The 57,671-nt window shown below is 39.4% G+C and carries 43 protein-coding genes, 1 tRNA gene, 2 pseudogenes and 1 riboswitch (1 of these 47 running past the window's edge); of the genes and pseudogenes, 12 read left to right on the forward strand and 34 right to left on the reverse strand.

Annotated features, from left to right (window positions below; translation table 11 throughout):
- From ACYP5M_RS23460 to ACYP5M_RS23470, 3 genes are all read right to left on the reverse strand, one after another.
- Positions 1-1,589 (reverse strand): toxin Cry1Ac domain D-VI-related protein (locus tag ACYP5M_RS23460; RefSeq protein WP_459735585.1); only part of this gene is annotated, 1,589 nt, incomplete at its 3' end.
- Positions 1,590-3,092: 1,503 nt separating this feature from the next.
- On the reverse strand, positions 3,093-4,262 hold the full coding sequence (gene yhbH, locus ACYP5M_RS23465; RefSeq protein ID WP_101223356.1) for a sporulation protein YhbH: 1,170 nt from the start codon (positions 4,260-4,262) through the stop codon (positions 3,093-3,095).
- 455 nt (positions 4,263-4,717) lie between these two features.
- On the reverse strand, positions 4,718-4,897 hold the full coding sequence (locus tag ACYP5M_RS23470; protein ID WP_098370934.1) for a hypothetical protein: 180 nt from the start codon (positions 4,895-4,897) through the stop codon (positions 4,718-4,720).
- Between the two features lie 118 nt (positions 4,898-5,015).
- Here ACYP5M_RS23470 and ACYP5M_RS23475 point away from each other — a divergent pair, with 118 nt between their 5' ends.
- Positions 5,016-5,225, forward strand: coding sequence for a metal ABC transporter ATPase (locus ACYP5M_RS23475; protein WP_034315156.1), 210 nt, complete (start codon positions 5,016-5,018; stop codon positions 5,223-5,225).
- A 187-nt stretch (positions 5,226-5,412) separates the two neighbouring features.
- Here ACYP5M_RS23475 and ACYP5M_RS23480 read toward each other — a convergent pair whose 3' ends face one another.
- The 3 genes from ACYP5M_RS23480 to ACYP5M_RS23490 form a co-directional block, all read right to left on the reverse strand.
- Positions 5,413-7,308, reverse strand: coding sequence for a PrkA family serine protein kinase (locus ACYP5M_RS23480; protein ID WP_207437311.1), 1,896 nt, complete (start codon positions 7,306-7,308; stop codon positions 5,413-5,415).
- A 466-nt stretch (positions 7,309-7,774) separates the two neighbouring features.
- Positions 7,775-9,409 carry an APC family permease gene (locus tag ACYP5M_RS23485; protein ID WP_434167829.1) on the reverse strand — a complete coding sequence of 545 codons (1,635 nt, stop codon included), beginning with the start codon at positions 9,407-9,409 and terminating at the stop codon, positions 7,775-7,777.
- Between the two features lie 199 nt (positions 9,410-9,608).
- Positions 9,609-10,598, reverse strand: a complete 990-nt coding sequence (locus ACYP5M_RS23490; protein WP_434169725.1) for a glutaminase — start codon at positions 10,596-10,598, stop codon at positions 9,609-9,611.
- A gap of 426 nt (positions 10,599-11,024) precedes the next feature.
- Between ACYP5M_RS23490 and ACYP5M_RS23495 the strand changes: the two genes are divergently transcribed.
- A complete protein-coding gene (locus ACYP5M_RS23495; protein ID WP_434169726.1) occupies positions 11,025-12,287 on the forward strand; it encodes an ATP-binding protein in 1,263 nt (420 codons plus the stop codon).
- 4 nt (positions 12,288-12,291) lie between these two features.
- A complete protein-coding gene (locus tag ACYP5M_RS23500; RefSeq protein WP_434167830.1) occupies positions 12,292-13,239 on the forward strand; it encodes a response regulator in 948 nt (315 codons plus the stop codon).
- 83 nt (positions 13,240-13,322) lie between these two features.
- Here the strand turns inward: ACYP5M_RS23500 and ACYP5M_RS23505 are convergent, their stop codons facing one another.
- The 8 genes from ACYP5M_RS23505 to queG form a co-directional block, all read right to left on the reverse strand.
- Positions 13,323-14,330: a FecCD family ABC transporter permease gene (locus ACYP5M_RS23505; protein ID WP_459735586.1), complete on the reverse strand. Its 1,008-nt coding sequence runs from the start codon at positions 14,328-14,330 to the stop codon at positions 13,323-13,325.
- A complete protein-coding gene (locus tag ACYP5M_RS23510) occupies positions 14,327-15,337 on the reverse strand; it encodes a FecCD family ABC transporter permease (RefSeq protein WP_459735587.1) in 1,011 nt (336 codons plus the stop codon). Before ACYP5M_RS23510 ends, ACYP5M_RS23505 begins: the two co-directional genes overlap by 4 nt.
- Before the next feature lie 66 nt (positions 15,338-15,403).
- Positions 15,404-16,324 (reverse strand): iron-hydroxamate ABC transporter substrate-binding protein, encoded by a 921-nt coding sequence (locus tag ACYP5M_RS23515; RefSeq protein ID WP_101223363.1) that lies wholly within the window; start codon positions 16,322-16,324, stop codon positions 15,404-15,406.
- Positions 16,275-17,123, reverse strand: coding sequence for an ABC transporter ATP-binding protein (locus ACYP5M_RS23520; RefSeq protein WP_101223364.1), 849 nt, complete (start codon positions 17,121-17,123; stop codon positions 16,275-16,277). The genes ACYP5M_RS23515 and ACYP5M_RS23520 overlap by 50 nt, the downstream gene beginning before the upstream one ends.
- Positions 17,124-17,413: 290 nt before the next feature.
- Positions 17,414-18,163, reverse strand: a complete 750-nt coding sequence (gene nfsA / locus ACYP5M_RS23525; protein WP_101223365.1) for an oxygen-insensitive NADPH nitroreductase — start codon at positions 18,161-18,163, stop codon at positions 17,414-17,416.
- Positions 18,164-18,242: 79 nt separating this feature from the next.
- Positions 18,243-18,731, reverse strand: a complete 489-nt coding sequence (gene trmL / locus ACYP5M_RS23530; protein ID WP_101223366.1) for a tRNA (uridine(34)/cytosine(34)/5-carboxymethylaminomethyluridine(34)-2'-O)-methyltransferase TrmL — start codon at positions 18,729-18,731, stop codon at positions 18,243-18,245.
- A 67-nt stretch (positions 18,732-18,798) separates the two neighbouring features.
- Complete coding sequence (locus ACYP5M_RS23535) at positions 18,799-19,656, reverse strand: amidase domain-containing protein (RefSeq protein WP_101223367.1); 858 nt, start codon at positions 19,654-19,656, stop codon at positions 18,799-18,801.
- A gap of 198 nt (positions 19,657-19,854) precedes the next feature.
- Complete coding sequence (queG, locus tag ACYP5M_RS23540; RefSeq protein ID WP_230178059.1) at positions 19,855-20,994, reverse strand: tRNA epoxyqueuosine(34) reductase QueG; 1,140 nt, start codon at positions 20,992-20,994, stop codon at positions 19,855-19,857.
- 106 nt (positions 20,995-21,100) lie between these two features.
- On the opposite strand from queG, the gene ACYP5M_RS23545 reads away from it, so the two are divergent.
- Positions 21,101-21,769 carry a B3/B4 domain-containing protein gene (locus ACYP5M_RS23545; RefSeq protein ID WP_434167832.1) on the forward strand — a complete coding sequence of 223 codons (669 nt, stop codon included), beginning with the start codon at positions 21,101-21,103 and terminating at the stop codon, positions 21,767-21,769.
- Positions 21,770-22,338: 569 nt separating this feature from the next.
- Here ACYP5M_RS23545 and ACYP5M_RS23550 read toward each other — a convergent pair.
- The 5 genes from ACYP5M_RS23550 to mgtE form a co-directional block, all read right to left on the reverse strand.
- Positions 22,339-22,412, reverse strand: a tRNA-Gly gene (locus ACYP5M_RS23550).
- A gap of 190 nt (positions 22,413-22,602) precedes the next feature.
- Positions 22,603-23,016 carry a YbjN domain-containing protein gene (locus ACYP5M_RS23555; protein ID WP_063235961.1) on the reverse strand — a complete coding sequence of 138 codons (414 nt, stop codon included), beginning with the start codon at positions 23,014-23,016 and terminating at the stop codon, positions 22,603-22,605.
- A 159-nt stretch (positions 23,017-23,175) separates the two neighbouring features.
- On the reverse strand, positions 23,176-25,128 hold the full coding sequence (locus ACYP5M_RS23560; protein ID WP_459735588.1) for an FUSC family protein: 1,953 nt from the start codon (positions 25,126-25,128) through the stop codon (positions 23,176-23,178).
- Positions 25,129-25,368: 240 nt separating this feature from the next.
- A complete protein-coding gene (locus ACYP5M_RS23565) occupies positions 25,369-26,397 on the reverse strand; it encodes an NADP-dependent oxidoreductase (protein WP_434169727.1) in 1,029 nt (342 codons plus the stop codon).
- A gap of 378 nt (positions 26,398-26,775) precedes the next feature.
- Positions 26,776-28,134, reverse strand: coding sequence for a magnesium transporter (gene mgtE / locus ACYP5M_RS23570; RefSeq protein ID WP_434167834.1), 1,359 nt, complete (start codon positions 28,132-28,134; stop codon positions 26,776-26,778).
- 274 nt (positions 28,135-28,408) lie between these two features.
- Positions 28,409-28,574, reverse strand: a riboswitch (M-box (ykoK) riboswitch).
- A gap of 429 nt (positions 28,575-29,003) precedes the next feature.
- Between mgtE and ACYP5M_RS23575 the strand changes: the two genes are divergently transcribed.
- Both ACYP5M_RS23575 and ACYP5M_RS23580 read left to right on the forward strand, forming a co-directional pair.
- Complete coding sequence (locus tag ACYP5M_RS23575; protein WP_434167835.1) at positions 29,004-30,263, forward strand: alpha/beta hydrolase family protein; 1,260 nt, start codon at positions 29,004-29,006, stop codon at positions 30,261-30,263.
- A 1,092-nt stretch (positions 30,264-31,355) separates the two neighbouring features.
- A complete protein-coding gene (locus ACYP5M_RS23580) occupies positions 31,356-31,484 on the forward strand; it encodes a hypothetical protein (protein WP_255256698.1) in 129 nt (42 codons plus the stop codon).
- A gap of 306 nt (positions 31,485-31,790) precedes the next feature.
- Here the strand turns inward: ACYP5M_RS23580 and ACYP5M_RS23585 are convergent, their stop codons facing one another.
- The 4 genes from ACYP5M_RS23585 to ACYP5M_RS23600 all read right to left on the reverse strand — a co-directional run bounded on the left by ACYP5M_RS23585 (position 31,791) and on the right by ACYP5M_RS23600 (position 36,163).
- Complete coding sequence (locus ACYP5M_RS23585) at positions 31,791-33,293, reverse strand: sodium:solute symporter family protein (protein ID WP_434167836.1); 1,503 nt, start codon at positions 33,291-33,293, stop codon at positions 31,791-31,793.
- Positions 33,290-33,490 (reverse strand): DUF3311 domain-containing protein, encoded by a 201-nt coding sequence (locus ACYP5M_RS23590; RefSeq protein WP_053344651.1) that lies wholly within the window; start codon positions 33,488-33,490, stop codon positions 33,290-33,292. The genes ACYP5M_RS23585 and ACYP5M_RS23590 overlap by 4 nt, the downstream gene beginning before the upstream one ends.
- Positions 33,491-33,502: 12 nt before the next feature.
- A complete protein-coding gene (locus ACYP5M_RS23595) occupies positions 33,503-34,690 on the reverse strand; it encodes a M20 family metallopeptidase (protein ID WP_434167837.1) in 1,188 nt (395 codons plus the stop codon).
- A gap of 174 nt (positions 34,691-34,864) precedes the next feature.
- Positions 34,865-36,163, reverse strand: coding sequence for a hypothetical protein (locus tag ACYP5M_RS23600; RefSeq protein WP_452445220.1), 1,299 nt, complete (start codon positions 36,161-36,163; stop codon positions 34,865-34,867).
- Positions 36,164-36,573: 410 nt separating this feature from the next.
- Between ACYP5M_RS23600 and ACYP5M_RS23605 the strand changes: the two are divergent.
- Positions 36,574-37,183, forward strand: a pseudogene (locus ACYP5M_RS23605) (IS110 family transposase); the annotation flags it as partial.
- A 131-nt stretch (positions 37,184-37,314) separates the two neighbouring features.
- On the opposite strand, the gene ACYP5M_RS23610 reads toward ACYP5M_RS23605, so the two are convergent.
- From ACYP5M_RS23610 to ACYP5M_RS23630, 5 genes are all read right to left on the reverse strand, one after another.
- Complete coding sequence (locus ACYP5M_RS23610; protein WP_434167838.1) at positions 37,315-38,934, reverse strand: amidohydrolase; 1,620 nt, start codon at positions 38,932-38,934, stop codon at positions 37,315-37,317.
- Positions 38,935-39,025: 91 nt separating this feature from the next.
- Positions 39,026-39,307 carry a cupin domain-containing protein gene (locus tag ACYP5M_RS23615; RefSeq protein WP_434167839.1) on the reverse strand — a complete coding sequence of 94 codons (282 nt, stop codon included), beginning with the start codon at positions 39,305-39,307 and terminating at the stop codon, positions 39,026-39,028.
- Between the two features lie 45 nt (positions 39,308-39,352).
- A complete protein-coding gene (locus tag ACYP5M_RS23620; protein WP_434167840.1) occupies positions 39,353-40,771 on the reverse strand; it encodes an MATE family efflux transporter in 1,419 nt (472 codons plus the stop codon).
- Positions 40,772-40,816: 45 nt separating this feature from the next.
- Positions 40,817-42,289 (reverse strand): aldehyde dehydrogenase family protein, encoded by a 1,473-nt coding sequence (locus tag ACYP5M_RS23625; RefSeq protein WP_434167841.1) that lies wholly within the window; start codon positions 42,287-42,289, stop codon positions 40,817-40,819.
- Between the two features lie 13 nt (positions 42,290-42,302).
- Positions 42,303-43,589 (reverse strand): NAD(P)/FAD-dependent oxidoreductase, encoded by a 1,287-nt coding sequence (locus ACYP5M_RS23630; RefSeq protein WP_377450452.1) that lies wholly within the window; start codon positions 43,587-43,589, stop codon positions 42,303-42,305.
- 185 nt (positions 43,590-43,774) lie between these two features.
- On the opposite strand from ACYP5M_RS23630, the gene ACYP5M_RS23635 reads away from it, so the two are divergent.
- Positions 43,775-45,007 carry a MerR family transcriptional regulator gene (locus tag ACYP5M_RS23635; protein WP_434167842.1) on the forward strand — a complete coding sequence of 411 codons (1,233 nt, stop codon included), beginning with the start codon at positions 43,775-43,777 and terminating at the stop codon, positions 45,005-45,007.
- Between the two features lie 145 nt (positions 45,008-45,152).
- Positions 45,153-45,752 (forward strand): annotated as a pseudogene (locus ACYP5M_RS23640) (IS6 family transposase).
- A 225-nt stretch (positions 45,753-45,977) separates the two neighbouring features.
- Here the strand turns inward: ACYP5M_RS23640 and ACYP5M_RS23645 are convergent.
- Together ACYP5M_RS23645 and ACYP5M_RS23650 are read right to left on the reverse strand one after the other, a co-directional pair.
- Positions 45,978-47,138 (reverse strand): MFS transporter, encoded by a 1,161-nt coding sequence (locus tag ACYP5M_RS23645; protein ID WP_434167843.1) that lies wholly within the window; start codon positions 47,136-47,138, stop codon positions 45,978-45,980.
- A gap of 358 nt (positions 47,139-47,496) precedes the next feature.
- Complete coding sequence (locus tag ACYP5M_RS23650; protein ID WP_377412996.1) at positions 47,497-48,801, reverse strand: helix-turn-helix domain-containing protein; 1,305 nt, start codon at positions 48,799-48,801, stop codon at positions 47,497-47,499.
- A 481-nt stretch (positions 48,802-49,282) separates the two neighbouring features.
- Here ACYP5M_RS23650 and ACYP5M_RS23655 point away from each other — a divergent pair, with 481 nt between their 5' ends.
- The 3 genes from ACYP5M_RS23655 (at position 49,283) to ACYP5M_RS23665 (ending at position 53,635) form a co-directional block, all read left to right on the forward strand.
- Entirely contained in the window at positions 49,283-50,812 is a 1,530-nt protein-coding gene (locus ACYP5M_RS23655) for an AbgT family transporter (protein ID WP_434169729.1), read from the forward strand.
- Positions 50,813-50,932: 120 nt separating this feature from the next.
- Positions 50,933-52,192 carry an amidohydrolase gene (locus tag ACYP5M_RS23660; RefSeq protein ID WP_434167844.1) on the forward strand — a complete coding sequence of 420 codons (1,260 nt, stop codon included), beginning with the start codon at positions 50,933-50,935 and terminating at the stop codon, positions 52,190-52,192.
- Positions 52,193-52,228: 36 nt separating this feature from the next.
- Positions 52,229-53,635, forward strand: coding sequence for a M20 family metallopeptidase (locus tag ACYP5M_RS23665; RefSeq protein WP_377450457.1), 1,407 nt, complete (start codon positions 52,229-52,231; stop codon positions 53,633-53,635).
- 460 nt (positions 53,636-54,095) lie between these two features.
- Here the strand turns inward: ACYP5M_RS23665 and ACYP5M_RS23670 are convergent, their stop codons facing one another.
- The 4 genes from ACYP5M_RS23670 to ACYP5M_RS23685 all read right to left on the reverse strand — a co-directional run.
- Positions 54,096-54,617, reverse strand: a complete 522-nt coding sequence (locus ACYP5M_RS23670; protein WP_434167845.1) for a P-loop NTPase family protein — start codon at positions 54,615-54,617, stop codon at positions 54,096-54,098.
- A gap of 142 nt (positions 54,618-54,759) precedes the next feature.
- Positions 54,760-55,818 (reverse strand): alkene reductase, encoded by a 1,059-nt coding sequence (locus tag ACYP5M_RS23675; protein WP_101223382.1) that lies wholly within the window; start codon positions 55,816-55,818, stop codon positions 54,760-54,762.
- 207 nt (positions 55,819-56,025) lie between these two features.
- Positions 56,026-57,453 carry an MDR family MFS transporter gene (locus tag ACYP5M_RS23680; RefSeq protein ID WP_101223383.1) on the reverse strand — a complete coding sequence of 476 codons (1,428 nt, stop codon included), beginning with the start codon at positions 57,451-57,453 and terminating at the stop codon, positions 56,026-56,028.
- 61 nt (positions 57,454-57,514) lie between these two features.
- A protein-coding gene (locus tag ACYP5M_RS23685; protein ID WP_137019904.1) for a TetR/AcrR family transcriptional regulator crosses the window boundary here: on the reverse strand, positions 57,515-57,671 show its final stretch. 416 nt of this gene lie beyond the right edge of the window; 157 of the gene's 573 nt are visible here — the last part of the coding sequence; its start codon lies beyond the right edge, outside the window; it ends in the stop codon at positions 57,515-57,517.

The following is a 57,671-nucleotide window of genomic DNA, read 5'->3' on the forward strand; positions in this document are numbered from 1 at the left end:
AGGTCTTTTTCTGCTTGTTCTTTTTTGTTCAATAAATCTTGCGCTTGGTTCAATAAGTCTTGAAGACGGTCTTTTTCTGCACCTTCAGGAAGCTTATTGACCGCTTTTTGGGCTTCGTCAATCGCCCCTTGATCCGTCGTTCCTTCCAATGTATCGAACTTATCGTCCGTGAACAGATCTTCCACTTTATTCTTCGCATCGGTAAGGTCTTTTTCTGCTTGCCCATCTACATCTTTTCCTAATTCAATCTTTTTTGTTTTACTAAATTCAATATTGAAATTCTCTGGATTGCCACCAATTGATTGAGCTACGTTATATTTATATATACCTTGCCAAGTAAGATTGCCACCGGATTTGCCCACATGACTATTTGCAGGATCGCCTGTCGGACTCGTCCAGAGCTTTAACATGCCTGTATCCATACTCATCGTAAGGGAGGTGCTTAAATTATTTAATGCTTGTTTTTTCACTGAGGACAAGACAACATTCTCAGGAGTATTAAAATCAATGGTGGTTGGTTTATTTCCCACTTCCAAAGCATGACCGTCTTCTGTAGTTACATGGAGTTTCGCTTGATTATTGATCTGTGCCGGTCCATAAAGCGAAACCATTGGGTATGAATCCGTACCAGATCTATTCATCTGTACATCTGCACCGGCATCCACGTTAAATGACTTAAACTTCCCAGATCCGGTAACTCCTTTTTTTCCATCAATCTCTAGCTTTGCATTAGCCCCAATAGAAAAATCTGCATCACCGCCTGTTGCATAAAATATTCCATACCCGCTCTTACTTGTAAAAATTTTCACATTCGCATTTGGTGCGATCTTAAATTGAGGTTCTTTTGAAATCGACCAAATAAGAGCATGGCCACTATTATGGCTAATATGAGTTTCACCATCAATTTCCACACTTCCAGTTTCCGCCATCTCGTGCGTTATGGATGAGCCTGATACTGCATTATCCTGAATATAAATGTCGTTTACTCCTTTGAAAACAGCTTTCCCGTTACGGTTCCAGATTAATTGTGGCCCATTGTAGTTTACATTTTCGAATATTTGCTCTACATTTTTTGTTACATCATGTATTGTAATGAGACCGTAATAGTTCTTCCCTTTAATATTTACGTTTTTTACATGGACACTGCTTAAAATATTACCGTTGGCATAAATACCGCCTTTTGATCCTGTTGACCCTGTTTCCGTTATTATATGGTTATTACCTTCGATCACGATTTCCGATTTTGCCGGGTGAATTTTAATCGCTCCGCTGATATCAATGTTTTGTCCAAGATGGATCGCAGTAATTCCGTTATCCGTTTCTAAGGCAGCCTTCAACTCTTGAAAATTATTGACGACTGCTTCATTTACCATCATTTTTGAAGCTGCTTTCCCAGAAGATTGAGTTTCGTTTGTTTGTGTACGAGCTTCTTGATTTTTCACCCCAGACTCTTGTGAATTCGAACTTTCCTCATTCTTTGGTGTGGATAGTTCTTCTGCAAAACCTGCACTTGGCATTAATAGAGAACTTGCTAATAGAAATGATGTTGTCATAACGTTAATAGGTTTTAACATTTTACTTTTCTTCATAAAAGAAACGCTCCTCTAAAAAAAAATTTTACTTACAAGATCAATAATACTTTTTTTCGAGAAGTACCTCGTCCCAATAATGATCCATAAAAAATCATTTTAGGAACCACATTTGGGCATTAAACGTCAATTTTAATGTGATTATTTTCATTTATGGTGATGAGTTCCATCGGGTGAAATGATCCTGCATTTTATAAAAGCAGGTCCTCTCATCAAATCCCCTCGTTTAAATTCCATAAAATTTAATGATTCTTTTAGGGCTACAATCTTTATGGTTACATAACTAAAAAAGTGTGATAAAAGCAACCATTGGTTCCGTCTTATCACATTTACGCATGAAAGGATTTATCATTTACATTCCCTGAAGAGTTACTTCTATTTTTCTTATAACTCATTGTCATAACGTTCCGTCGGATTACATGAACATATATATCCACCCAACGCACTTGGTACACGCCATGGAACTTTTCACCGTAATCTCCTTACATACCACTTTTACTTTTATTCACCCTTTTTTCCATGGGCACTTTTAAGAAAGGATAGTGAAGTTATTAAAATGAGGGTGATTTTCAGCGTATTTATTTCCTGTTTATTTAATAAAAGATACATCAGAAATAAGACTAAAAAGGCTTGAATAAAATAGATCCTGTATTTCAATAGGGTGAACCAAGTTTGTGACACCCATAGTAATAAAAAGTTATATTGCTTCGACATCATCTTTCTCCTTTATCATGATGTTGATATTATCCAGATTTAGATTCTGGCATCATTATATACAAAAAGGCTAGTGTCGGTATTTCATAAAGTAAAATCATTCGTTCAGAAAAGAAATGCAGTCCATTCTTCATTGGATTTCGAAAAAGCAGGTGCAGATTAGGGGGCGGCTGATTTTACTACCGAAGAACTAGCGTTGGATTAAATGGCATAAGGATAAAAAGGAGGAGTGGGCATAGCAAATAAAATCGAATGGCTACTGAGTAAAACAGACCTACTAATATCCAATTCACCTGTACTTTTTATTTCTTAAAGGACCGAAAAAATTACTCATAAAAAACCAGCCTGCCCCCTGGGATCATAGGGAACAGGCTGCCAGAGGGGTTATCAAAGGCACAATGTTTTGGAACCGCTCAGAGTATGGGTCTTCTGCAATGGGGTTTTTGGGAAGGATCCTCACTGCTACTTTATTTTATAATATATTCCAAGTCATAACGTTTCAAAAATGAAATGAGATAAACCATTTTTTATATTGCGCCTTCCCGTTAGAAGTTATCTTAGCAGGTGAAGAAGGGGTGGAACGGAGTGTCATGAACGAAAACCGTAACTTCATATCATGAATTAATGAGCGAATGCTATTCATCTGCCTCATAGGGAGATTTTTTTAGAATCCTTCGATTAGTCACCAACTTGAACTGAATGATTTTAAATCAGATTAATCGATAAATAAAAAAAGATTGTAGAGAGAATGACGCTTCCCTACAATCCAGAACAAGCTAACTTATTTCTTTAAGCATACTTCTTACTTTCCTCGTCTTTAAAAAAGCTCTTCATTGCATGGAAAACGTCAGCCTTTTGTTTAAGGATATAGTACCTGAATTTTTCATTATCGATGTTCTTATAAGCTGTCATCAATGTCGAATGACGATTGTATTGATTGACTTCCCCGTATCCGAACATATTGGAAACCTTCATGAGTTCTTCAACAAGCTTAACGCAGCGGACGTTATCGGATGTTAGGTTATCACCATCGGAAAAGTGAAACGGATAGATATTAAACTTCGCGGGGTCATATTTATGATCAATAAGTTCTAATGCTTTTCGGTATACGGACGAACAAATCGTACCGCCGCTTTCCCCTTTTGAAAAGAAATCCTCTTCCGGAACAACTTTCGCTTCTGTATGATGGGCTATAAACTCGATTTCCACCGTTTCATATTTTGTCCGCAAGAAGCGGTTCATCCAAAAGAAAAAGCTTCGAGCCATATATTTTTCCCATAACCCCATGCTTCCGGAAGTATCCATCATTGCCAGTACAACTGCTTTGGAATCAGGTTTCTGAATCTCATTCCAAGTTTTGAATTTAAAATCTTCCTTATAAATAGGATGAAAACCTGGGTCCCCCCTTAAAGCGTTCCGTTTGAAAGCCGATATCATCGTTTTCTTTTTGTCGATATTTCCCATTAGGCCTGTCTTGCGGATATCGTTGAATTCGATGTGTTCAAGCGTGTGCTCCGCGTGTTCTTTCTTCTGAAGATTAGGGAGTTCCAATTGGCTGAACAGGGCTTCTTCCAATTCCATCATCGACACTTCGGCTTCATAATAATCCTCGCCAGCCTTGTCACCTGCACCCTGGCCCTTACCAGCCCCGGCATCGGACGGTGAGCCATCCCTCGCGACTACATCCCCCACTTTACTGTCTCCATCGCCTTGCCCTACATGTTTGTTTTTATCATAGTTATAACGAATTTTGTATTCATCCAAGGAGCGAATGGGAATCTTGATAACATCCCGGCCATTGGACATCACGATGCTTTCTTCTGAAATTAGATCAGGCAAATTATTCTTGATCGCTTCCTGCACCTTTTCCTGATGACGTTGTTGATCATCATAGCCTTTCCGATGGAGGGACCAATTTTCCTGTGAGATAACATACTGTTGATTACTCTCTTCCGACATTCTCTTCCCCCCTTAAAAATGTTTGCACGCTTTTCATCATTCCTTCATATAATAAATTAGTGTGGGAAAGCCCACATCATTCCGGTTTTCCAATCAAAAATACAGTGCGAAAAAACGGATTAAAAGAAAAGTATTACTCTATCTTATGCAGCGATGCTGGATAATTTACAACAAAATTCAATAATGGACGTTTACCTACGAACTAGACAAGTCCTGACATGGGCATTAGATGCCCTTTAAAGTTTTTTTAAAAATGCCACTGCAAAATAAATATTTCAAGAAAGCGAACAGACCTGATGATCATCAGGTCTGTTCGCTTTAAGCGGGTTTCATTTTTCGGATAATAGGATTATTAAAATGCCAGCGTAATTAATGAAATACAACAAAAAGGGTGCACCAGCAGTTTTTCTGGACACCCTTTTACACAGATAGAATGATTCTGGTTGTGATATTCGTCAATCTTCATCTTCCTCTATTTCATGTTGAACTGTACCTGGGCGTTTATCCCACTCTTTCAATTCTTCATTCGTCCTTTGATTTTCCATCTGCTTTCCAAGTTCTTTCATCTCTTCATAATCCTTAGCCATGGAGCTATTTTCCGGAACATGTTCTTTTTTCAATTCCTCTTTACTCATTTGCCATCACCTCTACTTATTGATACCCAATATTTCCAAATCCAAAACGTAACATATCTAATGGAAATATGGGGTATAGATAAGACATTATAAGCTAATGTAAGGAGGTGCAAGAAGTATGCAAACAACTACCCTTTATGTAAAGGAAGCAACGTCAGAAGGTCCGATTTTAAATCTGGAGTCCATACTTTTGAAAACGGAAGGTGTGGAACGAGCGATCATCGATGTTGATGATGGGGAAATTAAAATCGATCATAGCGAAGAAAAACTATCACCGAATCAACTTATTACACTTATTGAACAGTATGGTTTGAATGTAACTAAATAGAAATTAAAGCACCGGACTCCCTCCATTCAGAAGGGCCCGGTTCTTTAATCTCTTGCCTTATATAATCACCCTTTAACAAAAGATGCATGATTTCAAGGGAATTCAGAAGTCCACCTTTCTTTCATTTACCTTCCGCAAAAGGCAATAAACCCCTGCCCGATTGGGGGCAGGGGCAAAAAAGTATGGATTACCGATTTAACAAGCTTCCCACATAGCGCAGCAAATCATTGGCTGAGGTGGAATTATAACCGTGCTCGTCGATAAGTCTCGTGATGACCTCGTTCACTTTCTTCAGTTGCCTTTCGTCTGGTGTCTTCGTTGAAGTAGTGATCTTTACGACATCCTTCAAATCAGCAAATAGTTTTTTCTGGATTGCTTCCCGTAAACGATCATGGGAATTATAATCGAATCTCTTACCTTTACGCGCATATGCAGAAATGCGAATCAATATTTCTTCGCGGAATGCTTTTTTTGCATTCTCGGAAATTCCTATTTGCTCTTCAATCGAGCGCATCAGTTTTTCATCTGGATTGATTTCTTCCCCAGTCAATGGATCACGCAGCCTTGATTTATTGCAGTATGCTTCGACATTGTCCAGATAATTATCCATGAGGATCTTCGCCGACTCTTCATATGAATAGACAAATGCCTTTTGGACTTCATTTTTTGCAATGGCATCGTATTCTTTACGTGCCAGTGAAATGAAATTCAAATACCTCTCCCGAAGTTCGTTCGTAATGGACGGATGCTGGTCAAGACCTGCTTTTAATGACATAAGTACATCCAACGCATTAATGGACGGGTTTTCCTTACGAATGATCGTAGAGGAAATCCGGTTAATTACGTAACGCGGATCGATTCCGCTCATGCCTTCGTCCTGATATTCTTTTTTCAATTCATTGATGTCTGCGGAATTAAATCCTTCGACATTTTCCCCATCATAAAGCCTCATCTTTTTCACTAAATCGATATCGCCCTTTTTGGGATCCTTCAATCGTGTCATGATGCTGAAGATTGCCGCCACCCTTAATGTATGCGGAGCTATATGAACATCCGAGACATCACTTTCACGGATCATTTTTTCATAAATCTTTTCTTCTTCGGTAACCTTCAGATTATATGGAATCGGCATGACAATGATACGGGAATGCAATGCTTCATTTTTCTTATTGGAAATGAACGCTTTATACTCCGTTTCATTCGTATGGGCCACAATGAGTTCATCGGCACTGATCAATGCAAAACGTCCTGCCTTAAAATTCCCCTCTTGTGTCAATGATAGCAAATGCCATAAGAACTTCTCATCACATTTCAGCATCTCCTGGAACTCCATCATCCCGCGGTTCGCCTTGTTCAGCTCACCATCAAAACGATAGGCCCGCGGATCTGATTCGGATCCGTATTCGGCAATGGTCGAAAAATCGATGCTGCCCGTCAAATCAGCGATATCCTGTGATTTTGGGTCTGAAGGACTGAACGTTCCAATTCCAACACGCTTATCCTCCGAAAGGAAAATACGCTCGACCATCACATCTTCAATCCTGCTTCCATACTCCTGTTCTAACCTCATTACATTCAGCGGCGATAGGTTTCCTTCTATCCTTATTCCATATTCTTCAAAAAAATCATTCCGTAAATATTGAGGAATGAGATGCAGTGGATCTTCATGCATCGGGCATCCTTTTATTGCATAAATGGCACCAGTGTCTTTTAATGAATAATTTTCAAGTCCACGCTTCAGTAAAGAAACGAGTGTGGACTTCCCGCCTGACACAGGACCCATTAGAAGCAATATCCGCTTACGGACATCGAGCCGCTTTGCCGCCGGATGGAAATATTCCTCGATGAGCCTTTCCAGTGAATCTTCAAGGCCAAACAACTGACCGCTGAAAAAATTGTATTTCTTTGTCCCATTTACTTCCTCTATCCCTGCATCTCTGATCATGTTGTATACACGTGAATGAGCAGATTGAGCAACTAAAGGCGTTTCTTTCAATATTTCTAAGTACTCTGCGAAGGTGCCTTCCCACTTCAGCTTCTGTTCATCTTCTCTAAATTTTTCGATTTTCTTTAAAATATCCATTAAGGAACCTCCCCCTGTCACTTTCAGAGAATACTTAAATCTATGCTCCAAGTCTGACAAACATGTCAGACTTTAAAAAGTCGCCGGCCATTGTTTCGAATAGCCCTTGGCTCTCCAGTATCGAAAAAGGCTTAATCATTGAAGAATTGAGGACAATTATGCTGACAAGAAAAATTGTGTGCACTCCTGCTAAAAATTAGGGTATACTAAGCCTATACTTAAGTGGGACAATATGGGTAAAGGGAGGTCACAGCATGGGCACAGTTATTATCGTTGGGGTTGCTATTACATTTTTAGCCGCTATCTTCACTGCCGGGTATAATGATAAACCAGGTGTGAAATAAAAAAATAACAGCCTTTCTTAAATCCAAAAAGGGGACAGCAAATTAAATTTGCCGTCCCCTTTTTTTCACCCTCATCGATATTAATAGTTAGAGCATACCAATCAATGAAGTGGCTACACCATTTATACAGCGTCCTTTTTTTCAGTGTGAGCGGCAATGTTATTCTCCATCGATCTCAAGTCTTCATTTACTTTTTGTCCTTGTTCCAAATATTCTGTTTGGAATCCGCTCTTTATTGCCCAACTATAAAACCCTAGAGATAAACATGTTATGAGGACCATATCCCAACCAAATCGGATTATGTTTAGTCCACCAAACTTTTCACTGCCTAAGTATGAAATGGTCATCATACAGAGTAGGTAAACAACCATCCAAACCCCAGCCAAGAAGTTTTGACGGAATCCCTTCCAATTGATTTTTGCTTGATAATAGAAATAAACGGGGAGACCAATCATAATGATAAATAATACTTGTCCTGTCAGTGGCCACCTTGCCCAATATAAAACCAAAGAAGCAAAAACAAAACCAAGCGGTGCAATGATACTTAATCCTTTTAGACGTAATGGTCTGTATAAATTCTGACCAGTGCGCCTTAATGTCATAACAGTAACTGGACCTGTAATATAAGAAACTAATGTCGCAACCGAAATAACCTCTGCCAATACTCCCCAGCCTCTAAACATAAATAAAAATAAGAAGGATACACCTAGATTAAAAAACATGGCTTGACGAGGGATACCATAAAGTGGATGAAGTTTTCCAAATACGCTTGGCAAATATTTATTCTTTTCCATTCCATAAAGCATTCTTGACGTTGTCGCCGTGTATGTTATTCCCGTCCCGGAAGGAGAAATAAAAGCATCAACGTATAGTAAAATAACTAACCAGTTTATACCTAGGACTATTGCTAAATCAGCAAACGGTGAATTGAAATTCAAATGTTGCCATCCGTTCACAATCATGGACGGATCAACGGCCCCAATAAATGCAATCTGTAATAAAACGTAGATAACCGTTGCAATTAAGATGGAGCCTATTACTGCAAATGGAATCGAACGTCCAGGATTCTTTGCCTCACCTGCCATGTTAATCGGACTTTGAAAACCGTTAAATGCAAAGATGATACCAGAAGTTGCTACAGCAGTAAGCACACTTGCCCAACCATTAGGAGCGATACTTCCTGCAGAGGTAAAATTAGATCCATGAAAACCGGCAAATAAAAGTGAGCCGATCGTCAGTCCAGGTATAATAACCTTAAAGACTGTAATAAATGAATTTGCTTTTGAAAACAAACTAACTGTCCAGTAATTCAATAAAAAATAGACGACCAATAATGCAGAAGCAATTGCCAAGCCTGCCCCAGTTAGACTCCCATTTTCTACTAAACCATGTGTCCACTCCGCCCATTTCCATGGCCATGAGCTCATATATTGAACAGAAGCAATCGCTTCGACTGGAATTACAGAAACAATTGCGATCCAGTTTGCCCAACCTGCAAGAAAACCTATAAACGAGCCATGAGAGTATTGCGTATATTTTACCATCCCCCCAGCTTCAGGAAACATTGCCCCTAATTCACTGTAAGATAGTGCGATAAATAAAATAACAACCATCCCGATAATCCAGGAGATAATGGCAGCCGGTCCTGCGATTTGTGCCGCTTTCCATGCTCCGAATAACCAACCTGAGCCAATAATTGACCCGAGTCCTACCATCGTTAACGAAAACGTACCCATCTTTCGCTGCAAATTATTCATATGTTCATCACCATGCTTTCCAAATTTCATTCTTTATAATGACGTTCTTAACTGATTTATCAATTGTTTCAAGTTCGTCCAATTGATTCTTAAAGTGATTGCTGAATTGCATCACCTCTTGCTAAAGTTTAGTGAATTGTAATGCGAATCTTGGATGTACCCTATATTGCTTTTTAATATGAACAGATTTTCTCTGCTTTTAGAAAATACTAAGATCCCATTCCTGTGCCATTTGTTTCAATAACATACCACCTGTTACGCTATTCCCATATTCATCAATGGCAGGTCCGTATATACCAATGCCACATCCATCTTGAAAGGGAAGCCCGCTTCTGGAACTTGGAGGAACAAGTGCCATGATCCCGCCAGATACTCCACTTTTGGCAGGCACCCCCACAAAAGCCGCAAATTTACCCGAAGCATTGTACATACCACAAGTAAGCATTAATGCTTTGGCCAGCCTAGCCACTTTTTTGGGGAGTACTTGTTCTTTACGGATGGGATGGTATCCATCTTGTGCAAGAATCAGCCCAAGCAGGGCTATGTCTTCTGTGGTTACTACTATGGAACATTGTTTGAGGTAAACCTCTAAAGCTTCCTCTACATCCGATTCTAAATAATTCGTCTCTTTTAAATAGTGAGCCAAGGCTCTATTTCTATGAGAGGTTTGCCACTCAGATTGATACACTGCCTCATTGATGGCCGGGCGCTTTCCTAACAAATTTTCAAATAATGTATAGAGAAATTCTAATTTCTTTCGTGAAGTATCACCTGGAAGAAGCGAAGCTATGGTAATCGCCCCTGCATTTATCATCGGATTGAATGGCTTTCCCGGCTTATGCATTTCTAAACGAATAATTGAATTGAAAGCATCTCCAGTTGGTTCCACATCGACCCTCTCTAACACATAAGAAATGCCACAACCCAAGCACGCGGCTATAAAGCTAAGCACTTTTGAAATACTTTGCAGCGTGAATGGGACTTCCCAATCCCCTGACTTGATCATTGTTCCACCAGGCTCCAGTATGCAAATGCCTAATTGCGATAAGTGTGCATTCCTCAATGCAGGTATATAATTGGCGGTTTGCCCTTCAGTAGCATAGGGTCTGTAATGTGCCACCCATTCATCTAAGTCGGCTTGCTTTTGACTACTAACGTGAATGTCATACTCTTTTGACAATTCTTCAATCACATTTTTCCACCTCTTCAGTTGTTGTATCATTATTCAAAATGAGCGTTTTACCGAATGCCATCATGCTGCAATAGATTAGATGAAAACATAATGAATATTCTAATGATTGTTAAGCGCTTTCAAAAAATTCTATCTACCGTTAATTTTAAATTGGGAACTACATAATCATACGAAAACCTACAAAATCTAAAAAATAAAAATCACTAAAAAAACGGAATCATCTCACATGTTCCGTTACCATTTTTTGTGGATAGAAAAACAGATTGGTTTTGCGATAATTGGTTTTAAGCCGTTCCATTCAGGAACAAAGTAAGCGTTGTATTGAAGCTGATGAAACTGTATACTGATTTTTTAAACAAATTGGGAGGTGACGACTTGAATCTGAGTACGTTAATGAAAAAAGAGGTCAATATCCTTGCTTTGATGTTGTTAACAGTCCCATTAGCAGGCGAATTGAGTTTTTATCCTTTAAATGAAACGTTTCGGGTAAGTTTTGGTCCACCTGTACTTTTCTTCTTTTTACTATTATTACAGAAAACACCTGCCATTCTTTCGGGCTTCCTGACAGGAACAATGGTTGTGGTATTTCGTATTCTTATAGATTTTTTCATTCATGATAGTTTTTCCTGGGCTTCCGCTTTCCAAGTTCATTATCCAAGTTTTTTCTTTTATTTCACCTACTGCTTTCTTTTTTATTTAGTGAAAATCAATCGCTTTCAAAACCGATCTTTGATTATTGGATTTATTGGTCTCATTATCGAAATATTGTCCGACTCAGTAGAATTAATCTTTCAATATATTGTATTGGAAACAACAATTACGCTAGGTTCACTGAACGAGATGATCATGATCGCATTCGCCCACAGTTTTATCGTTTTAAGTTTTTTTAATATGATGAAGCTTTATGAAGCACAATCAAGGGAACGACAAATCAGAAAACAAAATGAACATATGCTGATGCTCATTTCCAACTTATACGAGGAAACGATTCATTTAAAAAAAACATTAAAAAATGCTGAGAATATTACAAAGAAATCGTATGATTTGTATCGAGATTTAAAAGCTCTGGAAAAACGGGAAAAGCAACCTCATGTTCTTACAGAGCCATATAGTCAAAAAGCATTGCGCATCGCGGGTGAAATGCATGAAGTCAAGAAAGATAATCAACGAATTTTTGCCGGTCTTTCCAAATTGATTTCCAATGAGAGTTTTAAGGATTATATGAATGCTGCTGAACTTTTTCATTTAATTATCCGAATTAATGAAAAATATGCCTTATCTCTAGGAAAGGATGTACAATTCGAATACTCATTGGATCAAAAAAATGATTCACATTATCATGTGTATACCGTGTTATCTCTTTTCAATAATTTAGTCGCAAATGCAGTTGAAGCAATTAAAGATAAGGGAATCGTCCGTTTAAGTTTGTGTGAAATCCATGACAATGTGGAATTTAAAGTTGCTGATACTGGACCTGGAATTCCTCAAAAATATCAGACTGTCATATTCAAACCTGGGTTCACTTCAAAATATGATCATTTCGGGACACCTTCAACGGGGATTGGTCTCTCATATGTTAAAGAGGTCGTAAAAGAACTGGGAGGCGATATCCTGTTTGAGAATAGTTTTAACGGCGCTGTTTTTTCAATAAAATTACCCATTCATAAGTTGATCCAGAAAGGATGATTCCATGCGTTTTTTTATAACAGATGATGATTGTGCCATACGTTCGAACTTAAGCCAAATTATAGAGAACGAAGATTTAGGAGAAGTGGTGGAGGAAGCCGAGGATGGGAGTCTATTAGAAGGCCATATTCTGAATTTAAAACAAATTGATATATTATTCATTGATTTATTAATGCCCATCCGGGATGGCATTGAGACGCTTCGTCATATAAAAAGTACATTTAACGGAAAAATAATAATGATTTCGCAGGTTGAATCAAAGGAGCTGATTGGTGAGGCATACTCACTTGGAATAGATTATTATATTACCAAACCAATCAATCGTATTGAGATATTAACAGTTATCCGAAAAGTTATGGAACGGATTCATTTAGAAAGATCGATCACAAATATCCAAGCTTCTTTGAATAGTGTATTGAATTTTGAACAGCCAAAAGTTGATAAATACAATAGTTTTAATGAAAAAAGTATAAGTGAGGTAGGTGAATTCCTACTATCGGAATTAGGGATCGTTGGAGAAAATGGCGCAAAAGATTTAATGGAGATGCTTCAATATTTATTTATGTATGAAAGGACTTTTACTTTTGGAAAGCATTTCCCTACCCTTAAAGATATCTTTGTAGAAATCACCAAAAAAAAGCTCGGTACATCAGCTTTGCAGGCTGATATCAATCGAGAAATAAAAGCTGCCGAACAGCGAATACGCAGAACGATTAACCATTCCTTAAATCATTTTGCCTCGCTCGGTTTAACGGATTTTTCAAATCCGAAGTTTGAAAATTATGCTTCCAAATTTTTTGATTTCACAGTCGTACGCCAAAAAATGAAAGAATTGCAAAATGATTCAACAATAGTTCTTACACCTACCCGGGTAAATACAAAAAAGTTTATTCAAGTATTTTATTTCGAAGCGAAACGATTGAATCCTGATGAAATAATTAGATATAGATAATCAATGATTAAAACAAAAAACTACGGAAGCACTTAATGGAACATAAAATCCCCTGAAGGATTTCAGGGGATTTCAGCAAGTTCTTATTTTTTCAACAATAAGTACATGAAATAAGGAGCACCAATCAATGCAACCATGATACCTGCAGGAATCCCCTCGGGTTCAATTATATTACGGCCTATCGTATCGGCAAGCAGCAATAGCCATCCACCGATTAAAATGGCGACCGGAATGAATAGTTGATTTCGAGGTCCTACCAAGGATTTCGCTATATGCGGGGACATAAGTCCAATGAATGCAATTCCGCCTGTAACAGAAACGGCAGCCGCTGCCAGTGCTACAGCCGTGATTAGCAGTACGATCCGCTCCTTTTCAATCGATACACCGACCCCAACTGCGACCGGTTCACTTAAACCAAGCAGATTCAAACGATTCGCTTTATATAAAGTGAATGGAATGAGGATGATTAACCATGGAATAATCGCCCAAACGAAAGGCCAATCCGTGCCCCATATATTTCCCGCCAACCATTTTGAGATGAAATCGACCTTTTCTCGTTCCGCTGATGAAATGAGGACAATCATCAGGCCTGAAAGCGCCATTGAAAAACCTACCCCGATCAACACTAACCGAACGGGTTCAAGGCCACTCCTTCTCTTGAATGAGAGAATATATATTAAACAGGCCGTCAGTAACGCTCCGATAAAACCGACAAGCGGAACCATATAAACAAAAGAACCAGCATCAAGCGGGAAAAACAGAAAGAAAGCTGCGATGGCAACACCTGCTCCTGAGTTGATCCCGATGATTCCGGGATCGGCTAAATCATTACGTGTGATCCCTTGCAGAATGGCTCCCGACAGTGCAAGGGCCATGCCTGCTAAAAGGGTGATGATGATTCGCGGTAACCTTACGGAAAATAAAATGAATTCCTCTTTAAACGTCCCTTGCCCGAAAAGCGTGGGAATCAGTCGTCCTAAAGAAAGATTGGAATATCCCGAACACGTCCCAATAATGATCGTAACGATGATGAGTGCAGTTAATGCACCTATTATCCATCGCTGTTTTTTGACTAATGATGACTGGATCATGAAAATGCTTTACCCCCTTTACGCACGATTAGGAGGAAGAAAGGTAAACCGATCATCGCAACAACCGCTACCACAGGTGTTTCATATGGAGAATTGATGGTACGGCCGATCGTATCGGCAAGCAGCATGAAAGTGGCTCCCAAAATCGCAGACATAGGAAGGATGAATCGATAATCCGTACCCACGATAGCCCGAACAATATGGGGGACCATTAAGCCGATGAACACCATATTTCCAACAAGTGCAACGGCAGCACCTGCCAGGAGAATGATGACTACGAAAAGAACCGCCTTTATTTGTGTTGTCTTTTGCCCTAAGCCTACCGCCACTTCTTCACTTAAGCTAAGTATGGTGAGCTGCCTGGAAAAGATAAGGGAAATCAGGATGCCTATTAAAATGAACGGGACGATTACCCGAAGCTGCTCCCATGAAGTTCCGATATTCCCGCCAGCTGTCCACATCGATACATCTTTTGATACCTTGAAATAAATGCCTACCCCTTGCGAAACGGCAAATAGGAATGCAGAGACTGCAGCACCAGCCAATACAATCCGCAAAGGTGAAAATCCGCCCTTTTTGATCGCACCAATTCCGAAAACCATGGTTGCCCCGACAGCGGAACCTATAAAACACGCAATCATGATCCCTAAATTATTAGCATTTGGAATAAATGCCAAAGTAATGGCGAGACCTGCATTGGCTCCTGCCGTCAATCCAAGCAACCCCGGATCGGCAAGTGGATTCCTGGTCATTCCCTGCATGATGGCACCAGAAACGGCAAGTGCTGCACCAACAAAGATTGCGCCCACTTCACGAGGGAAACGGATTTCCCGGATGATTGAAAGCTTTTCACCGACAGCATTTGATGTCAGTGCTTGCCAGACATCTTTTACAGTAACATCCGCCGCCCCAAATGCCATTGAAATAATGAACATGCCTATGAATACAGCAATCCCTATGAGCAGTTTATATATAAATGGGATGAAACGTTGATTTTCATTAGTCATCTGTCTCTCTCATCTCTTTTTTATAGAATAAAAGGAGAGGAATTGGAATCCCTCTCCCTCACTGTATTATTTTCCAAGAAAACTTTTGGAAAAGAAGTCTAATTGGTATTCTAATGTTATTGGATCATTGAAGTAGAATTTTTTTGCATCAGCTTCATATAGTTGATTGTTTTTAACGGCAGGTATGTTTTTAAACGTATCTGTTTGTTGGAATGAATTGTCCTGATCTTTGTTATTGCTCAAAATCACATAATCACCGGCATAGTCTTTCAGGACTTCTAATGATAAGGCAAAGTAACCATCTTTCAATGCCACTTCTTTTACCTTTTCAGGCATGCCCAATTTCATTTCTTGATAAAGGATTTCCGTTCCACGGCCCCAATTATCGCCGTATACATAGAACTGTTTGTCAAACTTTTCGAAAACGGAAACGGTAGCATCTTCTCCAATTTTAGCCTTAATTTCATCACCGGTTGTTTTTGCCCGTTTTTTGAAATCATCCACCCAAGCTTGAGCTTCTTTTTCTTTATTCAAAAGTTTACCAATTTCTACATGCTGTGTTAAATAGTCCACTTTTCCGTATGTATACGTTACAGTCGGAGCAATTTCCTTTAATTTATCGACATTTTTAATCGTTGATAAACCAATGATTAAATCCGGATCCAACTCAATGATTTTTTCCAGGTTTTCGTCCGTGACTTCCTCGACATTTTTTAACTCCTTAAAGTTCGGGTTCATTTTAGACCACGAATCGACACCTACAAGGTTAACATCCAAAGCCATTACGTTACCTGCGAAAGAAGATAGTACTAAAACACGCTGAGGATCTGCCGGAACTTCAACAGGACCATTTTCAGATTGATATGTGATGGTACCTGATTTTTCCTTTTTGGAAGCGGAGCTTTTTTCTTTTTCGGTTGACTCGTTACCACAAGCACTAATAATTAACACTAACAGCAGTATAAACGGGATCATTATCTTTTTCATTTGTTGTCAAATCTCCTTTTAATAAATTGTATGTGCTGCACATTGGTTTGTTTGTTCGTTGATCTCGTCCGATTACCGCATCAATATGGAATACTTCCTTAAGCACTTCATGAGTGATGACTTCTTCACAATCTCCTGCTTTGACTATTTCCCCGTCCTTTAAGGCAATGATATAGTCGGCAAAGCGAGCAGCTTGGTTTAAATCATGAAGAACCATGACAATTGTACGTCCCTGTTCTACATTCAGCTTTTGTAATAATTCTAGAACCTCCAGCTGATGCGCCATATCCAAATAGGTGGTCGGCTCGTCAAGGAAGATGATTTCCGTTTCCTGGGCAAGTGCCATCGCAATCCAAACACGCTGGCGCTGACCTCCTGATAGAGCATCCACCGGACGGAACTTGAAGTCTTTCGTACCGGTCACTTCAAGTGCCCAATCAATCACATCATAGTCTTTTTGGGTCAGGCGCCCAAAACCCTTTTGATAGGGAAAGCGCCCATATGATACGAGCTCCCCAACCGTCAAACCGCTTGCACTCTCGGGTGTCTGCGGAAGTATGGCCATTTTTCTTGCAAGGATCTTAGTGCTTTCTTTTGAAATATTCACCCCATCTAAAACAACCGTACCTGATTGATTAGAAATGATTCTGGTGATCGCTTTCAAAAGTGTCGATTTCCCACACCCATTTGAACCGATGATCGTCGTGATTTTTTTATCTGGAATTTCCACACTGAGATCTTTTACAATTAAACGTTCACCATAACCAATATTCAAATCCTCTGTATATAGGCGAACCATTTTTTAACCTCCATTTACTGAAAAATAGGTAAGTAAAAACTCAAATGAAAATGATTATCATTATCCACTACTTAATTACTATAATTCTATCTAAATATATTGTCAATGGTAATTTCATGGGCATATAAGAAGAAATTCTGACAGGATTTTTTGGGCCGGTCCATATTACCGACTGACAAATGAACACAGTAAAGATCCCGGAAATATTTCCGGGATCTTTACTGCTAGGTCCATACTCAGGACTTTGGAAGATGTCCCTTATGGGAAGGGCAATAAGCCATTACCATCAATCAATGTTTCTTAAATCCTTGCTTCTCAACATAATCTTTCATGTACAACCTGCTTTTCTTTCCAAGCATTCCAGCCATTTGCTCGGTCCAGGTGTCTTTTCGTTTACCTTCAGTCCGACGCTCGTAATAACTGGAAATCGTTTCATTATACTCTTCAAGTTGTCCGATGAACTCTTGCTTATCCTCCTGATATCCATTTTCATGATAAATATTGGACAGCGGCAAACGCGGCTTTTTATCCGAACGGTTTTTCGGATATCCGACCACTAGAGCGAATAATGGTATAACGCGATGCGGTATATTCAATATTGCTGAAACTTCTGGGAGATTATTGCGGATCCCGCCTATATAGCAAATGCCAAGATCCATCGATTCTGCTGCCAATGCCGCATTTTGAGCCGCAAGAGCAGCATCGATACAGGCAACCATGAATTTCTCCGTACTTTCAATTGATTCGGACAGGTCAGTGTTTTCCATTTCGGAAACCATATCATGACGATATAAATCGGCGCAAAAGACGAATAGATGTCCATTCTTCTCTACATATGATTGTGGTCCGGCAAGTTCAGCAAGCTTGGCTTTCTTTTCCGGATCGGTTACCCCTATGATTGAATACGCTTGAATATAACTTGAAGTCGATGCCGCTTGGGCACATTCCACAATCGTATTGATTTGCTCCTCAGACAATAACTTGTCCTCAAAAGAACGTATGGAACGGTGATCTAAAATCTTCTCAATAATGTTATTCAATGCTCCCACCCCTAAAGAATATGTAAAGTATCCATCATCGGGGCTGAAATAATCCCCCCGATGACAGTAATGATGAAACTCAACCTTTTGTTTTCAAATCCAATTCACGGTAATTTTGCTGTCTAAGTGCTTCATAAACCAAGATGGCAGCCGTGTTCGACAGATTAAGTGAACGTACTTTATCCGTCATTGGAATCCGCAGGCACCGATCCATATTTTCTTGGATCAGATCTTTCGGGAGCCCCGTCGTTTCACGGCCAAAAATGAAGAATATCTCACTGTCTTGATCACTGTAATCAAAGCTGGAATGCGGCTGCTCCCCGAATTTCGTCAAGTAATAAAATTCACCGCCGGCATTTTTTTCAAAAAACTCTTCTAACGAATCATAATAATGGATCTTTACATTCTCCCAGTAATCGAGCCCGGCCCGTTTGAGCTGTTTGTCATCCGTCGAGAAACCGAGCGGGCGAATGAGATGTAAAGACGTATCCGTCCCTGCACATGTTCTTGCGATATTTCCTGTATTTGCTGGAATCTGTGGTTGATATAAAACTACATGTATTGACACTTCATTTTCACCTCTAGTTTGAACTTCACCTTAATTATAGCATTAAACAAAAAAGACTAAAAACCAATCACCCTCCATCCAAAATCACAAAGAATTTATAAACGATGTTCGGTGTGTATCTCGTTGAATCCTCATATGTCCAATACCGGTGTCGGCTGTTCATCGTATGTGCATTCACTAGCGGCATCCCGTCCTGATCCTTCGCCGTTACGATCAAGTTATGATCAAACCGTCCGTCCCCTTCGAAATCTATACAAAGGATATCTCCCAAATTCAATTCCTTGGCCGACTCGACCTGCTTTGTCCTGATGGCATTCCCGGCTTTAAGCAGATGATATAAAGAATGGGCCGTCGTCCATGTATAACTCCAGCTTTTCCCTCTTATCCACCAGCCCTTACTTTTATTTGGGGCCCCCCACATCGGTATTCCTCCTGCATGTAAACATTGTGAAATGAAATTCGTACAATCATCAGTGAATTTATGATAAGCGGGATTAAATTCGTTCCACCAACGCTCGGCATATTGGACAGCCTTCATCCGATCATATTTATATGCGAGACGCTCTGCGCCTGGATCACATTTTGGCGGTGCCCCTTCGGTTTCAAAGCTCGGAATCAGCTCACTTTCATCCACTATATAACCATTTCGAAACCGGGCCTCCCTTTCCTCCATTTCTTCTTCTATATAAAATGAATCCTCCTGTTTCAATAAATATTGCAGGTGCACGTGATATGTCAGAACTGTATCATTGTCTTCCTTTCTCTTTGAATGTACCTTGCCTGCCGCATTCACCCGAACAATTTCCGCAGCACGGTTTCTCATCATTTCCTTCTTCAAATGTAACTTCCTTTCACCCCGTTCCAGATCATCGGAAGTATAAAACTCCACTCTTTCTTGTAAAAGGCGTTGCAACTGTTCCCTCAAGTTCATACCCTCCTTCTTACCATCTATGCTAATGTGTATGTATGAGGGCATGGACAAAAACACAATTTCATAAAATGTGGGAGTTTCAACTTTATTTATATAATGATACTTTTAAAAAGGTTTCCTTGAAGGTAACGGAATATTCTAAGCCAAAAAAAGCCGCCCCGTTAATATTTACCGGGCGGCTGCATTTAGATATCATTTTGTTTCCAAGGTAAACTGCAGTCCTTTCTCAATTTCCGCCAATACCTCTTCATCCGTTTCCTTCATTCTTGCATCTTCCAATGCGGAAACAGCCTGCTCCCGGCCAATTTTCCCAACTGCCCAGGCCGCCGTCCCCCTGATGACAGGCCGCGGATCATCCTTCATGACCTGTATCAATTGAGGCAATGCCGTTTCATCTTTGAAATGGGCCAATGCTAAAATGGCATTTCGTTGGATTGGTTTTTTACCGCGCCAAGAGCCAGATACATGGCCGTATGTCTCTTTGAAGTCCCGATTTGAAATCGAAAGCAGCGGTTTTAACAGCGGTTTCGCCAGCTCCGGGTCGGGTTCCATCTCTTCATGAAAATGAAAATCCATTCCTTTATTTTTCGGACAAACGGTCTGGCATGTATCACATCCATACAAACGATTGCCTATTTTCGTCCTGAACTCATCCGGAAGGAAACCTTTTGTCTGCGTCAAGAACGCAATGCAACGCTTGGAATTTAGCTGCCCGCCCTGAACGAGCGCTCCAGTCGGGCAAACATCGACACATTTATTGCATGTCCCGCATTGATCTTCCATCGGTTGATCCGGTTCAAATGGCAGGTTGGTTATCATGTCTCCCAAGTATACATAAGACCCGAATTCCGGTGTGATGATCATACTGTTTTTTGCACTCCAGCCAATACCCGCACGCTCAGCCACTGCCCTATCAGATAACTCGCCCGTATCAACCATGGACTTCATCATTGCTCCTGGCACCTTATCACTAATGAAATCCTCAAGTAACTGCAATTTATTACGAAGAACGGTATGATAATCCGTTCCCCAAGACGCCCGGCAAAAAATCCCCCGGCGCTCACTTTTTGTACTTTGCGGAGCATCCTTCAATTTAGAAGGATAAGCAAGCGCAATCGAAATGATGGATTGCGGTTTATCGAATATCAATTCAGGCCTTACCCTTTTATCAATATCGGCTTCTTCAAACCCTGACTGATAATCCAGCTCCTGTTGACGTATCAACCGACCTTTCAATTCGGTAAAGGCCGTGGCCGATGTAAAGCCGATTTTATCGATGCCGATTTCCTTACTATATATAATCACTTCTTGCTTGAATGTGTTCATATCCATATTAATCACCTACGTTCATTCAGTATTCCCATTGAAAGCTTGAATCTTTTTCAAACCATTGCTATCTATGATAAACTAATTGCAATCATTTTTGGAGGTGAAACCGTTGGAAATTACCGTATCAGCTAATCTTAGCAGTAAAATCCCTCAATTCAAAGTTGGGATCATTACATATGAAAACATCGAAGTAGGTCCCTCCCCGCAAATGGTGAAAGGAAGACTTCAATTATTTCAGGAAGCTCTTTTCTTCGATCTTGAAGAAAAGGAATTGACCGACTTTTCCGGCATTAAAGTGTGGCGGGAGATTTTCAAGGCTACTGGAACAAATCCGTCACGGTACCGCCCCTCCGTGGAAGCCCTTTACCGTCGAGTAAAAAAACAGAATTACTTGACACCCATTCATTCAGCCATCGATTTAAATAACTTCTTCTCGCTGTTATATGAAGTTCCGATTGGCATTTATGATGCGGAAAAATTATCAGGAGACATCTCGATTAAGATCGGAGAGGAGTCAGATGGTTATGAAGGTTTGAACGGCCGCTTGAATTCCATGGAGAATATGATTACATCTGCCGATCATGTGGGCGCATTCGGAAGTCCTTACGTTGATTCAGAACGCTCGAAAGTCACCGAAGAAACGAAAAAAGCTATCCAAATCATTTATTTACAACCCAATACTCCAATCACGGAAGCAGATCAGCTGACGAAATCCCTGATGGACATGTTCCTTGAAATCCATGGTGGTGAAGGGACTTACTCGATTGTAGAAGGATAATTAAAATTTGAACGAAATTAAACCCTTTCCACAATCGGAAGGGGTTTTTATGATTTTTCCAATTAATAAAACCAGTCCTCTAGTATCCTTTTATTCAACCGATCGATCCATACCCTGAAAAAAGCGATAAAATGATTCCTGGATTTTAAGAGCATAAAGGATCACCTAGCTTAAACTTGGTTCGGGATGAGTCTAGCCTACGGACTTTTCTTAAATTACATTCCAGTTGATTCCAGAAATCCGCTCCCTTTCCGCCGACTGTCTGCCAAGCCTCATCAAAGCAAGCGCCTGTCGAGTCCATTAACAGTGTCTAAACAGACCTCAACTACATAACTTGCAAGTTTGGACAAAAAAAAGCACACACTTAGTCAAACTGATTCTACTTACGTAGTTAATCACATTGACTAAGTTAGTGCTGAATCGAAATCCCCACTCTCCAGGATGGAGGATAATATAAAAATAAATGAACAATAAAAAAATCCCACTGTAAACAGTAGAATTCTTGTAATAATATTTAAACGCAAAGCTTCGTTCTCCAGGTAACGAAACCCTACGTTATGAGTATGTATTGGAGCGGGTGAAGGGAATCGAACCCTCATCATCAGCTTGGAAGGCTGAGGTTTTACCACTAAACTACACCCGCATATTCTTGTAGAAGTTTGTCGAATTACCAATCAACAAAATTAATTATATAGTTTAATGTGAAAAAATGCAATAGTTCTTTTTAAAAAAATTAATAATTAACGTATTGTAACGTTAATATATTCATTCACTCTAGTAAAAATGTTAAAAAGTCCTCTGAATCAGAGAACTTTTTTATCCTATATGATGATCTAAGACCAAATGACTTCCATTAACCGCGGATAAACCTGCTGTGCCGTTTCAAGCAGCATGATTAACTTCCTGAACGCCAGATCCGGTACGATGTCCCCCTCAATGGAGTATGAATACCGTATGGAAATGGTCCCATTTTCCTCATACAGCTTAGAATACCTAAAATTAGCATTATATTCATTCAACAGTGTATGTACATCCTGTTTCTTTTCAGGATTCTTCAACTCGGCGACATTAAAGCAAAATAAGTCCGCCACATTTTCATCTTGATTGAAAGCAAATACTAAAAGGACCTTCCAGCCGTCCTTTAACTTTTGCTCAGCCCTAAAAAAGGTGGTGCCATCTTCATTCAACTCATTCATATAGATTTTCTCACTAGTTAAAAAATCACGAAATTTAGCAACGTTTGACATGGTTCATCACCTTTCTCTTTGTAATTACATTTTATAATGAAAACTGGCATTTTTACAGACTTTTCTATAAACCTTCCAATCTCATCCTATTAATAGGGGCGAAGAATCACTCATTTAAAGAAAGGGATTCAAATATGATCTCCCGGATCAATAGATTGATTAGCCAGTTGCTTCTCCGGAAAACTGAAGCGCATCTTGTAGGTCCAAAATTTCCTGACGGATTTTTGAATATCCTTCTATTTCTGGCACTTCTTTATTCGTATGTGATCGACTTTTATCGGCCGCTATCGCCATGTTTTCGAAAACATACAGCAACTGAGCAAGCTCCCGCTCTGAAAGGATTGGCCGTTCAGAGGATTTTAAGCTGGCATTTAGATAATATCCCAACTGTTCTATCGAAAATATAACGGGCCAAAGAGATTCCAATCTAGCCTTGTTTTTGAATATCTCACCAAGGGATGCATTGTACACGGTTAATAGATTCACCATATTTGTTTGCATTTTGTTCCTTTCACTGCTTTCATCAATTGCAAGGTCATTATCTTTTTCAGAGAACGCCATCAATAATAGCTGCCCTTGGCTACGAATCGTTTTGGCTATTAAATGATTGAGAAGACTGGATGCCGAACGACTTCCGAGTAACAGCGACCCAATAAGCCCTATCAAGCTTCCAACGACAATATCGGTTATCCTTACAGTCGCAAAAAAACCGAAATCATAGCTTTGAGATGAATATTCCGCCATGATCAATGCTGAAGGGGTAAAAAACATCGCCGCCAATCCATAATTCCGAACGATGAAAAGCTCTGTAATGAATGTCAAAGATAAAATGATCAGAACGATGATGAATTCGTTATGAACGGCTGCTAGAATTAAACTTGCTATCAGGAGTCCGATTACCGTCCCGAAAGTCCTTTGGACCGCCCGATGGAATGTGGAGATGATGGTCGGACCCGACATAACGGCCGCACAGGATAAGGGAATCCAGTACGAACGGTTAAAATCGGCGGAATAGGCGATGATCGCCGCAATGGTAAGGATTGTTCCATATCGAACGGAAGAGAGGAAAACAATGGAATTCTTATCGAACGCCCCAAGAAAAATGGTCTTTAAAGAAGGCTTGGTGATGGTTGCTGCTTGATCGATTTTCTGTACAGGTTCATTCATGATGGCATCTGCATTGTAAATCATCATGAATAACGCTTCCACCTCATCAGTCATTTGGTCAGGTTGAAGGATCTTTTTTTTATTCTTTTTTCCAGATGCAACGGAACCGGCCAAGGCACGAACGGAATGACCTAATTCTGGCGGCATCACGATCTTTTTGTTCAAGGTAATCTCCAGAGCCTCCAAGAATATGGCATTGGCATGTTCATTCAATAGATATAATCGCTTCAACTCATCTGGACTTCGCCTGTTTGAAACCCCCGCTAACAGTGTATCTTCAGCGTGTTTCATCGCCAATACGGTTCTTTGTCTTGCTTTATTGAATGTCTCGGTGCCCATGGAATCAAAGAATGCCCCCAATTCTCTGTACACCTTTTCTACCGCAAGCGATTCTGGTCCATGAGGGTTGAAAAACCAGCCTAACATACAGATTATCCATGATAGTGCCCCACCCATTAAAACGAGGCCACCACGCAATGGGGCAAGGCTTTGGTCAACGGGCATACCTGTCGCAAGCGCAAAGCTCAAGACGAAGAATACCGCCGAAGGACCGGTTATCTTTAATGCACCAAATACAAAAAAAACACTGGCCCCGATGATACCCATCATTATGGCTGTTCCTAATTGGTATGGAGCCAAAAGCGTCCCTAAAACAACAGATAAAGCAAGACCCACCATCACAAAGAAAATCTTTTTAGCTCTTTGGCGATACGGTTGGTTAAAAACGTATAAATAAGTGAAACCTCCTATCCCTGCAAGTAAACCGTACGATAAATTTCCGAATAATAAGCCAATGAAAACAGGTAGTGCAGCAGCTATACCTGCACTTAGTGCTTTTATCCAAGGAAATGGATTCTTTTTTATTTCAAAAGCCTGTTTAAATGTCGTATGTATCGTATCCAATTTCAGAGATTCCGAAGAGGACCTTTGCTTATTTTCACTCATTTTCAATTTATCCTTTCATTAAAGATTCCAACTCTATAGTGAAGGCTATGTCTGATGAAGTGACTTCTCATAATTAATATCCTTCATATGGATCAAAAGATACTACTTAAGGTAATGAAGGATCATATAACTTGAAAGAAAACGGCCTTTCCCCGATTTAAATCGAAAAAAGGCCGCTTTTGTCATAAGCTGCTTAAAAATCCCAACAAAGGACCTTCCTCAGCTTTATTTCCAGAAAACTTATAGTTGAGCGAATTCAGGCTCCGCAACTTTTACAAGCTGTTTACCGAGGTTCGTTCCTTTAAACAAACCTAAAAATGCATCAGGCGTGTTTTCGAACCCTTCAATAATCGTTTCTTCATACTTCAGCTTTCCTTCTTGAAGCCACTTACCTAAATCCGTAGCACCCTCTTGGAATCTAGAGGCATAATTTCCAACTGTGAAACCTTTCATTAGTGCACTCGTTTTGATCATCGCCGATTGCAGACGCGGTCCTAGATCTTTTCCTTCTGCGTTATACGAGGAAATCGCTCCGCATAATGGTATTCGGGCATTCGCATTCAAAAGTGTGAAAACAGCATCGGACACCTCGCCGCCCACATTATCGAAATAAACATCGACTCCATCGGGAACAGCATTAGCTAAATCTGCCGCAAAACTATCACTTTTATAATTTACGGCTCCATCAAATCCCAGCTCTTTCGTTAAATACTCAAGTTTTTCATCTGAACCAGCGATGCCAACAACCTTCGCACCTTTAATCTTAGCAATTTGTCCGACTACTGAACCAACTGCTCCAGCCGCTCCTGAAACGACTACCGTTTCACCTTCTTGAGGTTTACCAATATCAAGCAAACCAAAGTAAGCAGTTAAACCGGTCATTCCAAGAATCCCTAAATGAGTTGTGACCGGAGCCACCTTGGGATCAATCACGCGGATTTCCTTTTCGGTGACAACTGTGTATTCTGCCCAGTCGATATTCCCAACAACGACATCCCCTTGTTTGAAGGAATTCGATTTGGACTCAACAACTTCAGCAACAACGCCGCCAGTGATGACCTTATTCAATTCAAATGGAGCAATATATGATTTGGTATCTTGCATTCTGCCACGCATATATGGATCGACAGATAAATATAGTGTACGTACTAAAATCTCATTATCCTTTGGTGTGGGAACTTCACTCTCAACAAAGTTGAAATCCCCTTTCGATGGCATACCTTTTGGACGGTTTGCCAGGGTGATTATTTGTTGTTTAGTTTGTGTCATCATTGTTCCTCCTTGGTTTGAATACGTAATTTCGAAAAGAAGCGTATCACTGATGAAGTTCATAGGTCAAAGAATATGATTGGTTTTTGCTTCCATAACACTCTTATGTAGTCTTTCCTATAAACCCCAAACTTGCTACAGCCTATTATGTCCCATGTTTTTCATTTCAATATACGGTTCACTCCCAGAAAAATTTAACGGCCTTTCCCCGATTGGATACCGAGAAAAGGCCGCAGCTTAAAACTCCATTTTTATTGTCTGCTTGGCAGATGATAAACCTCCGCACTATCCCGATTTAAAACATCAGCCTGGACAATTTGTACTGCAATCATTGAGACTATGTTCGCCCATGAAAAAACTACTAGCTTAATGGATAGTCTACATCAATTTTGAAATAAACATCGTGGCAATTCCAAAGTAAATAAGTAACGAGAGGATATCATTTAGTGTTGTAATTAGCGGACCAGAAGCAACTGCAGGATCGATGTTGAATTTATATAATATCAAAGGAATAATGGTCCCAGCTAAAGTCCCGATAATTAGGGTCATCACTAACGAACTTCCAACCACTAATCCCAGAACGGGATTTCCCTGCCAAACATAAGCTATGATGGAAATCAATATTCCACAGGTAACGCCTATTATCAATCCAACTTTCAATTCCCGTATAATAAGTCTGGTCACGACTCCTTTATCCGTATCACTAGTGATTAGGCCCCTTACAACAACAGCTAAAGATTGTGTACCTGTATTTCCAGTCATCCCTGCGATCATCGGCATAAAGAAGGCAAGTGCAACAACTTTGGACAATGTTTCTTCAAAACCGCTTATAATGGTTCCAGACACCAATCCGATAAATAAAAGTAGAATAAGCCAGGGAAGCCGACGATATGCGGCCACGTGCGCCTTCGTATCAAAGTCTATAGCTTTACCGGATGCCGATAATTTTTCAATATCTTCATTCGCTTCCTTAATGACAACATCAATAATATCATCGACGGTTACAATTCCTAATAACTCATTATTTTTTTCAACTACTGGAATTGCTAAAAAATCATATCGCTCAATAACACGAGCTACCTCTTCTTGGTCTTCATAAGCAGTAACCGAGATAACCCGGCTATACATAATATCTTGAATTTTTTCAGATTCATCATTTATTATTAAATCCCGATATGAGACAACACCTACTAATTTTTTATCATTATCTATTACATAAAGATAATTGATCGTTTCCGAAAACTCCGCAAAGATTTTCAGTTTTTCAACTGATTCACGAACTGTATAATGTTGGGGGATCCAGACAAAACGGTTTGTCATTATTCGCCCGGCTGTTTCAGGGGGATAATTCATGATATTTTGAACGATTTTTGATTCTTCTTGTTTCATGCCTGAAAGAAGTTCTTCAATTTTTTCAGGGGATAGGTCCTCTAACAATGAAGCTAGATCATCATTATCCATTAGATCCATTACATGACCGGATTTCTCTATTCCTAATTTACTAAGGATTTTTAATTGATGCACTTTCTCAACTTCTTGAATCAGTTCAGCGATTTGTTCTGAATCAAGTAACAACAAGAAACGTGTATGGTGTTTTTCTGGTAGCCCCTCAAAAATTCGCGCAATGTCATAAGGTTGGAGTTCTTCTAATATTGCTAGAAATTCTTTCTTTTTTCCTTCTTTTAAAACTTTTATGATTTGTAAAGTCATTTGATCTTCCGTCAGGACTTTTATCATTTCGTCACTCACTCCTTTTTAGGGGAGCCAAAAAATATTTCCCTTAAATATTAAGAGTAAAAAAAATATTTATTCCCCTTCCAAAATCTTGTTTTCATTCACGTGTATGTCGTCGTGAATAGTTATCCAAATTCCTCACCCCCCGAAAAAAATAAAAAAACCTCCATTACAAATGAAGGTGTTAAATACGGTATATACGGTATATATGCGTACATTGTCTGGATGACAAATACAAACAGCCTTATAAGACTGAATGACAAATACAAGCATAAATCCAGTTCCTCCATTCGTAGAGCTTTAGCACTGTGTGGCATAGGACAAAGCCAGCTACATTAAAAACCACCTTATGTCGATGGTTTCTGTTGACCCATTGGCGTCTTTCGACATTTTTGGGCAGTAGCGTATCTCCTACACAGGAGCCTCACCTAACGAGGATATTTAATTTACACATCCACTCTAAAAGAGTTTCTTTTAGATGTCAATGTTTGATTCAAATAATTCTAATTTCGACCAAATATCCCGACCTTTAAAAAGGGAACGTGAAAACAGCACCGACTTAGGCGCTCTCGATTAAGACGGTCTGTTCTCTTAATTAAAAAATCCCTCCGCAATTGCCACCTTATTTAAAAAGGTACAACGGAAAAATAAACGCAGCCACAAGGGAAAATATTGGAATTTGATATTAAAACTTACTTATAATGAAGACGGATATGAATGACTGAAACAAAAAAACGTTACATGAAATAGCTTTTATTTCTAATTACTTTAGAAAGGAAATTGCTTGAATGAAAAGACTTTTGACGATTATATGTATTATTGTGAGTGCTTTTGTATTAATGGTAGGTTGCAGAACCAAGGAGGCGGTACAGGTGGAAGAGAATTCAAAGGAAGTGAGCTCATTGAAAGCTATTGAAGGCAGATGGGAGGGAGATATTAAGATTCCAAATCAACCACTTCCAATCATTGTTCATTTTACGAAGAAAGGTGGAACCATAAGTATTCCTGTACAAGGGTTGAACGAATTCCCCTTAACAAGTGTAAAGTTAAGTAAATCAGACTTGTTTTTTGATATGAAGATCCAAAATCAGCAAATAACGTTTGATGGTAAAGTAGATCAGAAAAGGATTTCAGGAACATTTGTTCAAAAAGGGCAAAAGTTCCCCTTTGAATTGGTCAAGAACTCCGATCAGGCAGTTGAAGAAAAAGAATCAGGTGAAATCGTGCAGGCCGACTTAAAGAACGGAACCATTAAAGGCCTTTTAGAAACACCAAAAAATGAAGGGCCTTTCCCTGTGATGATTTTAATTGCGGGTTCTGGTCCGACCGATAAAGATGGTAACACCATTGGAAATCCGGGAAAAAATAATAGTTTGAAAATGTTAGCCGAGGGTCTTGCAGAAAAAGGTATCGCAAGCATTAGATATGATAAGCGCGGAATTGGTGAAAATATACAATTGGCAAGAAGAGAAGCGGACCTGAGATTTGAACAGTATATTGATGATGCAGCTGCCTGGATTCAATTTGCCAAAAAGGATGGCCGTTTTTCCAAAGTCGGCATCATCGGCCATAGCGAAGGCTCTTTAATAGGAATGGAAGCAGCTAAGAAAACAGAAACAGACATATTCATTTCATTGGCAGGTCCAGGCGAACCTATTGACCAGGTACTCATCAAACAGCTTGAAGAGCAACTGACACCGAAGTTATTAACGGAATCGAAAGATATACTGGCAAAGCTTAAACAAGGAAAACAAGTCGAGACTGTCAGTGCAGATTTGCAGAATGTATTCCGCCCTTCTGTTCAACCTTACATGATTTCTTGGATTCAATATAACCCGATAGAATCAGTAAAGGAACTGAATATCCCTGTTCTGATCGTAAACGGCAATAGAGACATTCAAGTGCCGGCAACTAACGCAAAAGCGTTACATACGGAAAAAAGCGATTCTGAATTACTTATACTCGAAAAGATGAATCATGTATTGAAAGAAGCCCCTGCAGATCGAGCGGGAAATTTAGCAACCTATACAAATCCTGAACTACCACTATCCACTGGTTTAATTAATGGAATCATAGAATTTTTAAACAATAATGACTTTACCAGTAATGACGGTCATAAAAATAACAAATGAGAATTGTGTCTCCCCCGGGTTTAGCAAAGATCCAATTAAATGATCCACGTGCCTCCGTTATTAGGGTGAATAATGAATTGAACAATAAATAATTCTATATTGCTAAAAACAAAAGGCAGAATAATTCTGCCTTTTATTTTTTATATTTTCTCCGAGATATTCTGTCCCACTTTTAATTTATAAGCTAATAATCTTTTAGAAAAATAGCAACCAAAAAGCTCCCTCATGTCGAATTAATGGTACAAGTGCTAGTAACTGTGGAGCAAATATTCGACTGACCCTTCATTAAGTACATACCAAAATCAGTTTTTGTCATTCCAAAAATACTCGTAATATATTCCAACGAGGTAATTATTGAAAATATTGTCCACTTAAATTAGCCTTCCATCATTTACATGAGGACTCACCAGTTGTTAATGGTAGATCCTTTTTCAACAAAATCCTACATCCATAAAAACAATGGCAGGTAATCTAACAAAGAGGAAGATTTTGTATAAATTCATTAGTATAATTGATGAAATTACAATAAGAAAGGAAAGATCACTATGAAGATGCTTATACATGCTTTAAAAAAGAATACCACATGTATACTTGAAATCATTTATCTGTATATACTTTTCTTTTTTTCAGAGCTACAAACTACTACTGCTAGCTTATTAAAAATAAAGTAAGAACTATGTAATTTAACCCTCTTGAATGAACTTATGTTAAAAAGATCCTCTAGTTCCCAAACATTCCATAATATTCATTTTATTTCATCTTCATAATTAGAATTTTCAACAGTCATAACAGCCAGTTTGCACACTTTGTCTGTGTAAAATCCCTCAAGGGCGAAATGCAGATCTAGGTCCGACAAGCGTTTTAGGACTTTAACTCAGTCCTCAGTAACTCAATCTAACCAACCTGACTCGATATGCAGCTGAGCCCCTTTTTTCAACAGGTAATGATTATTTTACCTATCCTCCCTACTGAGCTACCTTACTAGCCGTGAATGAAAAATATCACTTGATAAAGATGTTCCTTTCAAGTGAAAAACATAAGTTCACCAAAAAGGGACAAACTGTATTTGAAAAAAGAAAGGAGATGTGAGACATGACAAAAAAATTTAATAAAGGCAGCCGTAATCAAAATTCACCGCAATTACACGGACAAGCTCCTGTTAGTGGGGACAACAGCAAAGGAAATAAAAGAAATAAAGATCAGAGCTCTAAAACAGAGTAACTACTAAATGAAACAAACCGGCCATATCCAGACCGGTTTGTTTCATTTGCAGATAATCTTCTTAGTTATTTGGCAGAAAGAGATCCAAAAGGACAATTCTCAAAGTTACGCCTTCCCCCTTTAATGCAAAAATGGGGACTCGCTGAATTATTCTGTTTCCACAGGACACCTTTGATTCCAAAAATTCCAATTCATTATTAGCGTTATCCGAACTGTAAATGCAGTCCTACAAAACGCACCCAGAAAAGTTTAATTGGAGGGCATTCGCTTTTCATATACATAGTGAGTTAGCTATTTGATTTCTTTTTACATTAGGATCTTGTCTACTGTTGATGTCTCCAAATCATCAGTATCTTGATGAGTATAAGTAAAGTTTTTTGTCATCAGACTGACCACCACTAAAACAACAATGTTAACAAATAGGGCGATAATACCCACATTCAGATCTTTAATTGCTTGAGGAAGATAAGGAAATAGTTGACTGATTTTTATGTTCCCTAGTTCCATAATGGAGACTAGTACTCCTCCTGTTATTATCCCTGCAAATGCTCCATGCTTGGTTACAAAATTCTTTCTCATCAAACTTGCGAAAAAGGCAGGAGCAAGTTGTGTAATAAAATTATAGGCGATTAAAGCGAGACTAAAGAGGGTGTTTCCACCTTTAAAGGTCAAGTAAATCCCTACTAGAGAAATAAGCGGAACCAAATATTTTACCAGTTTTGCAATTTGATTTTCCGTTGCAGATGGAGTGAATACGTTGTATACATTTTTCGCAAGCAATGTTGATATAGACATCAACAGCATGGAACTTGGGACTAGAGCGGCTAACACGCCAGTACCACCGATTAAGCCTACAAACCATGGATCAAATTCTTGTTTAGAAAGCTGCAGCAAGATAAGGTCGGCGTCGCCGCCTTTTAATCCAGGCATCTGTAAGATCGCTGCAAACCCGACAAAAAAGGCAAACAATAAAATCAATTGGTACATTGGCATTAGGATTGCATTTTTTCGCAGTGCTTTCTCGCTAGAGGCAGCATAAATAGGAGAAAACCCGTGCGGCCACATATAAAATCCAATAGAGCTTAATACAACGGTCGATATATACCATGAAACGCTCATTCCCTGATTTGGAAGTATGGTATAGTTCGGCTTTGCCTGTTCAACGGCCTCATACATAGGTTGAAGACCGCCATAATAATGAAGTGGGAAATAAACTCCTAAAAATACAACAACGCCAAGAATCAGAATATCCTTCAAAATAGCTGTCCTGGCAGAACCGTGAATACCGGAAACCATTACAAAAATGGTAACACCAATTGCTCCAACCCAAATGGCAGCTGTAGAAGAAATGACCCCATAGGATGTTGCAGAAACGATATATCCTAAACCCTTCAATTGCAGGACTAAGTAGCAAGTACAAGCTATAACACCTATTACAGCAACAAGCACACCAAGATATGGACTTTGATATTTTTTCACAAAAAAATCAGATTGGGAAACTAATTGGTGTTTCTTTGCATACCTCCAGATTGCCGGAAATGTCCAATAGGAGATGACTGTAGCCAGACAGCCATATGTCACGATACTAAAGATGGAGCCACCTTCCCCATAAGCCGAACCACTTGCACCCAAAAAGGTAAAGGTAGTATACATTTCACCTGCGGATAAGAGGAAAATCAATAGGGCTCCCATTCCGCGACCTCCAACTGACCATTGTTCTAAGTTCATTTCTTTCCCTTTTTTAGCCTGGATACCAATCAAAACGGAAATGACGAAAAAAAACAGGATGAAAAAAACGGCAATGTTCATCTTGAATCTCCCTTCTGATTAGCAGGATCGAGTAGATAAATAATCCCCATTATACCTGTGGTCAGCACAGACCAAAGTACAATCCAAAAATGAAAAAATGGCATACCCAGAACATAGGGAGTTACTTTATTTGTAAACAAAGCGCCCACAATAAAGCCAAGAAACGGGATAATTCCGAGCCAATATATTTTTTTCAAACTCTTAACCCCCTAGTAAGTTAGATTTAACATTTTTAAAGTCCCATGAACAAATAACTTCACCCCATTTTGTAGAGCCTGTTCATCCACTGTAAATTTGGGATGATGGTGAGGATATATAATCCCTTTTTCTTCATTACGAGCTCCTATTCCAATATAAGATCCCGGAACTACTTTTTGAAAAGCAGAGAAGTCTTCACTTCCCATAATTGGCTTTGAAATTTCTCGACTTTCTTCACCAAATATTTCACAGACCGTTTCGTCCATCAATCGGGTAACTTCTTCATCATTAATGGTAGGAGCATAACCAAACTGATAATCGAATTCATAAGTAGCTCCATGCGCTTCAGTAATCCCATTTACTATCCGTTCGATAAAATTCGGGATTTCTTCCCGCAGTTCCGGATTGAAGCTGCGAACTGATCCACCAATGCTTACCTTACTTGGAATAACATTAATCGCACTTCCCGCATGGAACTGAGTCACTGAAATCACCAGGGCTTCCTGGGCATCTCGATACCTCGAAACAATGTGCTGGAGATTTGATACAACCTGAGTTCCAATTGCTATGGGATCGACGGTAAGTTCAGGCTGTGATGCGTGCCCCCCTTTACCCACCACAGTAATGTTAAAAGTATCAGCTCCAGCCATCACTGGACCGTAACCCAAACTAATTTTCCCTAAAGGAAGAGTCGACAAGAGATGGGATCCAATGATCATATCCGCCCCATCCAGCACACCGGCTCTCACCATTTCTTGAGCTCCACCGGGCGGCAGTTCCTCAGCATGTTGAAATAAAAAGCGCACCTCCCCTTTAATTTGATCCTTTAACTGTGTAAGAATTTTTGCTGTGCCAAGCAGCATCGCCGTATGCCCATCATGTCCGCAAGCATGCATAACTCCTGAATTCTGTGACACAAAGTCAAAATCATTCTCTTCTACAATTGGAAGCGCATCCATATCTGCCCGCAGTGCAATAACCTTCCCAGGCTGCTGACCAATCAAACGAGCCATAATACTCGTTTTTGTCGGACGTGAAATTTCCAATTCACCAAAAGTTTGCAGCGTTTCATAAACAAATTGTGCTGTTTTTTCCTCCTGAAAAGAAAGCTCCGGATACTTATGTAAATATCTTCTCCAAGCAATCACTTCATCTTTAACAGCCTCGATCAAATCATGAATCATTATAGTTTGAGACATCCACTACAACTCCTTTTTCATTAAATTTACATAACATTTCTTAATTTAGGATAGTTTAAGGAAAAAATTCCTTAAATAGAGTATAATCTCACACGGTCTTTATTACAATATTTTTTGAAAATTCCAAACTATTTTTCCGCACTAAAAAAGCACCCAAATTTTGGGTGCCTGTAATTATAATAATTGATAAATTTTACTCGGTCTTCCACGGGTGGCGTTAGCCTCTTCACCAACGCATTGTGCCAACTCAACTTCGCACATATCCGCAACAATACGCCGTACATTGCGCTCTGTCATTTCAAGATGTGTCGCTAAGTCCTTTGTAGTAAAATCACTCCAGCCCATTCTTTGAACGAGAGCCGAGATTTTCTTATACGTTTTAACACTGATATTTCCGTTTTTCAACTTTTCTATAAGGGGTTTATTGTGGGTACGGGTATCATATTGCAGTTCTTTCTTTTTGCCTGGTGATTCGATAATTTTGCCATCATCTTGAATAATCACAATTTCTCGCTTCTTCATCTCTTTTGAATGTTGAATAGCACGAAAAGCATTGATTTCCGCCGAATAGGCAGTCTCACCGAAGCCAATTCCAACGGCAACGGTTGTATCTGCTTCAAACGCCAATTTTTGGATAGTATCTTCGAGGGTAATGATTTCTCGTTCAATTGCGCCGCGAGAACTAAAAATCATGTACCTCCCATTCCCTTTATCTGAAAAGGAACCATTTATTTTTTCTCCAAGTTGAATCAACATTTCTTTTAGCCGAAGTTCCAAGTACTGTAAATGATACGGAGTTTTCATTTCCTCTGCCACTTTGTTAAAATATTCGACTTCAATGATTTCAACTCCGATCTGTGTACCCTTAAAGTAGGATGTCTTTACTTTTTCAGAAAGTATTCGAAGCGTTTGCCGGATTTCCATCTTACTCATCGACATACGGTAGGCTGGAATGCCATATTCCCTTAAAGCTTCACACACGGACGGAAAACAAGAAAAAGCACCTTCTGTCTTTCCCGTATTCCATAAATTCAAGTGAAAATGTACCAATTCATCCGTATCAACCTCTGTCTCAAACACTTTCGTATAAATCTTTTTGGTTTTTATATTCAACTGTGACAAAGCTTCTTCGCTAATATTATTTGAGGACATAGTATCGATACTAAGATGCTCAATGATTTTCCCTTGTTCGTAGATCATCTCTAAAAAGGATTTATAAAAACCTGATTCCGTAGCAGGAACATGAACCATTATTTTATCTGTACTTAGTGTTTTTTTGGCAATTTCATAGGGAAGTGGACCTGAAAAGAGCCATGCATGTACGTGAGGATTATGTTCTTTTACAATATTCTCCACTTCTTCGATCTTTACATAGGGCAATGAGATGAATTCCAACACGTGTTTATATTCTTCTGCTAAGACTAAAATTTGTTCTATAGAAGTTTTTAGACCGACTAGTCCGATTTTATACATCCAGTAATCGACTTCCTTTATCATCTTTAATATATTCATGGTTCTTTGTAGAATATCCTGGTTTAACGTAAGTCATATTATCGTAAATTTTAATTCTTTTGCTGTCTAACTTTTGCTCAATTTGTATTGAGTCCTGTTGATTAGTTTTGTATGTTACTCTTGATCCTAACAGCAGCAAAAAGAAAAGAATGATAGAAATGAAATATAAAGCTGTATACACATCAACGTCAACTTTTCCCTTCAGTACCATTTTATCATGCGGCATGAAGGAAAAACACGTTGTATACGTTATTCAAATGATACATAACCACTTTTCCATCTCATTCGATTTTTAGCACAAATAATCCATTTTTATTATAAAACGATACTGATTGAAAATTATTTGGTGAAACACTTATTTTTGGAAAACTCGTGCTGTAAACTATCGGGGGGATTGTGTTCGGGAAACCTTTGTCTTTTGAAAGAGGGTTTTTTTAGATTACTAAACTGGTTCAAGGAACTAAAACACATGAAAAACCTTGACACAACGATAGTCGGAATGGAACCCTCCGGTCATTATTGGGTGAACCTTTCAAAGTGGCTATTCAAACAAAAGATTGATGTAGTCACGGTCAATCCTCACCATGTCAAAAGAAACAAAGAAATTCGTGATAATACGAAATCCAAAAGTGATAAAAAAAGATGCCCTTGTCATCGCTGATGTAGTGAAGAATGGCTACTATGCCTTCGTTCGTTCCATTTCATAATCATTAGAAAAAACTTCGTGTCCTTATGGTCTAACCGAGATGTGATCGTTAAGCGTCTTGTAAGCTCCATCAACCAAATTAATCGCTGGGTGGATGTTGTTTTCCCGAGCTCCGTCAAGTGTTTAAAGACGTATCATGTAAAGTGGCAATCACAATCCTACCACACTTTCCTACCCCAGCTGAATTATGTTCCTTACAGCCTCAAGATATCGTAACCGGGTGGAAATTATGTATGAAGCGACATTCCAGGCATAAAAGAGCCCGTTCCCTGCTTGCATGCAGGATTGCATCTCGCTGAGGCAAGCTCTGGCACCAGAACCTTCCTTTTAACTAATTTTGGGTACCTATTTCGATAAAAAACCACGTAACATTACAAAGATTACGTGGTTTGCAAACTATGATATATTAAATTTTCACTGATTGTTCTTCTTGATAGATAATTTCACCATCAATAATAGTTGTTTCTACTTTTAAATCTTTAATTTGGTTTGGGCTGACACTTAAAATGCTGTCATTTAATATAACTAAATCCGCCAACTTTCCGACCTCTATGCTTCCTTTTATCTCTTCTTCAAAACTCGCATAAGCGCCATTCCAGGTGTATAGTTTAATAGCTTCCATTACGTTTATAGATTGATTAGCACCAAACTCCATTCCAGACTGGCTTTTTCTATTGACAGCAACATGAATTCCTAATAAAGGATTATAGTCAGTAACTGGCGCGTCCGATCCACCTGCTGCCATGATGCCACGATCAATAAAATCACGAACAGCATACATGTAATTAACACGATCACCATAGTGTTGGACATATATCTCTCCGAATTCATATGGAAATGGAGGATTTGGAATAGGAACCATCTCGAGTTTTTTCATTCTCTCTTGTAAATCTGGTGAAGAAATTCCCGCGTGCTCAATCCGATGACGATGGTTTTTTCTAGGTGATTCCTCCAAAGCCTTTTCCACACAATTCAAATAGATTTCAATGGCTTTATCACCTTGTGCATGTACAGTGATTTGATAGCCTTTTTTATGTGCTTCACCTAAAACCCGATAGATTTCTTCCTCACTATAATAAAGAATGCCATAATTGTTAGAGTCACTGGAGTACGACTCACGAGTTGCAATTGTAGGCCCGGTGCTACTTCCATCTGTAAACAATTTAACTGGTCCAACTTTGAATCTCTCATCTCCGGTACCAGTTACCACACCAGCTTCGACCATTTTATTAACAAATTCATGGGAGTTATTCACCTGACATATCATTGCATATATTCGGACACGAATATCCTTACTCTTCACAGCTTGTTGCAGTAAACGGTAACTCTCAGGACCATTTCCACCTGCCTCATGTATACTTGTTATGCCCGCTGCAACGAAATGATCTGATGCAATTTTCACAGCCTTCATCAGTTCACTTTCTGTATAACTTGCAAACTCGTTCATACTCATATTTACTGCTTCAATTAATTTTCCTGTAAGCCTTCCTGCCTTATTCTTTTCAATAACTCCCCCATTAGGATCCGGGGTGTTCTCGTTAATTTGCGCAATTTCTAATGCTTTGCTGTTCACCACGCTTATATGGCTGCAGGTACGTGATACAATAATGGGGTGTTCATCTGAAATTTCATCTAGCTCAGCGATTGTTGGATAACGCTTTTCTTTCACAGCGGTTTCATTAAAGCCCCAAGCACGTATCCATTCACCTTTAGGAGTTACTAAGGCTTTCTTTTTCAGGTCATCTAACAAAGCCTCGATAGAATCGATATGTTCAGCTTTACAACTTACCGCCAACTGATTCACCCCATAAAAAATGAGGTGAATATGAGAATCAATGAATCCAGGAAGAAGCGTTTTTCCTTTCAAGTCAATTACATCCGTTTTTTCTCCTATATAACTCTTAACCTCCTGATTTGAACCAACAACTGCGATACGATTATCTTTTATTGCTACAGCTTCGACTACTGTATTCTTTTGGTCTACTGTAATAACTTCTCCATTTATCAATACAACATCAGCCTTCATAAACACATCCCTTTCGAAATTACTCTTTTAGAGTGATCAATTCAGTATTTAGCATTCATCTGCTTAAAATTTGCCCACTTCTCATTTCACATTATTTCAGATTGATCTCATGGTTCATTTTATAATTCTTTTTCAAAGATACTGTACACTCCCATTCACAGACAAGGTCCTTAGCCAAGGAAACGACCCAGCCCTTTGTAATATGATACTTTTCTCCATCAACAGTAATAAACACTTCACCGTCTGTCACATAGAAAACTTCCTGTTCTTCTAGATGCCACGTTCCTTTATTCGGTTCTCCTACCCATGGTTCCCACGTGTCAACACCTAGTCCTTGTGCTTCTTCTGCTGTAAGTTTTTTCGCAAAAAACATGATTATCCTCTCTCTTTCTTATAGGTAATTTTGAAGGAATAGGTTTTATAAACGTACTGTCTTAACATTTGTATCTTTTAAACGTTTGAACTCTTTTTTCATAAAGTATATGGCAATGAGAAGGCCTGGAATTTCTGCAGCAGGACCTGCGTACCATATACCTTCTACACCCCAGAATTTCGGGAAAATAAATAAAAACGGGAACATGAACAACAGCATTTTGCTTACACTAATAAACGTTGCGGACCAGTTTCTCTCTTGTGCTTCGAAATAACCGGAGATAAGCAAGCTGACTGCATTAAGCGTAAACAAAGAATTGAATACAACTGTCGTCCAAATGCCCAGTTTCTGCAATTCAGGATTACCAACGGAAAAAAATGACACAATTGGATCTGCAAAAATGATTAGTATGGCTGTCACAATCCCAAAGAAGGCAACCGTAAAAATGAGTCCCATCTTAATTGCTTGTTTAACACGATCAAGGTTGCCCGCACCGTAATTATAACTAATGATCGGTTGAAGTCCTGTCATCCCACCGAGCGCTGCTAAGGCGAGCATATTTGTAATGTAACCGTTTTGAATCGTGAAAGCGGCAACGTGCAGCCCACCACCGTAGCTTTGCAGCATGTTGTTGAAGAAAATAATGGCAATAAACATCATGAACAGACTCGAGAAAGATGCAAAGCCCGTCCAAGTCACTTCACCGATCGTCTTGAGATTAATCATCATATCTTTCATTTTTGGCTTAAGTTTTGTTTTACCAAACCAGAAATAAAAGATCAGGAAAACAGGGATCGATTGAGAAATCGTATTGGCCCATGAGGAACCCATCATCCCCATGTCATACTTCGTTACCATTATCCATTCTGTAATCCCACCAACAACTGCTGCGACTAACCAACTGTTCATTGATAAAACAGGTTTTTCATCGATATTTGTTAAAACACTTAATACAACGGCCAATATCGTTAATGGTAATGAAATCCATAGCAGTCGGCTATATTGCACCGCATATGGAAGCGCTTCATCACTTGCTCCGAATAAGGTCATAATTTGCTTTTCAAAGACCACTCCAATTACAGCTAGCAAAATGGAGAAGAAAAGAGTAAACCATAAGGTTTGTCCCATAATACCTCTAGCTTCTTCGATTTTCCCTTTTCCAAGTCGAAGTGAAATGACCGCTCCGGCTCCCACACCCAAAAGAACTCCAAGCATACGGGTAATAACCATGACCGTAAATCCAATTCCAATCCCTTCGACTTCCACCTCCTGAAAGCCACTGACGAAATAGCCATCGACAACCGCTGCAACCCCTAGAATCGCGTTAGCCATAATTCCTGCCAAAGCAAATCGTAAATATAGTAACGGAATACTTTTAGTTCCCAGCAATGAATCATACGCTGGCTTATTCATTACTTCTACTTGCTCTATCTTCGATGACGGACGGTTGTCTGCTATTTTCATGAGCATGTCCCCCTATAAATAATAGATGTAGTAAGTTAAGCTCAATTAATTCGCATACCAACCTACAGGCTTGGCATGCTGGTGGATATTGATTTGCTTCGTTTCCATAAAGTGTTCCAGCCCAACAGCACCTAACACTCTTCCGATTCCACTTTGCTTATATCCTCCCCAAGGACCTTCAACATAAGCGAGATGATAACTATTAATCCAAGTAATTCCCGCACGCAATTTACTAATGACACATTTTGCTCGATCCATATCTTCAGTAAATACACCACCAGCTAATCCATAAATGGAATCATTCGCTTTTTGGATGGCATCTTCCTCATCTTTAAATTTCTGTACAACAAGGACTGGACCAAAAATCTCTTCCTTTACAATACACATATTCGCATTTACATCAGCAAAGATCGTTGGCGCAATAAAAAATCCTCGATCAAGCCCATTTTCTGTTAAGCGCTTACCACCACAAACTAATTTTGCACCTTCTTCGATTCCGCTCTTGATGTAATGTAAAACTTCATTCATATGAGGCTCGTTTGTGAGGGCTCCCATTTCAATGTTTTCGCTTTCCCCGTTGCCAACTACAATTTTGCTTGCACGCTCGGCTAATCTTTCAACAAACTTATCGTAAATGGTCTCTTGTACAAGCAAACGAGATGCAGCTGAACAAACTTGCCCAGCATTGTGGAAAATACCAAACATCGCATTCTCGACTGCAGCTTCAAAATCCACATCGTCAAACACAATAAGTGGAGATTTACCACCCAGTTCAAGTGTGATTTTTTTCATATTGCCCGCAGCTGCGCGCATAATGCTTTGGCCTGTTTTTGTTCCACCGGTAAAGGCAATCTTGTCAACATCATGGCTCTCGGCAAGCTCATTCCCAACTGTTGATCCAGGTCCCAATAGCAAGTTTGCCACTCCGGCAGGAAGTCCAACCTCTTCGATAATTTCAAATAATTTGAAAACGCTTACAGGAGTGACCTCAGCAGGCTTAAGTACAATTGTATTTCCTGCGGCGAGTGCAGGAGCAATTTGCCAAACAGCTAACATAAGTGGGAAGTTCCAAGGTACAATAAGTCCACAAACACCAATCGGTTCATGAATAATAATTGTTTCTGAAGAATCAGCACGAGTGTAAGATTCCTTTTTCATGCCTTTGATCAAGTCAGCATAATAGCGGAAGCATTGAATCGATACCGGAATATCCACATAGGTGGTTGCACGAATAACCTTACCGTTATTTGCAGTTTCCAAACGTGCAATTTCAGCTGCCTTCTCTTCAAGACGGTCTGCTATCTTATAGAGATAATCAGCTCTTTCATCAGCTGATAAATCCGACCAGATCCCGCTGACAAACGCTTTACGGGCCGCCTTGATTGCTATCTTCGCATCGTCTGCTGATCCATCAGCAGACGTTGCGATCACCTCTCCGGTTGCAGGATTGATAATGTTTCGTCTATCAGCGGATAATGCTTCTACCCATTTCCCGTCAATGAACATGTTTATTTTCATAAACAACTCTCCTTTAAGCAATAATATCTACCAGTTTAAAACCAATATGTGCTAGATTTACCAGCATGGTTTTCTGATTATAGAATGGGAATGATTTGAGGCGTTCCTTTTCAAATCGATATCCACCTGCACTTCCCGTAACGATCCATTGTGCCAATAACTTGCCAAACAATGTCGAGAGAGAAGCGCCGTGGCCCGTATAACCCGTTGCGAAATATGCGCCTTCTTTGGATTTGCCGATAACAGGGAACGTATCAATTGTAACCCCGATAAATCCACCCCAACTGAAATCAATCTTGCTTCCTGCTAGTTTTGGCATTATTTTAACCATGGCATCGTAAACACTTTGATAAACGGCATCGCCTAAGTTTGGACGAATATCGCCACCGCCGAATACGATCCGATTATCTGGTGTACGTCGGAAATAGTAAAGGAAATTGCTTGTATCAAAAACCATGCGATCTTTAGGAATGACGGTATTCACCAGTGATTCTGGAAGCTGTTCAGTAGCAATAATACGTGCCGAAATTGGCAGTACGCCTTTGTTCAGTTCATTCATGATTTTTCCGGAGTAACCATCTGTAGCGACAATAATGTCTTTCGCAATAACAGCTCCTTTTTCTGTTACAACTTTCACTCTGTTTTGACCGTACTCAATAGATAGTGCTTTCGAATGCTCAAAGATTTTTGCACCGATCGATCTAGCTGCTTCTCCCAAACCAATTGCATAATTCAGTGGCTGGAACGAGTAACTCGAATTGTCGACTAAGCAGCCATAATAAAGTGGGGAATCGATCTCTTGATGCAACTGACTTCGATCAAGCACGCTTGAATCGTACCCAAAATTTTTGTTTAAGAATTCGCTTTCATGTTTCAATTCTTCAAAATGCTTGGCTTTGTAAGCCGCCACAATGTGACCTGTCTTTCTAAAGTCACAGTTGATTTGATGCTCGCCAATGATTTTTTTAACCAGTTCAACGCTAAACAAGGAGAGATCGTTAAGCTGTCTTGCCTCGTCGGCACCATACTTTTTGGCAAGCTCCTTCATCGTGGGCTTATAGCCTGGCAATACCATCCCGCCGTTACGACCGCTGGCACCATATCCGATCGTTTCTTGCTCAAGGACAATGACACTCTTCCCTAATTTTTGCAAATGATACGCAGAAGAAAGACCTGTGAAACCTGCTCCAATAATGACAACATCCGCCTCTTCATTTCCTTCAAGAAACTTTCCTTTTTCATAGCTGTTTGCAGTCACTGCCCACAGTGATAGAGTATCCATTCGATCCATCTTATCCATGCTTGTTATTCTCCTTATGTGACATGTATGCTATAATACAGTCAAATTTTATTCACAATATTCACACTTATTGAGTCCATCATATGACTTGGAGCTTCCTCCAAGTCAATAGCCATTTAAGAGTTTTTTGAATTCATTTTCGTAAAAAAGTGGAGTAACTCCACTTTCTTCAATGGGGGGCATCTATGAAAATTGGTACATTTGCAAAGCTTTTTCATGTTACCACCGATACCGTTCGTTATTACATTGAACTTGGATTATTAATACCAGACAAAAAAAACACCCAGTATCAAATGAACCAATTGTGTCTCGACGACATGGCTTTTATTACTGAGCTGAAAAAATTTCATTTTTCACTGCTAGAAATTCAACAAATTTTATCGTATCAGCGTGTCACAAACTTCTCGGACCATGAGGATATCGACTACTACAACAACTTTCTCATTGATAAAAAGAACCAGCTGACCAAGAAAAAAGAAGACATATCAAAAGCTATCCAATTGATTGAAAAAGCGGTTCAAACCAACTCGCCTTCATCCAAAGAAGAGAATTTTACAGGGGTCCCACTTTCCTTTGTAAATTTGCTCTATTGTCCGAAGTGCCACATTCCACTTGAAATGAAAGATGTGACGATTAAAAAAGTCTACATTCAAACTGGGAGTTTAACTTGTACCTGTGGATACGAGGCAGCTATCGAGGAAGGTATTATCATTACCGGGAACTTGTACGAGACGTCTCCTTATCCATCTTATTTTTACGATAAAGAAACGATTAAAGAGATCAATCCCAATATGATTAACTTATTTGAAAAAAGTAATTTTTGGTTTCAAAAAGTTCTACAAAATATAGATTTGAAAAACAAGTTAATCGTGGAAACAAACGTTGACGCTTTTGTGTCACTACCCAAATATATCGATGTTCTTGAAACGAGCGCATCCTATGTATTCAGTGGCTATTCGCTTGCGATGCTCAAGAAGGTTAGAAAAAGAATTGAGCGTATGAATCCGAAGCCAAATGTCCTTTATATTTTGAATTCTGATTTAAATCTGCCATTGAAACCGCTTAGCATCGATGTTTTTGTGGATAGTTTTACAGCAAATGATTTTTCACTGCTCAATCCGCAGTTCCCAATTCATGTTCTAAAAAACTATTTACATAGCAGTTCAACAATTGTCGGCGGGTACTCCTATTATGATAGCTCGGCCAAATCCTTGAAAAATATTTCAGCCTTATATCCAAATTCCCACGTGCATATTTTATATCCAAAATACATAGAAGAAAATATATCAGTCAACGGATTTCAAATTACGCAAATTGAAAATATCGGTTACTGTACAGATCCAGGGCCTTTTTTTGATTATCATGTAATAGACGAAAAATTCCATATGCTAATGTATTTGGCTAGTATGAAAAAATAGCACACAAAGAGGCTGGCCGAAAAGTAGGCTAGTTGACGGATGAGACAGCTCCCTTGTAGCAAAAAAAGGTCTGGTGCGAAAACCTCGAGATAATTACAAGTAATCTCTAAATTTTGGACATACTGATACTATTACTCTAATAAAGGTGCTTCAGAATGAAAAGCGAAATTTATTCAAGTGGAAACATTATCATCATGATATTTTTTTGCAAACAGTAAGATGGAAACTTTAGCTTTCGTGATTAGGTAGAAATGATGAAAGAACGGGACTTATCAGTTGCTCATACAACGATTATGCGTTGGGTTCATCAGTATGGTCTTGAATTAAACAAACGAATCCGTCGTCATCTCAAGCAAACCAATGACTCTTGGAGAGTCGATGAAACATAAATCAAAGTGTACCGGTACGATTCGAATGGAAATACCATCGATTTTCACCTAAGCAAAACAAGAAACCAAGACTGCAAAGCAATTCTTTGCAGTCTTTTCATATTTTCTGATTCTAGTGTCGTGACTGTCGATAAAAATCTAGCTTATCCTATTGTAGTTGAAGAATTGAGAAAAAAAAGATGCCATTAGGCATCCAAATAAGGCAAGTGAAATATCTCATTAAAAAGCAGGTTCGTTCGATGTTAGGATTGAAACCCTTTCGCACAGCTACATCCATTATTTCTGGAATACAAGCTATACATATGACAAAAAATGCGAATTATTCACTGGACAAGCCTGTCCAAAATCATGTGTAGTTCATCCATCTATTTGGAATTGTTCCTCTAGGAAACTTTTCGCCGCTTTATATCTTTCCTAAGTATTTGTACCGGAACCCATAGGATTATATAAACAAAATTGGATATACTTCGCCTCTGGTTGCACGGACGCTGGTATTACCCGGGTGCCGCCAGCAAAAAGGAAAGAAACACGCTAAGACAATTTTAATGGAAATAAGCTTTTTCTCCTATGCTAAAGGGAAATCAGCTTTTTTTGAACTCTTGATGACCATAACTCATGACAGAAAGAGCAGCTGTACCTAAGGATATCAAGACGAGCACACCACCAACTGTAGGGTTGAACTCGACAGAGGTTTGCTCAATGACAATTCCACCAATAAATGAACCAAAAGCAATACCGACATGGACCGCCGAATTATTTAAGGTTTGCTGGATATCCGAGGTTTCTGGTGACAACTCAATCAGATAACTTTGCATCGCTGGTGTGATCGCCCAACTTAGCATACTCCATATTACCATCAAGATTAGGAAAAGCGGTAAAGAGAAGGTTGTATAAGGGATTGATAACATAGAAACCGCAAAAAAGATAATGACAGAAATTATAGTACGCTTTGAGCCGAAACGGTCAGCCAGAAAGCCTCCAATTCCCCCGCCAACTACAGCTGCAATTCCAAAAATTAAATAGACAATACTAACCCATGTTCCATCAAGGCCTAGTTTCATTTTTAAAAATGGAGTTAGGTATCCATATAGTGTTAAATGACCTGTCAACATGACAAAGGAAGTTGCCTGGGCAAATAGAATTTTTCGATTTTTCAATGTACGTAATTGTCTTCTAATTGGAATAGAGGGTTTTGGTGCCATCCTTTCCAGAAAGAAAAACACCCCCGCCATCGAAACTAAAGTTAGGATGGAGATCATGATAAAGGGGGCCCGCCAGCCAAAAGCATTTCCAAGCATCAATCCAATTGGTACCCCTAGTACAAGAGAGGCACTGACTCCCATAAAAACAATTCCGATCGCCCTTGCACGGTATTGTTCAGTTACAATATTTGGCACCATCGTTAAACATAAAGCAATAAGCAATGAACCACTAGAAGCTGCAATGATACGCCCAAAAAGTAAAATACTATAATAGGGGCTTAAAATCGCAATGACATTTCCTAATAAAAAAATAACCAAAGTAATTAAAGTTAGCCGTTTTCGTTCCACTCTTTGTGTTACTGATAACAATATGGGCGCTGCTAACGCGAATGCAAGGGAAAAAACAGTCATAAGGAAACCCGCTTGCCCAAGACTCACATCTAAATCATTCGCGACAATATCTAGTAAACCGCCAATGATTAATTCAACCATCCCGACAACAAACGAGACAATCGCCAATAAATACACGCGTTTATCCAAATTTAACTCCTCTCTAAAAAGCAAGATAAATACCCGATAAAAAATAGCCCGCCATGTTTAGCTAGGTCTTTTCTCATTCACTCCCATACTCCTTCTAATTTTTCTCTAAAGAGTTGGCAGAACGACAAAAAAATAATTCGTGGACAGGAATCGATAATGAATCCCGCTTAGAATTTTCAATTACCTCCGGATTGGTACCCATCTTTTTTATGTACATAAATGAATTTTTCAATACTCCTTAGATTATGTTTTCTGTTATAAATATAATAGCACGATTGCTTACAAGGTCTTAACCAGTTCATTTCAACCGATTCTAGTCATTACCATATTTTTTTTGCGTACCAAGAACGTCGAGGTGTTACTTCTTTAACATATAAATTTTACGAGGTCTTCCCCGAGGTGATTGAAGTTCTTCTCCTTTGTACTCCACTAAACCACTTTCACTCAAACTACTCATAATTCTCTGGGCATTTCGAACGGTCATGGATAAATGAGAAGCTAAGTCTGAGGAAGTGAAGCCGTCCCAGCCCATACGATCAACCAATGCTTCTATCTTTTTATACGTTTTTACACTAATGTTTGCCTGATTCAATTTATCTAGCAGTTCTTTATCATTAGAACGGAAGGTATAGGCCAATTGTTCTTCTTGACCTACGGATTCAATCATTACACCATCTTCTTGGATAACGACAATTCCGGAACTGTCTTGCTTCTTCGAATGACGGATCGCCTTGCGGGCATTGATTTCTGCCGATGCAGCCGTTTCACCAAAACCAATACCAACTGCAACCGGGACATCCATTTCAAGGGCCAGTTGTTGAACAGTACTTTGCAAGCTGCCAATTTCCCGTTCAATTGCCTTTCGTGAACTAAATATTTGATAGCGGCCGTTTCCATTTTCAATGAGGGAGCCATCTAATTTTTCGCAAAATGTAAGTAATGTTTGTTTAATCTTAAGCTCCACATGCTGCAGATGATAACGAATATTAACCTCGTCCACAAATTGATCAAACTGATCAATTTCAATGATCTCTACACCTATCTGACTATCTTTAAAATAGGTGCTTTTTGCTTTTTCAATCAAAATCTTGACCGCTTGCCGAATTTCCATCTTTGTCATATTTATTTTGTAGACAGCAACATTTTCTTTCTTCAATGCCTCATATACAGATTGTAAAACGGTTAGGACAGCATGTATCTCCCCTTCCCTCCACAACTGAAGATGAAATTGAACAATTTCTTGATAATCATATTGTTCATCAAATGTTTTTACATAAATATGTTCGGTGGAAATCCCTAGCTCTTGCAGCGACTCATGCAAAAAAAAGTCTTCCAATCGAATCATATCGATGGATAACTTATCGAAAAAATGTTTTTGATCTGCAGACATTTGTAATAAACATCTATATAAACTAGATCCTACAGGAGGACAATATGTAAAATTGGCCTCTGAATCCAACATTCCTTTTGCTATTCTATAAGGAACTGGTCCAGAGAAAAACCAACCATTTACTGTACTTTGGTGATTTTTTATAATGTCCGTTACCTCACGTGCATCTTCATATGGAAAATCAATAAAATCTATTTCATGTTCAAATTCATTAGTAACATCCCGAATTTTCTTTATAGATGAAAGTGGACCTACAACACCAATTTTATACAAGTTTATTTCACCCCTACATCATACTATTAGTTTTATTATATCAAAATAACCAACCCTAACAGGGAATAAAAAATGAGCTCAAAATATAAAAGCATGTAAAGCACCGTTTGATATAAATAAACGGTGCTACTTAATATGGTTTCTTATCTATCGTGAGTACAAGAGTGACAGGACTTATTGATTTAAAGGTTTCGAATCCCAATGTTTATTTAACAATAATTACCAGAAAATATTTTCCCTTTTTTCTGAAAATTTTATTGAAATAGATTATTCTTAATTATATAATACATTTAACGAAAATAGCGTTAAATATTCGTTAAATAAAAATCAATATTGGAAGGAATTAATGAAGTTCACAAAGGATGAAAGACGGTAATTTGAGTTTATGTTTAGAGAAAAAGTTTATAAATGGAATGGTGCAAAACGCACAAACTACAAATGGAAGAAGGTTTAGGAGGAGAATGTAATGGAACAAAAAGTAATGAAAGATACAACTAATCTTCAAAATCATAAAACGGGTGGTTTTTTCAATCGAGTAGAGCGAATAGGAAACAAGATCCCCCACCCCTTTATCTTATTTATTTATATGATTGCCTTTTTATTTGTTGTAACCTCTCTCTTATCAGTCTTCCATGTTTCGGCATCGGACCCCATAAGTGGAGAGAAAGTGGAAGTTCAAAACCTCTTAAGCCGTGAAGGCATCCAATGGATTTTGCCGAATATGATTAAAAACTTTTCCGGCTTTTTACCACTGGGATCTATTTTAGCTCTTATGCTAGGAGTAGGATTAGCGGAAAAAGTTGGATTGTTAGAGGTTTTGATTCGGAAAATGTCGTTAAAAGTCTCAGGGAAATACGCTAGTTATTTAGTTGTATTTGTTGCCTTTTTTAGTCATGTTTCTTCTGATGCTGCGCTTGTTATTATGCCTCCACTTGGTGCTTTAATTTTCCTTGCTGTAGGACGTCACCCTGTTGCCGGGTTGCTTGCTGCCATCGCTGGGGTTGGTTCAGGTTTCACTGCCAACTTATTAATCGTCACAACAGATGTCTTGCTTTCAGGAATTAGTTCGGAAGTAGCGAAAGGCATGAATGCAAATTTGACCGTTAATGTTACTGATAACTGGTTCTTCATGGCGACTTCCGTTCTCGTACTCACGGTAGTTATATCCTTGATTACAGATAAATTTGTCGAGCCGCGCTTAGGAAAGTATGAAGGTAGCGGTCAGCATAAAAAATTGGAGCAATTAACGAAGCAACAAAACAAAGCACTCCTGGCTACAGGTATTTCAGCATTGATTTTTATAGCTGTTATGGTCGTTCTAGTCGTTCCAGAAGGAGCCCTATTACGAAATCCAGAAACTGGAGCCATTCTCCCCTCTCCATTCATGTCTGGAATTGTCGCAATCATCTTACTCTTCTTTTTTACAGTTTCCATTACTTATGGAGTTAAGGTGGGAGCAATCAAGAAACAAAATGACATTCCGGAATTATTGGTGGACCCAATTAAAGGAATGGCCGGATTTATTATTATGGTTTTCCCGCTTTCCCAGTTTGTCGCTTGCTTTAACTGGAGTAATATGGGTAAATTTTTGGCTTTATCCATCACAGATCTCTTGGAACAGCTAAACATAGAAGGTGCACCTGTCCTAATTGGGCTAATGTTCTTATCTGGACTTCTTTCCATGTTCATTGCTAGCGGATCTGCAATATGGTCTATATTGGCACCCGTTTTTGTCCCAATGTTCATGGTATTAGGCTATCATCCTGCCTTCGCCCAAATGTTGTTCAGGGTAGCAGATTCATCTGTACTGCCATTGGCACCTGTATCTCCATTTGTCCCACTATTCTTAAGTTTCTTACAAGAGTATCGAAAAGATGCAAAACTAGGAACTTATTATTCTCTTATTTTGCCTTATCCGATTATCATCTTCATCATTTGGACGCTATTGGTAGTCGTTTGGTATTTCCTTGGCCTCCCAATTGGTCCCGGAGTATATCCGAAATTACCGTAATTTGAAAAAGTCTCAAGCGCCCCGCATGCCCCTTATCCGACTTGAGGGGCTGGGCTGCTTGGTCTGGACACCAAATCGTATTATATGAATTATCATCTAATAAATTAGGAGTGAAACGAATTGGATATTATTTCTTTAAGACGTGATCTTCATCAACATCCAGAAGTTGGCTTTACGGAATTTCGAACTGCTTCAAAGGTAGTAGAAGCACTAACTTCTCTGAAATATAACGTGATATTTGGAAAAGATGCTTTAGATGGTGATTCTCGCCGTGGAGTCCCCCCTATAGAAGTATTAGAGGAAACATTTAATAGAGCATTACAAGATGGCGCCAACCCTAAAATCCTCCAAGAAATGAAGGGTGGATATACTGCCGTCATTGGTTTATTAAAAGGAAAAACTGATGGCCCAACCGTAGCTTTCCGCTTTGATATGGATGCATTGCCTGTTACGGAAAGTACTGATTCTGACCACTTCCCGCAAATGAACGGTTTTCGTTCCAAATATGAAGGGAATATGCATGCCTGTGCACACGATGGCCATACAGCAATTGGCTTAGGACTTGCTGAAAAATTAGCGGATGGGAATTTTGCAGGAACGGTAAAGCTTATTTTTCAACCTGCTGAAGAGGGAGTACGCGGTGCCTATTCAGTTGTACAAAAAGGGATTTTGGATGATGTGGATTATTTATATTGTCTGCACCTTGGCACAGATGTCCCCCTAGGAGAATTTCATGGTGGTTCTTCCGGCTTTTTAGCAAGTACGAAAATGGCTGCCCATTTTCATGGGGTATCTTCTCACGCAGGTGCTTCTCCGGAAAAAGGGAAAAATGCATTGTTAGGAGCAGCCACCGCATTATTAAATATACATGCTATTCCAAGATTCAGTTCAGGTTCTACCCGCATAAATGTAGGTATTCTTAACGGAGGAACAGCCGCTAACATTATTCCTGCGTATGCAAAAATGGTCATTGAGACCCGGTCTGTATCTGAAGAAACAAATGCTGAAGTGGAGCAACGTGTTCGAAATATCGTGGCTCATAGTGCAGGTATGCATGAGCTTGAACATGAAATTGAAATCATAGGTCAAGCAATTACGATTCGTTGTGATCAAGAACTTGTCGAACTGGCCATGGAAGAAGCCAGGAATGTAGATGGTTTTTCAACAATCAAAGCATGCAGGGAATCCGGTTCTGCTGGTAGCGAAGATGCAAGTTTTATGATTCGAAGAGTACAGGATAATGGCGGGAAAGGGACATATATGATTATTGGGACTGATATTCCTGCACCACATCACCACCCTAAATTCGATATTCAAGAAGAAGTTTTACCAAGGAGTGCAGAACTTTTGAATTTAATTGCAAGACGCCTATTAAAATAATTCTTCAGAATATATATAGGAAGGAAAGAGTGTAAAATGACACATGTAAATAGATTATCGGAAATCATTGAACAAAAAAAAGAAAAATTCATTGAAGTCAGTGACTGTATATGGAATTTTGCGGAAACACGCTTTGAAGAATATCAATCTGCTGAATTGCTATGCAGCACGTTAGAAAACGAAGGATTTTCTGTTGAAAAAGGTGTTGGAAACATAGAAACGGCATTTATCGGTAGCTTTGGAACCGGTAAACCTATTGTGGCAATCATGGGAGAATTTGATGCGCTGTCAGGTATGAGTCAAAAAAAAGCTACAGCTAAACAAGAGCCAATAGTACAAGGTGAAAATGGCCATGGATGTGGTCACAATTTACTTGGTACGGGATCTTTAGCTGCAGCTGTTGCAGTGAAGGATTATATGGAAGAGAATCATATAAATGGGACAGTTCGTTATTATGGATGTCCAGGAGAAGAAGGCGGATCAGGTAAAACCTTCATGGTCAGAGAAGGTTTGTTCGATGACGTTGATTTTGCATTTTGTTGGCACCCACTAGATGTTAACGGCGTTATGTCGATGGATTCGCTTTCCAATTTCCAAGTGTATTATAAGTTTAAAGGCAAAAGCTCTCATGCAGCAGCATCACCACATTTGGGACGGAGTGCTTTAGATGCCGTAGAACTTATGAATGTTGGCGTGAACTATTTAAGAGAGCATATTATTCAAGAAGCAAGAGTCCATTATGCAATAACGAATTCAGGTGGATTATCGCCTAATGTTGTCCAACAAGATGCAGAAGTTCTTTATTTATTACGAGCTCCGGAAGTTTCACAAGTTCAAGATATTTACTTGAGAGTTTGTAATATTGCTAAAGGAGCTGCCCTTATGACAGGAACTGAATTAGAAATCGTTTTCGATAAAGCCTGTTCCAATGTTATCCAAAACAATGTGCTAGAATCCGTCATGTACAAGAATTTTCAAGAATTAGGTATTCCACAACACGATGATAAGGAAAAACAGCTTGCCAAAGAAGTCCGCGCTACCTTAACCGAACAAGAAAGGAACAGTACAATCAATCCTTTTAAAGATAATCAAGATGATGCATTGGCAAATTGGTTAGAACCCATTGAGGGCTTCCAAGCGCCATTAACAGGTTCCTCGGATGTGGGAGATGTTAGTTGGATCGTTCCTACTGCCCAATGCACAACAGCTTGTTTTGTTCTTGGGTCACCTTTGCATAGCTGGCAGTGGGTTACACTGGGATCAACATCCATTGCCCATAATGGAATGCTTCATGCTGGCAAGGTTATTGCGGCAACTGCAGTGGAAGTACTTCAAAATCCGGAATTAATTGAAAAGGCAAAAACGGAGCTAAAAGAACGATTAAAAGGGAAAAGCTATGTCTCCCCTATTCCGCAAGATGTAAAGCCTTTAGTTAAAAGATAGACTAGATTGGTGAGTTGCAGTAATCTTCAATTGTCCGTAGATATATGGTAATTTAGTTCATGGAAACTTATTATGTATAAAAAGGGGTTCGGAAAACATATCTTTCATCAAAAGATGTTCCCAAACCAACACCTTCAACTCCTCAAGTATGGGTTTTATCTATATGTTAGAACAAAGTTGATTGGAGAGAAAGGTGCGAGACTCCTGCGGGAAAAGTGCGTCTAGGGAGACCCCGCAGGCGCAAGCCGAGGAGGCTCGCGGACCGCCCGCGGAAAGCGAGTGCCTGGATCGGAAATCTACGTCCAAATTGTACAAGCCATAAAAAAACTGTGGTAAACTCGATTTCTTCGAATTTGTCTACAGTCTCAGGGATCTTCGATTGGAAGGTCCCTTTTCCATTTTGGCTTTATATTAACTCCCGGAAACCTCTAAGTGTCATAAAAATTTATGGTAAAAAAGCTTATCCCATCACATTCAACAGATATCCTTCAATTTCTTGCTTTCTTTTTAAAATAACTATTACCTTTTCAGGGTCACTCTTTTGAAGATCCGCAAATCTGGCTTTCATTTCTTTCTTGCGAGGAAAGTAGGTGGTCATGATAAATTTAATAAACTGCCAGTCTAATTTTTCATTGCAGCCTTTGCCCATATCCGGCCTTGTTTTACCTATATTAGACAACCAACGTTTTATAACCCGGTAAAGGCAAACACGGAGAGGAAGTTCTAAATAAATAATCGTATCGGCAAGCTCCGAACGTAAATTAAAAGAATTACTATAGTTGCCCTCCATTATCCACTTGTCATGACTCAATACCTTCTTCTGGGCAGAAATAAAAGCCTCTAAAGGAGCCTCCACCCAGCCAGGCCTCCAGTAGAATGTATCCAAATGATATACTTCGATATTCAAATGATCTCCAAGCCTTGTTGCAAAAGTAGATTTTCCGACACCCGCGGACACTCCGATAACCATGATACGTTCCATTGATATACCATCCACTCTCCCCTTTTATGTTCATAAGAAAAGGCGACCCTTCTTGAAGAAGAATCGCATCAGTTTTAGAAAATGAAGTATGGTTGCTGCGGTGTCCTGTCAAAGAACAAGCCAGCCTTACATTTTATCTCTATTAAATCAGATGCCCTAAATGTTTCTTTACCTCGTAATCAACAAGTTTTTCATCTTTCTTAATTCGTGCCAGATAATCCGGGTTGGCTATAAGCGGACGGCCAATCGCCGCAACGTCAATGATGCCTTTTTCCAGTGCTGCTTCTGCTGTTTCAGGATCAAGCCCGCCCACACCGACTATGATTCCATCCCAGTGGCTGCGTACCAATTCATGCATGGTCAATCCTCTTGCAATCGGTTTGGTAAATTCCATCGTGGATGGGTGAATCATTTTGACTCCTGTTTCATTGAACGCTTCAATAAATGTTTGGATCGCTTTTTCAGGGTCTTCCCACATGTAAGACGGCTGGTCAATTTTCAAAGCCGAGAAACGAATAAGGGTACGTTCCACTCCAACCGCATCAATAACTGCTTTTAGCACTTCCTTCATAAATGTCAGACGCTGTTTTAAATCACCACCGTACCGATCGGTCCTTTCATTGGAGGTGTCAGAATTGAACTGGTCTATTAAGTAGCCATGTGCACCATGAATTTCAACGCCGTCAAAACCAGCAACCATTGCATTCTTTGCAGCTTGTTTATATTGGTTCACAACTTCTGCAATATCCGTCTCTGTCATTTCTTCAGGAGTGTCAAAAGGTTTGCCGAATCGTGAAACCTTACCTTCTGCAGCGATAGGTGACGGAGCCTGCGGAGGAAGTCCTCCTGCAATTTCATGGTGACTTGCACGGCCCACATGCCAGATTTGCGCAATAATCGTTCCGCCTTCAGCGTGTACTGCTTCCGTTACTTTTTTCCAGCCGTTGATTTGCTCTTGAGTATATATACCGGGAACTCCAGGATTGCCCTTTGCTCTTGGTGAAATCACTACACCTTCAGTAATGATAAGTCCGATTCCATCTTGAGCCCGTTTTCGGTAATATTCTACGGTCAGGTCATTCACAACACCAGTTTCGTTATCGGCAAACGAACGTGTCATAGGAGCCATAGCCGTTCTTGTTTTTAAGTTCCATGCACCTATTGTTACAGGTTCAAACATTTTGGTTTTTATTGTTTTCATATAAGTTCCTCCCGTTAACCGCTTTACCTGAGCTAAATTTTAGTAACTTTCATTGTGTAAGATTATCCGATAAGTGGTTAATTTTCAAATAATTCACTCTGATTTTAGCGCTTTTGATAAAATATGGTAATAAAGACCAATGAAAAAGCCAGACAGAGAAAATTACTTTCCCTGCTGGCTAATTTATTTTTCTTCATTAATATCTTATTAGTCTCGTGCTCTTCTGATAAAAAAAGACACGATCAAACCAATGATTGCAAGGACAAGACCGAAAATAAAGGCATCTTGAACGCCTGCAGTCAATGAACCGCTAATGGCAGATGGATCGAACGGATCTTCTGCATTTGCCATATAATTTTTTTGGGATGCTGACATGATTGTAATGGCAACGGTTGTACCGATAGCCCCTGATACTTGTTGCAATGTATTCATTAGAGCAGTTCCATCCGGATAAAGATTTTTCGGCAGTTGATTCAGCCCATTTGTCTGGGCCGGCATCATGACCATCGAAACACCAATCATAAGGAGGGAATGCATGACGACTACCATAATGATCGTCGTTTCAGTCGTTACATTCGTCAAGGTCCATAACATGACAATCATGATAATGAAGCCAGGGATCACTAACCCTCTTGGACCGAACTTATCAAAAATGCGCCCCGTAACCGGAGACATGATACCATTAAGCACTCCACCCGGTAATAGTACCAGCCCAGCAGAAAATGCAGCTAATGCAAGTCCGGTTTGCAGGTATAGCGGTAAGAGAATCATTGATGACATGATGATCATGAAGGTGATGAAGACGGTTATTAAACCAAATGTGAACATCGGGTATTTAAAAACGCGCAAGTCAATCATCGGTTTATCCATGTTGAATTGTCTTACAGCAAACAGGAAGAGCGCTATAAGTCCGACAATGATAGAGGAAAGAACTATCGCATTGCTCCATCCTTGTTCTCCGACAATACTAAAGCCATAAACAATTCCGCCAAAACCAATGGTTGATAAAATAATGGATGGTACGTCAATTTTAGGTTTGGTGATTATTGAAACGTTTTGCATATACTTGAGACCGAATAGTAAAGCGATCACAAAGAACGGCAAAGACACCCAGAAAATGTAATTCCACTTCAGGTTTTCAATAATCAAACCTGAAACTGTCGGCCCGATTGCTGGGGCAAACATGATCACCAGCCCCATCAATCCCATCGTCGCTCCCCTTTTATGGATAGGGAAAATCAATAAAATGGTATTGAACATGAGAGGCAATAAAAGACCCGTTCCGATTGCCTGGATGACACGGGCTAGCATCAAGATGCCGAACCCAGGTGCAATTGCTGCAATTAGCGTCCCAATGATGGAGAATACCATTGAGGCAATGAATAATTGACGAGTATTGAACCACTGAATCAAGAGTCCCGAAACGGGAACCAATATCCCCAATGTTAATAGGTAACCCGTTGTCAGCCATTGCACGGTGGAAGGACTGACATTGAACTCTTGTATTAGATCACCCAGAGCCATGTTTAATGCCGTCTCACTGAATAACCCAATGAACCCTGCAATTAAAAATGCAATTAAAATGGGAGTCGTTCTAATGACTGGTTTTTGTTGCTGTGTTGCATCTGTAGACATAAAATATTTCCTCCAATTACTAACTGTTCGACCTAAGCTTAAGATAATTTTTTCGTATGACTTATTTATTTATCAGCAATAATGGTATCTGTTCGGCAATGGCTTGGAGAGGTTCCCCGCTTTTCGCCGTTAAGGATAAAAGGATACCGCCTTCAATCAAAGCATTAATTACGATACTCAATTCTTTTGCCCGTTTCTCACTGAATTCCGCCTCGAGT

The organism is Peribacillus sp. N1 (genome assembly GCF_054600815.1).

What these genes read in the sequence shown, in the direction of transcription:
- ACYP5M_RS23585 (WP_434167836.1), bottom strand. Translation starts at nt 33,293, where the DNA reads ATGAACATTGCCGTTTTTTTCATCCTGTTTTTTTTCGTCATTTCCGTT.
- ACYP5M_RS23470 (WP_098370934.1), bottom strand. Translation starts at nt 4,897, where the DNA reads ATGAGTAAAGAGGAATTGAAAAAAGAACATGTTCCGGAAAATAGCTCC.
- ACYP5M_RS23505 (WP_459735586.1), bottom strand. Translation starts at nt 14,330, where the DNA reads ATGATCCAGTCATCATTAGTCAAAAAACAGCGATGGATAATAGGTGCA.
- ACYP5M_RS23480 (WP_207437311.1), bottom strand. Translation starts at nt 7,308, where the DNA reads ATGGATATTTTAAAGAAAATCGAAAAATTTAGAGAAGATGAACAGAAG.
- ACYP5M_RS23515 (WP_101223363.1), bottom strand. Translation starts at nt 16,324, where the DNA reads ATGAAAAAGATAATGATCCCGTTTATACTGCTGTTAGTGTTAATTATT.
- ACYP5M_RS23495 (WP_434169726.1), top strand. Translation starts at nt 11,025, where the DNA reads ATGTTGTTAACAGTCCCATTAGCAGGCGAATTGAGTTTTTATCCTTTA.
- ACYP5M_RS23485 (WP_434167829.1), bottom strand. Translation starts at nt 9,409, where the DNA reads ATGAATAATTTGCAGCGAAAGATGGGTACGTTTTCGTTAACGATGGTA.
- mgtE (WP_434167834.1), bottom strand. Translation starts at nt 28,134, where the DNA reads ATGATAAAAGTCCTGACGGAAGATCAAATGACTTTACAAATCATAAAA.
- ACYP5M_RS23635 (WP_434167842.1), top strand. Translation starts at nt 43,775, where the DNA reads ATGAAAATTGGTACATTTGCAAAGCTTTTTCATGTTACCACCGATACC.
- ACYP5M_RS23600 (WP_452445220.1), bottom strand. Translation starts at nt 36,163, where the DNA reads ATGTATAAAATCGGACTAGTCGGTCTAAAAACTTCTATAGAACAAATT.
- ACYP5M_RS23565 (WP_434169727.1), bottom strand. Translation starts at nt 26,397, where the DNA reads ATGACACAAACTAAACAACAAATAATCACCCTGGCAAACCGTCCAAAA.
- ACYP5M_RS23680 (WP_101223383.1), bottom strand. Translation starts at nt 57,453, where the DNA reads ATGTCTACAGATGCAACACAGCAACAAAAACCAGTCATTAGAACGACT.
- ACYP5M_RS23665 (WP_377450457.1), top strand. Translation starts at nt 52,229, where the DNA reads ATGACACATGTAAATAGATTATCGGAAATCATTGAACAAAAAAAAGAA.
- ACYP5M_RS23675 (WP_101223382.1), bottom strand. Translation starts at nt 55,818, where the DNA reads ATGAAAACAATAAAAACCAAAATGTTTGAACCTGTAACAATAGGTGCA.
- ACYP5M_RS23655 (WP_434169729.1), top strand. Translation starts at nt 49,283, where the DNA reads ATGAAAGATACAACTAATCTTCAAAATCATAAAACGGGTGGTTTTTTC.
- ACYP5M_RS23615 (WP_434167839.1), bottom strand. Translation starts at nt 39,307, where the DNA reads ATGTTTTTTGCGAAAAAACTTACAGCAGAAGAAGCACAAGGACTAGGT.
- ACYP5M_RS23520 (WP_101223364.1), bottom strand. Translation starts at nt 17,123, where the DNA reads ATGGTTCGCCTATATACAGAGGATTTGAATATTGGTTATGGTGAACGT.
- ACYP5M_RS23630 (WP_377450452.1), bottom strand. Translation starts at nt 43,589, where the DNA reads ATGGATAAGATGGATCGAATGGATACTCTATCACTGTGGGCAGTGACT.
- ACYP5M_RS23670 (WP_434167845.1), bottom strand. Translation starts at nt 54,617, where the DNA reads ATGGAACGTATCATGGTTATCGGAGTGTCCGCGGGTGTCGGAAAATCT.
- ACYP5M_RS23625 (WP_434167841.1), bottom strand. Translation starts at nt 42,289, where the DNA reads ATGAAAATAAACATGTTCATTGACGGGAAATGGGTAGAAGCATTATCC.
- ACYP5M_RS23620 (WP_434167840.1), bottom strand. Translation starts at nt 40,771, where the DNA reads ATGAAAATAGCAGACAACCGTCCGTCATCGAAGATAGAGCAAGTAGAA.
- ACYP5M_RS23500 (WP_434167830.1), top strand. Translation starts at nt 12,292, where the DNA reads ATGCGTTTTTTTATAACAGATGATGATTGTGCCATACGTTCGAACTTA.
- ACYP5M_RS23555 (WP_063235961.1), bottom strand. Translation starts at nt 23,016, where the DNA reads ATGTCAAACGTTGCTAAATTTCGTGATTTTTTAACTAGTGAGAAAATC.
- ACYP5M_RS23595 (WP_434167837.1), bottom strand. Translation starts at nt 34,690, where the DNA reads ATGTCTCAAACTATAATGATTCATGATTTGATCGAGGCTGTTAAAGAT.
- ACYP5M_RS23475 (WP_034315156.1), top strand. Translation starts at nt 5,016, where the DNA reads ATGCAAACAACTACCCTTTATGTAAAGGAAGCAACGTCAGAAGGTCCG.
- ACYP5M_RS23560 (WP_459735588.1), bottom strand. Translation starts at nt 25,128, where the DNA reads ATGAGTGAAAATAAGCAAAGGTCCTCTTCGGAATCTCTGAAATTGGAT.
- ACYP5M_RS23610 (WP_434167838.1), bottom strand. Translation starts at nt 38,934, where the DNA reads ATGAAGGCTGATGTTGTATTGATAAATGGAGAAGTTATTACAGTAGAC.
- ACYP5M_RS23510 (WP_459735587.1), bottom strand. Translation starts at nt 15,337, where the DNA reads ATGACTAATGAAAATCAACGTTTCATCCCATTTATATATAAACTGCTC.
- queG (WP_230178059.1), bottom strand. Translation starts at nt 20,994, where the DNA reads ATGGATATGAACACATTCAAGCAAGAAGTGATTATATATAGTAAGGAA.
- ACYP5M_RS23580 (WP_255256698.1), top strand. Translation starts at nt 31,356, where the DNA reads ATGACAAAAAAATTTAATAAAGGCAGCCGTAATCAAAATTCACCGCAA.
- yhbH (WP_101223356.1), bottom strand. Translation starts at nt 4,262, where the DNA reads ATGTCGGAAGAGAGTAATCAACAGTATGTTATCTCACAGGAAAATTGG.